We start from the raw sequence: 57010 nt of genomic DNA, 5'->3' as shown, positions 1-57010 counted from the left end.
GAGTTAACGATCAGACAAAACTACAGAGGCAACTTGTGTAGAGTTAACGATTGCTTGAGATTCGCTCACGGTATTTCGCATAATGACAGCCGCAATTCCACTTGAAATTAACAGTCCCAAAAATATTCCTAAAGCCATCGGATAAGCCTGTTGCATAGTTAATCTCGCAGATGCTAGTAAAACTTCTTGGTTACAAATTTAACTAGCGATCGCCAGGGCAACTAGCGAACGATCACGGAGACTTAGCCCGGTGGTTATCCGCAGTCAAGTACAAATACTTAAAGCTACTAAGCTTGATCCTGTACACAGCGAAACCCTGCCAGGATTTGGCGTACACCAGGGTGATACCAGTTCCGAAAGGTGGAGCGGAGTGCCCAGGGACGGGTTGCCCAACTGCCGCCCCGCAAAACTTTGTGCTGTCCGTCAAAGTAAATCTGCGAGTAGCCTGAATACAGGAAAGGCTTAAAACCGGAATAACCTGTAAACCAATCCGCTGTCCATTCCCACACGTTGCCCAGCATATCTTCACAGCCGTAAGCGCTTCGTCCCGCAGGATAGGCATCGACGGGTGTGGTGTGTCCGATCCAGTGATCGTGGTTGCAGTGTCGGGAGGTTGGTAAAGCTTCACCCCAGGCATAGGTACATCGCTGTTCTAGCTCTGGATTCCAACTGGCAGCCTTTTCCCATTCGGCTTCTGTGGGCAATCGCTTGCCGACAGAGTTGGCGTAGGCTTCTGCTTCATACCAACTTACGCCACACACGGGATGGTCTTCCCACTCCGGATTGTCTGACCAGTAAAGCGGCTTGCTGACTGGATGCTGCTGCAACCATTGCCAACCTGCTTCTGACCACCATTTTGATTCTTCATAGCCGCCTGCCTGGATGAACTGGCGATATTGTCCGCAGGTGACAGGATACCGATCGATCCAGTAGTCATCCAGGTAAACGGGATGCACCATGCGTTCGTTGTCCAGGGCATTGAGGGAGTTGCTGCCTTGCTCGAAGTGTCCGGCAGGGATGAGGATGGGGGGGTAAGAGTTGGGAGTTGGGGGTTGGGAGTCGAGGGCTGAGGGTTGGGGGCGATCGCCAATTCCTGATACTTTTGCTTGCTGAAGTTGAAGTACCAAGGTAATGGTCTCGTTGTGCTGGCTTTCGTGCTGGAGGAGCCAGCGCCAGAGGCGTTCTTGCTGATCGACGGGAGCAGTTTTAAGGTAAGTCAGGACTTGGACCCGAATGGCATCCAGGTAAGTGCAAAGCTCGGGCAGAGTGGGCAGGTTAGCTCGCTCTGCTTTGGGTAAGCCGTCTGCGGCAAATAGCCGATGGTACTGCGGAAACTGAGGCGGCTGTCCGGCGCACTTTTCTAGAATCCAGAAAGCTTCGGTATAGGCGATGTGTCCCAAATGCCACCCAATCGGGCTGAAGTCGGGGTGCGCCTGACGGGAAAGACTACTGTAGTCTACGCCTTCAAAAAGTCCCAATGTTGCTTCTCGACACGCCTGAAGCTGCTGCCGAAGCTGTGCTCGGCGATCGCCCAGATCTCCTCTTGTAGAGACGCGATTGCTTGAATCTTGACCCAGAAATCGGGTAGACACCTGCTTGCTCCTGCTTTCGTTTAGGAAATTGGAAACGCGATCAGACGCATTCCCATCAAACTTTGATTCAGAACTGTTGGATTTGAACATCAAGATCTTCTCCCACACTGAGAATGCTGCGTTCTGGGCAAGCAACCCAATTACCAGCAAATAACGGCTCGGAAGCAATCACAACTGCCTCAGGGAAGAAGGCATCGTCCCTGAGCCAGTAGAGGGAAGGGGCGGGCGATCGGTTAGAAAACCGAGAAGCGACCAGACGGTGCCCATCCGCCAGAATCAAATTAGCGCCTGCTGAAACCTGATAAAGCTGGGCCAGGTCAAAGACGGTTACCAGCGTGTTGTGTAGTGCTGCTTCCAGGCTAATTCCGGGGGAATTGTGCCATTCGTTGAGCAGCAGGGCAAACAAATGCTCGGAGTCCGTCATTCCTTGGATCGACTCATACAGCGCATCACTCAGGCGATCGCGCATGGGTCGATATAGCGTTTGTCGAAAGTTTTCAATGTAGCCATTATGAATCGCCAAGATGAGATCTTGCTGAAAAGGCTGACAATTACTCAGGTCAACTGCCAGTCCTGGCGTTGCACTGCGGACGCTCGCTAAAACACAGCCTGATTCTACATAGCGGCTCAATGGAGGCAAGTTTACGTCATTCCAGATTGGCAGCACACTGCGATAGCGGAAAGGTGGCACCTGCTGATTGGTGTGATACCAGCCCACGCCAAAGCCATCTGCATTGAGCAGTCCTGCCGTCATCTCACGCGGCTGATAGCTCTGTACGATTAAAGAATGTTCTGGTTTGTAGAGCAGTCGATCTAGAGGAATAGGCAGTCCCAAATATCCGAGTAGACGGCACATGTTTTGATTACGACAGTTCAGTTAGGATTGTAGCCCCCTGTCTGTAAAATCCTTTCGGAGAGAAGGGAGTAACCCTCACTCTGGTTGCCCTATGGAATCGGGCACTCAAAGGACAAAATACAGCACTTTAAGTTAAGTCCTTGCCCTGAAGGAACCCGAACACCAGGAGCAAGGGAATAGAGGACTGCTTTGCCCTCTCGCTGCGATTTGACGAGCTCGTGTTGCCGCAAAATCTTCAGGTGGTGAGAGAGCAAACTCTGTTCTAGAGCCAGTTCTGCATTTAACTCCCAAACGTGTTTCGGTCCATCGAGCAGAATCTTGAGAATAGCGAAGCGATTTGGATCAGCAAGAATTTTGAGCTGCTGGGCGCAGAACGAGGGTGAGTATTGCTTGTCCGGCGTAGGGCTGGCTTCAACAGCTTTATTATTAAAATCGCTATTCATATGAAAAATAATTCATGCCACGAGGAAACGGTTTATCATTGAGCCTGTTGCTCGAATTCACCGTCCGATGTTCACTAGACCTCTTGATTTGAAGGTTTTGAAGCAACAATTAGAGGCGCATCTAAACCGATCGCACGGTCACTTAGAGTTAGAGTTTCTGGCTCACGGAGAAGCCAATGTCATTTTTAGATTAAACCAGACTGATTTAGTTCGGGTGGCCGTTAATACACCAAATCAGCGGTTTGAAGGAGATGTGAGGCGCGTTACCCAGTTTGAGCGTGTCATCTTGGATTATCTCCAGCAAACTGACATTGGGCATCAGCTACAGACAGCCAAACTAGACTCAACTAACGACTTTCCCTACACATTTTTAATTACAAATTATCTAGAAGGCGGTTCACTCGATTACAGCCGCACTCATTTACAAAAATGTGCCGAAACTCTGGCGCGGCTTCACCGTTTACCGACGATCGCAGGCTATGAGGTCGATCGCCTTTTGCCAACGGTGCCAGTGGTCGAGCAGCCCTTAACGCTGTTTTACCACGAAGCAAAAAGCTATGCTCAGCCTTACTTGGACTCACCGAATGCAGAACCAGAGATTGTCGAAATGCTGCACGCAGTGTTAGATAAGGCGCGATCGCGATTGTCAGCAGAGCAACTGTTAGAAGCCTATCCCCATCGCTGCTTAGTCCACAGTGACCACACCTACGAGAACTGGCTCATTAACGATCGCCAAGCTTATTTAATCGATTGGGAATGGGCTGAAATTGGTTCACCTGCCGGAGATTTGGGGCATTTTCTTTCCCCTGTAACTGTTCGGCGACGACAAGACTATCGCTTACCGGCTGAGGATCGCGCCTTCTTTTTGCAGTGTTATTACAATGCGTTGGGAGAGCCGTTAGCGACTCGAATTGAGCGTCATTTTGCTGCATTTGGAGTTTACCCAGCGGTGCGATCGCTCTGTTGGACGGCTGGATATTGGATCACCGCTAACCGCTGGTACGCAGATGCAGAAGATAGCCCCAATACGACTGAGCGAATGGTGCGATGGCAGCGAAGCCGTCAGCAATTTTCAGAACTGTGGCAGGAGGTTATGTCCTGGTTAGATGAGGAAATTTAGAAGCTAATCTAACTCTCAGGGAGAATCCAGCCAACTTTTATATGAATTACTTTTCATATCATCCTGTGCTGTATTGGCGAGTGTTCCGTGTCCCCTAATTCATCCAGAACTCAGTCATGACTCTTAAGCTCCAATCTCCTCGACATCAGACCTCTCCGAATCTGGCACAGCCTTTTCCCTGGCAGGCTTATCTGCTGATGCTTCCGGCAGTGGGAATCGTTGGATTGCTGTTTGGTGGTGGGTTGGTGTTGGCATTGCTTCAAAGTATTGGGGCGATCGGGCTGTTGGGAAGTCAGATTTCGTTAACGGCATATCAAGCAGCGTTGACGAATCCAGAATTTTTGCGATCGCTGACACTTAGCCTTTACATCGCAGTAGTTGCCACAGGACTATCAACCGTTTTGAGTGTTGGCTTAGCCCTGCTCCTAAGAACCGCCGGACGCTGGGCTAGTTTTGCTTGTCAAATCACGCTACCCATTCCACATTTAGTCGGAATTGCGGGCGTTTTGCTGTTGCTATCACCGAGTGGATTTATCTCGCGATCGCTCTATGCATTGGGCTGGATTCAGTCTGACCAGGACTTTCCACTGTTAGTCAACGATGTCGCCAATATTGGTGTGTTATTACATTTCCTTTGGAAAGAGATTCCTTTTATCACATTAATCTTGCTGGCAGTCCTGCGAAGTATCAATCCTGCCTACGAAATGCAGGCACAGATACTTGGTGCAACTCCCTGGCAGCGTTTTTGGAACGTGACCCTGCCGATGATGAGAACCGGAATTTTGTCATCCAGTTTGATTGTGTTTGGCTATATTTTTGCTTCGTTTGAAGTTCCTTTTTTGCTAGGGTCAACTCGCCCACGTACATTGCCAGTATTGGTTTATCGCGCCTTTACGGATAGTGATATTACTCGCCGTGCGGAAGCGATCGCCTTGGGAATTATCCTATCGATTCTCTCACTGTTGATCATTGTGGCGTACTCGTGGCTGGTGTCGCGCGGTCGTCAGAACCGTCAGCCTATAAAAGGAGCGTAGGGAATCAGGATGTTGCGAAAGGGACTCATTGTTCTCGTTATTGTGGTGTTGTTTCTACCGTTTTTGCCGTTGGTGATCTGGTCCTTTGCACAAGGATGGTTTTTCCCGCAACTCATTCCTGACCAGTGGACACTTCAGCACTGGTCGCAGCTTGTATCACCCGCTTCTAGAGTGATCGAAGGGCTATTACAGAGTTTGGCGATCGCTTTGGTCACCACAATTCTCTCACTGTTGGTTGGGCTTCCCGCAGGACGGGCGATCGGAGTGATGGAGTTTCCAGGAAAGGAGGCTCTAAAGTTATTTCTGTTAACCCCTATCATTGTTTCACCATTAGCAACCCTCATGGGTATTCAGTTTGTGCTGATTCGGCTAGGGCTAAACGGTACGCTTCTGGGTGTGATTTTGGTACATCTGATGCCGACCATTCCATACATGACGCTGGTGTTAACCAGTGTGTTTGCCAACTTTGACACCAGATATGAAACGCAGGCGCGATCGCTCGGTGCTTCTCCAGTTCAGGTGCTTTCACAAGTCACTTTGCCGCTGATTGCTCCTGGTATTGTGGTGGGTGCATTATTTGCCTTTCTGATTTCCTGGAATGAGTTTCTCCTGACGTTCTTTGTGGGTGCAGGACGGGTATTTACTTTGCCAATGGTGCTGTTTACCTTACTGCAAGGAGGAAACAATGGGCTGGTTGCGGCGGTGGCAATTACATCCGTTGTACCGGGATTGTTGTTTTTACTGTTGGCAAGCAAGGCATTGGAAAATGATACGGCGTTAGGAGGGTTGGGAAATGTATAAGCCCGTCCCTCATTCCCAATCTCTTATGCCTCATCTTCACCTCCAAGATCTCACCAAACATTTTCCAGGAGTCACTGCCGTCCAAAGTCTGTGGCTTGAGGTGCAGGCAGGTGAGATTTTGGCGCTATTGGGTCCATCGGGTTGCGGTAAGTCCACAACGCTTCAGATGATCGCGGGGGTAGTACAACCTGACTGCGGCACGATTACCCTGGATGGTCAAATTCTCAACCGAGTCCCACCTGAGCGACGAGATATTGCACTGGTGCTACAGCGTGGGTTGCTGTTCCCACACTTAACAGTGGGTGAGAATGTCGCGTTTGGGCTGAAGATGCGCGGAGTTGGTCAGGCTGAGCGAGAAGAAAAGGCGATCGCCATGCTGCTTCAGGTTCAGCTAGAAGGGTTTGCTCAACGTAAGCCATCAGAGCTTTCAGGTGGGCAGGCACAGCGGGTAGCATTGGCGCGATCGCTGATTATTCACCCCAAACTGCTGCTGTTAGATGAGCCTCTGTCTGCTCTAGATGCCAATTTGCGAGAAGAAATGCAGGACTTAATCTTGCGATTGCAGGCTCAAACGGGAGTGACGATGTTAATTGTGACTCATGACCAGGCAGAGGCAGTGGTGATGTCTCAACGAATTGCCCTGATGTTTGATGGATGTTTGCGCCAGGTTGACACACCCGAACAAATCTATCAACAGCCCTGTGATGAAACTGTTGCTCGATTTATGGGAGGGGTCAACTTCTTTGCTGCTGAAGCTCACGGTCGGCAATGGACGTTATCCAATAATTTAACGTTGCTGAATGAGTATGACCACTACGGTTCAATTCAAGTCACCATTCGTCCTGAGCAAATCCAGGTGTTTACAGAGGGGCGATCGCAAGCAAACACCCTACCTGCCACCGTAATTGCCAACCGATTTACTGGAACGCAACGACGCTTGACCCTGGCGATCGCCCCGGAGCTAACCCTACAAGCTTGGGTTACGCCTACTCAAGATTTTCAAATTGGACAATCCGTTTGGGCCTATCTCCCACCTACAGCCCTTTGGTACTTCCCACACAGCACCGTGCCCCATCCCGTCCAAGTTTCCTAACTTCCGTTCAACTATCACTCAAAACTCATCTTCTGCAAACCACTTCAACTCTAAAAAACTAATCCATGAACCTAACCCCCAATCCCCACTTCCCCCTAAACCGTCGGCGTTTCCTCTGGCTATCTACCGGTGCTTGCTTAGCCACATTGACAAGCAACTGTACCCAACAAAATTCTTCCTCTGAAACAGCTAGCTTTGATCCCACAGCCGCCTCTTGGGATGAGATCGTAGCGGCGGCTGAAGGGACAACCGTAAATTGGGCCATGTGGGGCGGCAGCGATAAAACGAATGCTTACGCTGATCAGTGGGTTGCCGATCGCCTTCAAAGCCAGTACAACGTCACGCTTAATCGAGTTCCCCTTAACGACACGGTAGAAGCGGTCAATAAGGTGTTGGGAGAAGTGCAGGCAGGGCAGACCTCAGGCGGCAGCATTGATCTGATTTGGATCAATGGTGAGAACTTTCGCACGATGAAGCAGGGGGATCTGTTGTTTGGTCCCTTTCGTGACAAGCTGCCCAGCAACCAGTACTACGATGCGGATGATCCGGCGGTGAACTCTGACTTTGGCTTGCCCATCGAAGGATATTCTGCGCCCTACACGGGCAGTTATTACGTCATGGCGACGGACAGCGCGAGAGTTCAGCAGTTTCCCACAACCTTTGAAGAACTGCTGGAATGGGCGAAGGCAAACCCCGGACGTTTTGCCTACGTTGCACCTCCTCAATTTGACGGTAGCCGTTTTCTCCTGACCGCACTGTATGGCGTGACGGGAGGCTATGAGCAATATGCTGGAGCCGAATTTGATGAGGCCTTGTGGAACGAAAAGTCGCCTCAAGTGTTTGAATATTTGCAGGAACTGGAACCTTACCTCTGGCGGAGCGGTGAAACTTATCCACCTACGCAAAACCGTCTGCAAGAACTCTTTGCCAATGGCGAGATTTGGATGATGCCTGTATTTATCTCCGAGGTGGCAGAAGGAATCGCGAGTGGACGGCTTCCCGACACGACGCGAGCCTTTACAATGCCGGGAATTTCATTGAATGATCCCTCTTTCACCGCCATTCCTATTAATGCTGCTAACCCCGCAGGCGCAATGGTTTTGGCAGATATTCTCTCTAGCCCGGAGGGACAACTGGAAAAATTTAAGCCGGACGTTTGGGGTGACCCACCCTTGCTGAGTCCTCAAAAGGTTCCAGCCGAACTACAGTCCGAATTTACTAAGGTAGAGGGGGAATATGGCATTCCTTTGGATGAACTGACTTCCACTACTGTTCCTGTCGTTAATGCTGAATACACTACGCGACTGGAACAAACCTGGGAAGAGCAAATTGCTTTGTAGAAATGCTTTGTAGAGTAGGGAAGTATGGTTTTTAAAGAGCGACAACCCCGCGATAAAGGTGTGATCACCGACGATCGCCTGATGGAACTTCACCTCTATCCGGGTAACCAGTGCAATCGGGATTGTTCATTCTGTACGGTGTTTGGTAGCCCCAAAGGTTGGTACAGCGAATACACCGTCGAACATCTAGATGCGGTCTTGCAGACGGTGATGCTGAATGAGCAAGGCACAATCAAATTCTATGGGGGTGAGCCGACGCTTGATTCTGAGAATGTTATCTGGGCGATCGCCTATCTACGGCAGCAGGGCTACCGGGGGGCGATCGTAATTTATTCCAACGGCATTCAGGCGGAACGGTTGCTGCACATTCTAGAATCTGACCCACTAGGTCAGACGACTGCTTCCTTGAACTATTCCATCGCGACGGGGGATGGTGCGCCTCAAATGCCGAAGAAGTCGCTGGAGCAATTGGAAGGATATGAGACGGAACATGCAGGGGCGATCGCTATAGGTCATCCGGATGTGGTTGACTCAGGGCGAGGCGTAGACCCTTTTACTGGAGAAGCAACCCGTCCTAAAGCCAATTCTCGTTGCCCCCATTGCTATCCGGTTTTGACGACAGAAGGAAAGTTTCACGCTTGCCCCTTTGCTATCGAAAATCGATCGCCCCATTTTCAGCTTGGAGACATTCACAGCGATCCGTCTGAGATTGCCCAAAACTTTCGAGAATTCTTTCACTGGCTAGACACGGTACACGAACCCTATGCGATCGCCCATAACTTGCCCGCCTGTACGGTTTGCTGGAAACATTTAGATCAGCTTCCAGTTCCTCAAGGGTTTGCAGAAGCGCGATCGTAGCAGGATGGCTAAGGCTCCAGTTTCTAAAATGGATCGGATCTATGCCTGAATTCTGAAAAGTCTTTATGCTGGGATTTGGTAGTGTTTGTCACTGATTCCATGATTTCAATGAGTCGGTCAGTCTCTTTATCAGATTTTTGTCGAAGCAATCGTGCCGCTCGGAGCCGAGTCATCTTGTGGAATCGAGCTATCTTTGCGGTGCTAGCAGCGATTTTGCTGTTTTTAGGAACGCCTCAAGCCGCTTTAGCCCAAACCGCTGCTCAGGCTGAGCCAGAAACCGCTGATCTCAGCACCTACATTGATGACGTAATTGATCGCGTTACCGAGTTTACGCTCGACAATGGCATGAAATTTATCGTGCTAGAGCGGCATGTGGCTCCAGTAGTTTCTTTCATGACCTATGTAGATGTAGGTGCTGCCTATGAGGAAGATGGCAAAACGGGAGCAGCCCACTATCTAGAACATCTTGCATTCAAGGGCACCAAGCAGATTGGCACGACTAACTACGAAGCCGAAGCCCCTGTGTTAGAGCGGCTAGATGAACTGTTTGAGCAACTTCAGGCGGCGCGAGAGGCTGGAGATGAGGCGGCGATCGCCCGGATTCAGTCCGAGTTTGAAGCCGCTAAAGCCGAAGCCGCAAGCTATGTTCAACAAAACCTAATGGGGCAAATCGTCGAGCAGGCGGGTGGAGTTGGCTTAAACGCAACCACCTCTGCTGATGCTACTCGTTACTTTTACAGCTTTCCCGCAAACAAGCTAGAACTGTGGATGTCTCTGGAGTCAGAGCGGTTTTTAGACCCCGTCTTTCGTGAGTTTTACGAAGAGAAGGACGTGATTTTAGAAGAGCGGCGGATGCGAACCGACAACTCGCCCATCGGTCGAATGATTGAGGCATTCCTGGAAACTGCTTTTCCTGGACATCCCTACGGTCGTCCGATCATTGGTTACGAGGAAGATATTCGCAACCTCACCCGCGAAGATATTCAAAAATTCTTTGAAACTCATTACACGCCTAATCAAATCGTCGCTGCTGTAGTTGGGGATGTTGATCCTGACGAGGTGCGGCAAATGGCAGAAACTTACTTTGGGCGCTACCAGACCAGAGACAGTTCACCTGAAGTCACTGCCGTTGCACCAGCTCAAACTGAAGTGCGAGAAGTGACCCTGGAACTTCCCGCAGAACCCTGGTATCTGGAAGGCTATCAGCGTCCTGCAATTAGTGATCCCGATAACGTGACGTACCAAATCATTGATGCGATTCTCACGTCTGGACGCACTGCCCGACTTTATAAGTCCCTGGTCGAAGAACAGCAGCTTGCCCTGAGTGTTCAAAGTGCGAATGGCTTTCCGGGCGATCGCTATCCCACGCTGATGATGATCTATGCCCTGACTGCTCCTGGACATACCGTCGATGAAGTCGCCGCTGCGATGGATGCCGAGCTAGAACGCCTCAAGGCTGAACCTGTATCCGCAGAAGAACTGGATCGCGTTAAAACTCAGGCGCGAGCAGGACTTTTGCGAGTGCTGGCTTCCAACCAGGGTATGGCTAGCTTGCTGCCAGAGTATCAGGCAAAAACAGGCGACTGGCGCAATTTGTTTAACGAACTAGAGGCGATTGCTGCCGTCACTGCCGAAGACGTACAGCGTGTGGCTCAGGAAACCTTCCAGCCTCAAAACCTCACCATCGGCAAACTCCTCACCCAATCTGAACCCTAGAATTTTTCAGGTAATTTTGTGTACTGAACTCACAAAATTATCCTCTCTTAATCCCAATCCCCAAAAGGAGTCCCATCGATCATGCAGTGGTTCCAATTCCAGCGCAGCCAGCGCAAAAAGCTAATTCGCTACAGCTTCATTGCGCTGGTCACCATAGCAATGATTTTGCTCGGGCTGGGTCGAGTACCTGCGCTGGCGCAAACAGCCCGTCACTACACCGAGTTAGAATTTGAGCCGCTTCCTGAAATTCAACTGCCTGACTATTCTCGCTTTGAGCTAGACAACGGCATCATCGTGTATCTGATGGAAGATCACGAACTGCCTCTAGTCGGTGGCACTGCCATGTTTCACACGGGTGAACGGCTTGAACCAGGCGATAAAGTGGGGCTAGCCAGCATTACAGGTTCGGTGATGCGGAGTGGTGGCACCGTGCAGCACCCGCCCGATGAACTCAACCTGTTGCTAGAGCAGCGTGCCGCCTCTGTCGAAACTGGAATTGACGAAACCACGGGCAGTGCTAGCTTCAGCGCTCTGACGGAAGACTTATCAGAGGTGTTTGGGCTGTTTGCCGAGGTCATTCGACAGCCAGCCTTTCCTCAAGACCGGATCGATCTGCTGAAGAACCAGATCCGAGGTGGAATTGCCCGTCGTAATGATGATCCCGATGAAGTGGTTGGGCGCGAATTCCAAAAGCTGGTCTACGGCGCACAAAGCCCTTACGCCCGCACTGTAGAGTACTCCACGCTGAATAATATTTCCCGCGACGATATTATTGGCTTTTATGAACAGTATTTCCACCCCAACAACATGATCTTGGGGATCGTGGGCGATTTCGAGAGTGAGGAAATGCGATCGCTGATCGAAGCAGAGTTTGGCGACTGGCAGCCCAACCCCAACCTCGAAGCTCAGTTGGATTTACCCGAAGTCGCTCAGGCACAGACCGGTGTGTTTCTGGTCGATCAGCCCCAGCTAACTCAGAGCTATGTTCAGGTCGGGCATCTGGGTGGACAGTTAGATAACCCTGACCACGCTGCTCTCACGGTCGTGAATGAAGTGCTGAATGGATTTGGCGGCAGGCTGACGAATGAGGTGCGATCGCGCCAGGGGCTAGCTTATGTCGTCTATGCTTACTGGAATCCTCGGTTTGACTTCCCTGGCACCTTTATTGGCGGTGGGCAAACTCGTTCTGACGCAACTGTGCCCTTTATTCGCTCGGTGCTATCAGAAATTGAGCGCATCCGCACGGCTCCGATCACTGAGGAAGAACTGGCACGCGCCAAAGACTCGGTACTCAATGCCTTTATCTTTAACTTTCAAGATCCGGGGCAGACATTATCGCGACTGATGCGCTACGAGTATTACGGCTACCCTGCCGATTTTATCTTTCAATATCAGCGTGCTGTTCAGGAAACCACAATTGAGGACGTTCAGCGGGCTGCTCAAGAATACCTGAAGCCAGAAAATATTGTCACGCTGGTAGTTGGCAATGCGGCTGCCATTCAGCCCCCGCTCAGCAGTTTGGGTTCTAATATCGAAGTGACTCAGATTGACATCACCATTCCAGAACCGCAGGGTTAGGAGTCGTTTTAGAAGTAGAAACCTCGTAGGGATGGTTCGCGAACTGTCCCTACGCTCACCTCAATTGTTTCGCAGGTTTTGGTGACGATAAAAGGTGAAAGTATCAAACAAAATACCAACCAGGCTGCAAACCAGCCCAATGACCAGCAACCCATTGACGGAACTACCGCTGCCAAACACGGACAGAAATTGGGTGATTTGCTCTAGCCCAGCCTGACTGATGGAGCTAAATAGCGGAACGTAGCCCACCATAGAGAGGCATAGCAAAACTCCTATGATGAATAGGGTAGGAGTCATGAAGCTAAAGATTCCTGTAATCAGAATTGAACGCAGAAAGCTTGGCAAAGTACTCATAGAGAGGCTTATGCTCTAAGGGTTGAAGATCCTAACAGGCTGAAGGTATGGCTATACCTGCCAGTCCCTACGATAGGGGCGATCGCCTCAATCCAGTCCAGATGTCAGAAATCTTAAATCTCTATTAAAAAGCTTGTTGAAGATCTATGAATCCAACTCATAATCCAAACAGCACCTTCACCTTAAAGGACACGTCAAACTAGCCCGAAAATCCACGAAAAGTGGAGATACACCGCAGTGCATCCCCCCCTCAGAACCTCAGGGCAACAATCCGCTATTGTTTACATTGAGGTTCATTTTAGGTAGGCAAACTGCTTATCTGCGTTAACCACGTTTACTTAAACCTTCATCAAAGTTTAGGGGTACAGCACCATTGAGTGAAACCGCTCAGACTTCTGGATTAGGGCTATGGAGTCAGCGACTACTTGCTGCCATGCTATTAGGTGGACAGGTAATCGTCCATCTGATTGCGGGCAAAATTCATCGCCGCAACACCCTCGATCAAATGGCTGCCGTCGGGCCAGAGTCGCTGTTGATTGCTTTGGTTACGGCCGCTTTTGTGGGCATGGTGTTTACCATTCAGGTCGCCAGAGAATTTATTAACCTGGGCGCGGGTACAGCCGTTGGTGGTGTTTTGGCCCTTTCTCTAGCCCGAGAACTCGCCCCTGTCCTGACTGCGGTGATTTTGGCAGGACGGGTCGGCTCTGCTTTTGCCGCTGAAATTGGCACGATGCAGGTGACTGAGCAAATCGACGCGCTGCAAATGCTCAAAACCGACCCGATTGACTACTTGGTCATTCCCAGAGTGGTTGCTTGCTGCTTGATGCTGCCGATTCTTACTATCCTGGCATTTATCACAGGGATGACGGGTGGACTGTTGATTGCCGAAGGGCTTTACGGCATTTCATCGACCGTATTTCTCAACTCAGCCCGAAACTTCCTCAGCGTTTGGGATCTGGTTAGCGCCCTGGTTAAAGCTTTTGTGTTTGGTGGGCTGATTGCGGTAATCGGCTCAAGCTGGGGTTTAACCACCACCGGAGGAGCAAAAGGAGTGGGGCAATCTACGACTACCGCAGTTGTGACCGCACTTTTGGCAATCTTTATTGTCAATTTCTTTCTCTCCTGGATCATGTTCCAAGGGACAGGCAGTGCTGTTCTGGGTGGCTTCTAGCAGGTCTCGTTCTGCCTGGGTTGAAGCACCAGGAGCATCACCCCTTAGAATGGAGATGGCTGAACTAAGCTGTAACTGAAGGGATTCGCGCTTGTGACTGTCACGCCCTCTCCGACTTCCACTGAAACGACTGTGCTGGCTCCCAGCTATGCGTTGCCGATCGCCTTGATTGCGATCGCATTGCTTTTAACTGCGCTACCCATAGGGCTGGGGCAACCTTGGGTGAATGGAGCGATCGCCCTCTTAGGGCTATTTCTGCTGTTTCAAGCGGCTACCCTGCGGCTTCAGTTTACCTCCACTGCGCTAGACATCACCCGTGGAGACACGCTGATTCGCCACTTTCCCTACACCGACTGGCAAAACTGGCGTATCTTTTGGACTGGCATCCCGATTTTGTTCTACTTCAAAGAAGTCAAAAGCATTCACTTTTTGCCGATTCTCTTTGACCCTAAAATGCTGAGGCAATGCCTGGAGCAACACTGCCCCATCTCCGATGCCTAAGAGCAACGGCTACTTGACTGTGGAAACCCTTGCTAGTTCACTCTCGATTCAAAACTTAAAACTTACCGTCCCACTTGCCCATGAACTCCAACGACTCGCCAAGCCGTGAATTTATCGCCAAACCCCTAAATGATATCGTTGCCAAAGAACAAGCTATCGAAGACGCTGCTGGTGGTGATGAGATCCTTGCCGAAGAAATGTCCCATGAGGCGTTGGGTGATGAGATAACAGTCCTGACCCAGCGAGTTGCGGATCTGCGGCGACAAGAAAAAGCCTTACAAAAAGAAATTGCTACCCTACAAGCCTCCTACGACAGGATGTTGCGAGGGCAGATGGCAGATGTACAGACAACAATCGGGCGTATGGTCAAAGAGGGGTTGAGTGAGCTGGAGCAGCGCAAGAAAACTCTGCAAATCTCAGTTGAGCAGCTAGAGCGCCGACAAGAGCGCATTCGCACAGAAATGCGAACCACTTTTGCGGGAGCGTCTCAAGATTTGGCAATTCGAGTTCAGGGCTTTAAAGATTATCTAGTGGGCAGCTTGCAAGACTTGGCGACAGCAGCCGAGCAGTTAGAGCTAGTTGCCCCTGCCAGAGAGCCGGAAGTGCGAGAAGCCCCTCGTGATCTGCGAGGCTCCCGGGACTTTCGAGATGCTGATGAATTTGAGGATGATCAGGTTCTTACCCCTCGATTTGCCGAGCAAAATTTTGAAGACCAGGCAAGACAAATTCGCAAGATCTTAGACCAATATCGGACAATGCCCGACTACTACGGGCCACCCTGGCAGCTGCGCCGTACCTTTGAGCCAATTCACGCAGAACGGGTATCAAACTGGTTCTTTGCTCAGGGTGGACGGGGTGCGCTGCGGACGATGGGGTCACGCTTGCAAAATATTCTGATTGTCTCGGCAACAATCTCGGTTCTGCGGAATCTGTATGGCGATCGCGTCCGTACTCTCATTCTCGCCAACTCTCCCGAACGCTTAGGTGAATGGCGCAGAGGCTTACAGGATTGCCTTGGTATTTCACGGGGTGACTTTGGTGCAGAGCAAGGCATCGTCCTATTTGAAGCACCAGAACCGCTAGCTCAACGGGCCGATCGCTTGGTACGCCAAAAACAACTGCCGCTGATCATCATTGACGAATCCGAGGACATGGTGAACCTGTCGCTGCTGCAATTCCCGCTGTGGCTGGCGTTTGCCTCAGATCCGATGAATCCGACCGTCATCTAAAAACAGCAGTCCTAAATCAGTTGTAAGAAGAGCGAGTTGTGAGCGCATCCCCAGGGGATGCGCTCACAACTCTTTTAGGATTACTATATACTGCGGGTTCTTTTGGAGAGATTAGTTGCAGAGGCTCATCAAATTGCAGAGCTTATAAACGATTCTGGCTCCCACATTGCCGTCCCACTCGGCATTGCCAACCTCGACCACATCAAAGCCAATAATCTGCCGTCCGCTATGAACGACCTCTCGGAATAGGCAAAACGTTTGTTCCAGTTCTAGCCCACCGGGGACAGGAGTTCCTGTGGTGGGGCAGAGTTTTGGATCTAAGCCATCCACATCAAAGCTGATGTAAACCTGCTGGGGGAGCTCTGCCACAATCTGCTTGCAAAGCTCTAGCCAGGAAATACCGCCATACAGCTTTTGCTTCAGCATCGGATCGTAGTAAGCGGACACTCGCCCGTTTGACTGTTGAATTAACTTCACTTCATCGTGAGATAGATCGCGAATACCAACCTGCACCAGTTTGGAAAGTTGTGGCAACTTGAGCGCATTAAACATGATCGAGGCGTGGGAAAACTCAAACCCCTCGTATGCTTCGCGCAGGTCAGCATGAGCATCGATGTGCAAGATGCCAAAGTTGGGATGGTGTTGGGCGATCGCCCTCAAATTTCCCAATGGCACACTATGATCGCCACCAATCACTACAACCCGTTTGCCTTGAGCCATAGCCATTTGTGACTGTTCAAACAACCATTGGTTAACAGCTTCGCTCTCCTGGTTAATGGTTTGCAGCAGTTCAACCAGTTCTGGACTGTCCTCAACCTGCTCGCCCTGCTCCATGTGCTGAATAATCCGGGTTGCATCCTGCCGCAATGTATCACTTTTTTGCTGAATTGACTGAGGAATCTCAGCCATAAAGATGCCTTGCTTCCAGCCATCCGGATTGTCAAAGTCAAACAAATCCAGTTGCCGAGATGCATCCAAGACAGCCTGCGGCCCAGCGGCCGTGCCTGCGCCATAAGAAACAGTCACTTCCCAGGGAACGCCAAACACGATGATGCTGGCTGAGTCGTAATCGAAGGGTAATCCCAACAAATTACCGTTATCAACGCCGATGCTACTGGGATCGTAGTTTTGTAGGATTTCTTCTTCAGTAATCATGGACAGGTTGGAGTTTCTAATGAGCTAAATCTAAGAACTTATTCCATTCTCTCTAATACTTCTGATTTAGGACAGTAGATGTGATGTGCGATCGCCGTTCCCTTTATCAGCCCAAATTACTCACTTTTTGCGATCGCCCATTCCTCGGGAGTATTGCAGTTAAACAACATTTGCACATTATCCAAAGTGAGTTCCTGAACGGGTTGGTGAGTTAACCACTTTTGGAACGATCGCCCCCCACTTTCTACAAAGTTTGTCAATTCGGATAGACAGTTGCTGCGATAAAAGCCGCAGAGGGGTTCCCACCAACCTTGTGGATTTTTAGGGAGAAAGGCGATCGCTTCCACAGATGCATTCTCCAATTCCGCTACCCAATTCTGTAGAATTTCAAGTTTTAGATAGGGTAAATCGCAAGCTAGTAGCAGAACCCACTCGGTTTGTATATACGTCAAGGCTTGAGCAAAACCGACTAACGGCCCGTGTGGTTTGGCTTCTTCTGGTTTCCAGGTTTCTTGAATAAACCGACAGTTTGCTGGAAGAACGTCACGATATCGTTCTATCCAGGGAGTTACAACATAAACAGGGTCAGCACACTGTTGAGCAATTTGATACGTTCTTTGAATCAGCGGAATGCTGTCCAGTTCAAGCAGTGCTTTATCCTGACCCATGCGAGAACTTTGTCCACCTGCCAGGGCGATCGCCGCTAAACTAACCATCGTTTATATTTATCCTGGAGTTGGGTTTGACTTTGACTCGCAGCGTTTCCATATTGGAATACACTCAGGTTTGAGCGGAGCATATTCACATTATTTCAGTCTGCCTAACAGACCGATAACTTTTCCAAAAGGAATCGGTCTGCTTGATCCCAAAACTTAAGAGAAGATAGAGGGGTAGGTATTTTTTCGCATCGCGGGGAGGAAACCGCTCATGGTCGTACTAACCGATCGCACGCAGCGTAGGCTAACGATGCAAACGGCTGAAATTGCGCCAGAAACATTGACAATGCGATCGCTTGACTGGGATCGCGATCGCTTTGACATCGAGTTTGGCTTAAAAAACGGCACGACCTACAACTCGTTCTTGATTCGGGGTGAGCAAATTGCCCTGGTAGACACCTCCCACGCCAAGTTTCGGCAGCTTTACCTGGATTTGCTGAAAGAAACAATTAATCCAGCCGAAATTAATTACCTGATCATTAGCCACACGGAACCCGACCACAGCGGCTTGGTGCCCGACATTCTTGCGCTTGCACCCGACGTGACGGTGGTTGGCTCAAAGGTGGCGATTCAGTTCCTTGAAAATCTGGTGCATCAGCCCTTCAAGCAGCGGATTGTGAAGAATGGCGATCGCCTCGACCTGGGCAACGGGCATGAACTAGAGTTTGTGATTGCGCCCAACCTGCACTGGCCCGACACCATTTTCACCTACGACCACAAAACGCAAGTTCTCTTCACCTGCGATGCGTTTGGGATGCACTACTGCGACGATCGCACCTTTGATGAGGAACTATCGGAAATTGAAGACGACTTTCGCTATTACTATGACTGCCTCATGGGTCCTAATGCCCGCTCGGTGCTGTCGGCGCTAAAGCGGATGGATCAGCTTGAAGCCGTTAACATCATTGCCACAGGACACGGGCCACTACTGCAACACAACGTGGCGGAATGGACGGGGCGCTACCGCCAGTGGAGCAAAGAGCAGGCGAAGTCTGACAAAACGGTGGCGGTGTTTTACGTATCCGATTATGGATATAGCGATCGCCTCTCGCAGTCGATTGCTAAGGGCATTACCAAAGCCGGAGTTGCGGTCGAAATGATGGATCTGAAGTCAGCCGATCCGCAAGAGCTACAGGAAATGGTCAGCCACGCCGCTGGACTGGTAATCAGTATGCCGCCTGCTTCCGGTGACATTGCGACTTCAATCCAAGCTGCGCTCAGCACCGTTCTGGCTGCCGCTAAAGCAAAGCAGGCAGTTGGGCTATTTGAATCTTACGGAGGCGATGACGAACCTGTTGACCCACTGCTCAACCGCTTTCGGAACCTGGGCTTGGTTGAGGCATTTCCAGCAATTCGGGTAAAAGATGTTCCAGGTGAGTCACTTTATCAGCTTTGTGAAGAGGCGGGGGTTGACCTGGGGCAAGCGCTGACTCGCGATCGCACCGTCCAACAAATCAAATCGATTGACGCAGATCTAGAAAAAGCACTGGGACGAATCAGCAGCGGACTTTACATCATTACGGCTCAGAAAGGCGATCTGATGGGTGCAATGCTAGCGTCCTGGGTAATGCAAGCTAGCTTTAAGCCACTGGGCTTCACCATTGCTGTTGCTAAAGATCGAGCAATCGAATCTTTGATGCAGGTAGGCGATCGCTTCGTTCTCAACGTTTTAGAAGAAGGCAACCACGCTGGCTTGATGAAACACTTCCTCAAGCGATTTGCTCCTGGAGCCGATCGCTTTGCTGGAGTCAAAACCTATTCCGCCGAAAACGGCTCTCCTATCCTGGCAGATGCCCTCGCCTATCTGGAATGTGAAGTCACCAGCCGCATGGAGCAGAGTGACCACTGGGTTGTTTACAGCACAGCTAACGTCGGACGAGTTTCTAAAGCCGATGCCTTGACTGCGGTTCACCATCGCAAGCTTGGGAACTACTACTAAGGTGCTTTGGGCGGTTTTCAAGTAGTTTCGTCGTGGTACATCAAGCTGGAGGCGTTGGGTTCCGCTGCGCTTCACCCAACCTACTAAATTACGGATGGTAGAACATGTAGAACCGTAGGTTGGGTGGAGCAGCGTGGAACCCAACGCTTTAAATTTGCTGCGTGACTACAACTCAAGAAGCGATTTACGTGCAAGGTTTAGGCTTTTGCCGCTTTAAGATGTCGAGAAAGGCAAAGACGGCCGGGGTGTGTAGCTCATTGGATAAGACGGCTACACCAATGATTCGCATCAGGGGAACGGGTAAGCTGTAAACCTGAATTCCGGTTGGGATGGGTTCTGCTGCTAAGCGGGGCAAAACGGTTGCTCCTAATCCTTGAGCGACCAGGTTGACGATGGTGGCGTCGGTTTCTACTTCGTAGGTGACTTTTAAGAAACAGTCAAACTGTTTAGCGTGAGCATATACCATCTGCATCATCACGTTATCCACGGGGGGCATGATCAGCGGAAATGTGGACAATTCTGCCCAGCTTAGCTGCTCTGCCTGAGCTTGAAAGGTAGGAGGAAACAGGGCCACAAATTCGTCGCGTAAGACTTCGCAGGTTTCCATGTCTTCGCTAGCGGGTAAAAAGGTAAAGCCGATGTCGGCTCTTCCTTCGCGCAGGGCTTGCTCGACGCGGGGGTAATCGTCGTGCTCGGTGAGGCTGACGGCGATCGCTGGAAAGCGTTGGTGAAATTGGGTGATCACCAGCGGCAAAATATGAGTGGCAACGCTGCGAAAGGAGGCAATTCTTACTTGCCCGCCTTCTAGCCCTTTCGCCAGTTCTGCTTCTTTAGTAATTTCCTCGGACCGATGCACGATTTCGCGGGCGTGTTCGGCAATTCGCTGTCCGACGGAAGTGAGGCGAGCCCCGTGCCGCCCGCGCAAAAATAGCACTACGCCCAAGTGTTCTTCTAGGGTGGCGATCGCGTGACTCACTGCGGACTGAGACATTTCCAGTTGCAGGGCCGCTTCGCTAAAGTTTTCGCGATCGGCAACGGCAACTAAGATCCTGAGCTGAGACAGCTTCATCTGTCTGTGATGACTCTCTTTCATGATGCAACCTCAGCCCCTGCTTACTAAGCCTAAGCGAGATCTATCATTTGTTCTCAAAAGCTGAAGCTGCCAAATTGACATTACTCAAGGTAGATTTCCAGGTTGCTAATCCTACTCTAGAAATCTTCCTTCAGAATTATGGCGCTCCTTTAAGGACGCTGACACACTAATCAAGGTCAGCAGTTAAAGAAACTTAATCACTTTAATTGCTAGTAATTATATTTTGGCAAGCTTATATGGTTCAGACTTGGCTTTGGATAGGCGTAACTGGCATGGCAGTCGGAGCCGTTTTCTTTGGCTTTGGAGCGCATAACGCTAGAACAGAACGTTGGAAAATTCTATACACGCTCAATTTTTTCATTTGTATCATCGCCAGTGTGCTTTATCTATCAATGGCATTGGGGCAAGGGTTTAACGTGATACATGGTCGTCCTACTTTTTGGGTTCGTTATGTCACCTGGTTCCTATCAACGCCACTTTTGTTGCTTGATCTCATATTTTTGGGTCGAACCAGTTTACCGACTGCCGGAAGTTTGTTGGGAGCTAATGCACTCATGATTGCAACCGGATTGGTTGCTGCCCTCTCACCCGATCCGATCAATTACATCTGGTATTTAGTGAGTTGTGGTGCCTTTGTGGCTGTTTTTTATCTACTGGTGTCACCCTATCGCCTAGAAGCGGAGCAACAGCATCCTAGAAGCAAGAAAGCATTCCGCAAACTGCTCACGGTTCATCTGGTGTTGTGGACTGGATACCCGATTGTGTGGCTGCTTGCAGCGAGTGGTTTTGATGTCTTGACTCAAGGGTTAGAAACAATGTCTTACACCCTACTAGATTTGGTGGCAAAGGTTGGTTTTGGTATCCTTTCACTCAATACATTAGGGCAATTAGAACGGGCGGGTGAAGTTGAGAAGGTGTTACAGACAGAGGTGTCTGCTCGATAGAAGCGATCGCCCTTTCCACCTAATTCACAGCACTTTCGGATAGGGAAACTTTTAGTAGATAAAACACTCATAGAACCAGGTTTAGCCACAACGTAATCAGTTAAATGCATAGACGCTGACAAAACCTGTCCATTGCCTGCGGTAGGGGCACGGCAATGCCGTGCCCCCTCGAAAATTACTCGTCAAATGTGTAAAGCCTGCAACGGCGAAGGGATCTTATAGGGGCGATCGCTCCGCTCAATTATCCAAATCAAGACACTATCATGTCGGAAAAGTGCTTTGAGAGCTCGAAAAGGGATTTTGGGATCTCGGAAAGAGATTTTGTCGTGCCGGAAAGAGGTTCTGCTGCCCTGGAAAAGAGTTTTGTCGTGCCGGAAAGAGGTTCTGCCACGCCGAAATCCCTTTTCAACGTGCTGGAAAGAGGTTCGTCTTGTTTAGTGCAAAAAGTGCCTCAAAAATGGGAACTATTAGTTCTTAACGATCAATAGCTGATCGCTTGTGGAAACTTTTTGCCTAGGGCCGTCAAGACTGGACAGGGCGTTTTATCTTCCAGGTTGTCGGGTTTGCTCCAGGTGAAGGGAGCTTTTTGAGCGGCGGACATCCACAGCAGGCGTTTGGCTCTAGTCATCGCTACATAGAGCAGGCGAAATTCTTCAGCGACTTTAAGGTATTCGGCGCGTTCCCAAGCGGCGGCGAGTCCGGGCATTGGATATTCCTCATGTACACGGGCGCGAATTTGCGCTCTGGCGACCTCTGGCAAACTAAAGTCGCCAATAAACTGTGCTTGGGGCGGAACTCTCAGACTGCCAGGGATCAACTGCTCATGCAGGAAGGGGATAAACACAAAGTCCCAGTCCAGTCCTTTGGCTTTGTGCATGGTGATGATGGTGAGTTGACCTTTGCGCGTGTAGCGCTCTTCACTATCGCCAATTTCAACGGGCTCAAATCGCTCGGAGTTAACGATTTCACTCAGCACATCGATGGGGGAAGCTCCGGGATTGGCAGATGTGCGTTGGTAAATTTGATCGCTCAGTTTGTCGGCGGTCGCCAGTTCGGTTTGCTCGTACTTCAACGTGAGCGCCAGGAAGGGAATCAGTTGATATTGGGGCAACTCTAGCCGCGCCCGTAGCAGTCCAGTGCAGTAGCGCTGCGCCTGAAGCACGGGGTCGGGCTGAAGCGGGTCGAGCGGGCCGGGGTAAAGGAACTGTTCGGGCAGACTGGTCAGCAGGTTGAGATCTTGAGTAGGAATCAGCTTGCGATCGACCAAAACTTTGAGGGCAGCTTTGAGGTTGTCGGGCGAATGAGGGCGATCAAGAAACTGCATCAGTGCCAGGATCTCAGCGGGAATGTGAGACTGGCGATCGCGTTGTCCCACGTCGTAGATTTCGATTCCCAATTCCTTCAGATTCACCTTTAGCCCGTGCTGTTCTGGGTTTTGCAGCAGATCCGCGACAAATCGCCCCTGCCGGTTTTCCCGCACCAGAACCGCTATGCGTCCATCGGGATGCTGAGCAAAAAGTTCTGCGACTCGTTGCCCAATTTGATCGACCGTCTCAAATACATCTTCTGGTATGACGATTTCTAGCCCCCGTCCAACGGGAGCGGGGTTTGCATCTATTTGAGGATCGTCTGCCTCAACAGGATGAATTGCCTGAGAGCGGAATGGATTTTTGAAAGAAGCGATCGCCCCCTCTCCATCTGAGTCGCCGCTACTTCCTCTGCCATATCGACGATTGACCCAATCGAGCATGAAGTTTGCCGCATCCATAATGATGGCGGCGCTGCGTCCTGCCTGATCCATCTCTGCCAATCTGCCCTGAGCTTCACAGGTTTCGCAAAACTGCCGGAAGAACACAGGGTCAGCCGGAGTAAAGGTAGAGTTAATCGCCTGGTTCGGGTCACCCACGCGCACCAAATTGGCTGGTCGATTGCCATCGGGGTCAGACGCAAGGATTTCTAAGAGACGAGTTTGCAGCGGAGACGAGTCTTGCGCTTCGTCTTCGAATACAGCAAACACCTGCTGTTGCCAAAGCTGACGGGCATTGTCGTCTTCTAGCACTCGCAGCGCTGCCAAAATCATGTCGTCGTAGTCAATCAGTCCACGATTTTTGAGAAGTAACTGATAGCGTTCATAAAGTCCAGCGGCGATCGCCAGCACATCATAGTTAACCTCATCTATATCCTGGTGCATCACTTCCTGACTTAACTGCCGCAAATCGGCAGGCAACAGTCCCGAACTCTTTGCCTCATGAATGACGGTAAGTGCAAGCTCAGGCAACACTTCTGTTCGCAATACCGACTGTCGCCTGAGCCGTTCGGTTTCTTCGCCGTCAAACTGCCGCCCCTCTAGCAACCGCTGATAAAGCTGAGGGTTAGAGCTAATCCACTGCTCGACACAGGTACGAACCAAGCGATTGCTCTGGTTGGGCAACACTAATGTCACGCGGTCAAGGCTCAGCCCAGACAGATCGGGATAGCGGGTAGCAATGTTTAGCGCCAGTCCGTGCAGGGTATAGACGACGAATCCGCTTGGCGTGAGTGAAAGCTCTCGCAAATATTGACGAATTTTGGCTTTAAGATTGGCGACTGCAGAGCGAGTAAAGGTCACAACAACCAGTTGTCCGCTATTGGAATTGCCATCTGGTGCAGTCGGTTGCATTCCCCGATAGCGTTTGGCGAGAAGAATGGCGGAGGCGATCGCCATCCCAGTTGATTTGCCCGAACCTGGCACGGCTGACACCGCTAGCGCCCCGCTCTGCCAATCTGCCATTCGCTGTTGCCCTGGACGCAGGCGCGATCGAAGCTGTTGCAGCGTTTCTTCCCAGGTAGGAGTGGGGTTTTGCGGATTTGCTGAAGTCACCATGCTGCTGTTATGCCGTTAGTGCGTCTGATCTTCATCATATTCGGGGGATTGAGGGTTGAGGTTGAGGGCACATCTTTCTAAGCGATCCACAGCACTGCTACTGTGTGTCGGCGATCGCTTGCTCTAAGCAGAGGCATGAGGGCTTGAGTTCTAACGTCAAAATTTAAGCGCACATTGCGCAAATTTGTGAAGCGCAATACTGAGCTTCAGCAACGGATCGAAGACACTCTTTAGCAGATGGAAGCAGACGTATTTGATTCGAGCTTGGGTACTCATAAACTAAGTGGCAAACTTGATGGTCTTCAGTCTTGTTCTTGCGGCTATAACTGTCGTATCGTTTTCTCAATTGAGCAAAATATTGAATCCGAACCGGGCGTGGCATTCGGTCAGAAATCAACGGTGAATGGCGCAATGAATTTGCCGAATGCCGCGCCCCTACCCCATGCGTTGTCTGCTGCTGCCCGTCCTGCCAACGCAAATAGGCTGATACACGTATGATTAAACTGGCGTAATGTTTTGATGTCCTGGCATGAAGGGATTGCGGTTTCAGATTCAGCAGTTAAGCCAGCGCTGCAACTGGCATTACGTCGGGCTGGCAGCAGTGCTGCTGCTGGGAGCGGTTCTACGATTTTGGCAGCTTGACGCGAAACCACTGTGGCTGGACGAAATCATCACGGCAATCTTTAGCCTCGGTCACAAGCAAGCCGATTTGCCGCTGGGTATGGCATTTTCAGTGACTCAGCTCAAGCAAATTTTTACGCTCAATCCAGGGGTGAGCTGCGCTCAAATTGCCCAAACGGTGTCTACAGAATCGGTACATCCGCCGCTGTTCTTCTGTTTGCTCTACCGCTGGATTAGCTGGCTCAACCCCAATTCGGAGAACTGGATTTGGGCATTGCGATCGCTCTCCGCCTCGATGGGAGTGGGGGCGATCGCCTCCATTTACTGGCTGAGTCGACTTGCTTTCTCTAAGAGGGCAGGGCTGATGGCAGCAGCCGTAATGGCGGTTTCTCCCTTCGCTGTCTACCTGTCTCAAGAAGCCCGCCAATATACTCTGCCGATGTTGCTAATTTCGTTAGCGCTGGTAGGACTGGTGCAAATGCAGCAAGACCTGCATCCCGGTCGGCGGTTGCGTCCGGCGGTATGGCTGGGCTGGGTGGCGGTGAATTCGTTAGGGCTTTACATCCACTACTTTTTTGCCCTGGTACTGGTGGCTCAAATCATGGCGCTGGGCGGCTGGATGCTATGGCAGCGGCGCAGCATTGCGCCTCGCGGCTGGATGGCATTGGGGTTGGCGATCGCGGGCATTACTTTAAGCTACTTGCCCTGGCTCACCGTCCTGCTAGGGCACATCAGTCGTCCTGAAACTACCTGGCTCAGTTCTCGGGAAATCGATTGGGAAAGCCGAATTGCGCCGATTTATCAGGCGATCGCCGGATGGGTCGTGATGGTGATTACCCTCCCGGTCGAAGACCAGCAAGAGTACATTGTGATTCTCTCAGCCACACTGATGCTGATTTTTGGGGCGTGGCTGGTGTGGCAAGTGAGCCGAGGCTTGAGAAAAGCCTGGAGTCGGCTTGAGATTCGCCCATCGCTGTTGTTGCTGACGGGTTTTGTCCTCAGCGTTTTGGTTCAGTTCTTTGCGATCGTCTACATTCTCAACAAAGACATTACCGTTGTGCCGCGCTATAACTTTGTCTATTACCCAGGCGTTTGTGGGCTGCTGGGCGTGGCGCTGGTGCATCTGCCTTTTCGCAAAGTCGTTCTGCCTTTCTTACTGGTCGGCATCCTTAGCAGTGTGCTTGTTGTGAATAACCTGGCATTTCACAAAGCCTACTACCCCAGCCGCATTGCCAGAGATATGTATGTTGACCCAGAAACACCGCTGATGCTGGTGGGCAGCTATACCTCAATTCAGGAAATTGCCCTGGGGCTAAGCTTTGGGCTAGAACTGAGCGAATACTTCCCCGACCGCCCTGATGAATCTTTGGGCTTTGCTTTTATCGATCGCACGGATGGATTTGAGCAGGCATGGAAGCAACTTTCGCGGGTCACTCCTGGTTTTCCGTTGCCGCTCAACCTGTGGGTGATTGCTGCACCGGGAATGAAAACCAGGGATTATCCCCCGAGGCTCCAGATTACTCATGCTGGAGAGGGCGATCGCTCCTCTAGAGTCTTCTGCACCCTTGACCCTGAGGAGTTTGGGAGAATTGGATTCCCCTACCAGTTTTATCGATGTCGGTAAGGGCCGATGTTTAAGCAGGTGTAGGTTGGGTGAAACAGCGTGAAACCCAACGCTTGTTTAGATACTGTTGGGTTCCGCTTTGCTTCACCCAACCTACTGGCTACTGGCTTACACGGACACTTGCCCCTTCTCAAAATTCTTCAAGAAGGGACAGCACTTACTCATCCACCTGCCACGGATCTTTAGTGAAGTCCTCATCCAAAATCTTTTTCGGACGAACAATTACAATCACCCGCCCCAACAGTGGCACTTCTGGTGTTTCCTCAAACCACTGAATCTGCAACTGCCCATCCTGGTCGATGATGAAAAAGTTGTCTGGATTCCACTGTCGCTGGGCACGATCGATCACGACTAAGACCTGTTCGCGCTTTCCTTCCAGCGGTTCAGGAAACTGGTCAGTATCTGCTAGCAGCACTACCGGGTCTTCTGCCCCCAGCACCACCTGCCATCCCGGAACGGGTACCCATGCTCCTGTTCCTGAAAAACGCACCAGCCCAAACGGAGCCTCTTCCTCAATCAGCGGGACGGCTTGCAGATCAGCCGTCGTTAGGGGAAGCTTACCTGCAACCGGTAAAACCCTTGCCAGTTCTTCTTCTGAGTCGAGCCGATAAAGCGGCAGACGGGGTGCAGGACGCTTACGAGTAACAGTGAAATCGGTCAACAGTTTCTCGGCTTGTTGGCGGGCTGACTCACTCTGAGCAAACCGCAATGCTAGAGCAATTAGGCGCGATCGCAACTGCAAGTCTGACTGCTGCCGTGCTAGTCGCCAGTAGTGCAGCGCCACTGCATCACTGGGATATTCCGAAAATTCTTCAGGTGGAGTCGCGAGTCGTGAAAAGTCTTTGAGCGCTTTGGCTACCTCACGAGCGCCTTCAGAGTCGATGCCTTTTTCAACGACCAGTTCTGCTGCTGCTGCTCGTTCTGGCTGAGTCAAGATGCGAAATTCGTAGAGCGTATCGCTGCCTGTGCGCTCAAACCGCGATCGCACCTGCTCTGACACTCCGCTGCTCACAATTGAGCTGTAAACCTGTGAGGCAACGGTAATTTGATTCTGGTGAACTGGCTCAAATCCGGTTTCCTCAAAAATTTGCTGAGGGCTATAGCCAGCCTTTTGAAGCTGCTGACAAGCTTGCCCCCAGGCAACCCAATTTTCCTGCTTGCGGCGCAGAAGAAGGATTAAGTCTTCGATCTGGCGATCGCCTGACGCAGCATCAGGCTGCTCAGAATTGACTTGTTCAGGATTGGACTCAGATGATTCGGTCATAACAAACGACGGTGCTCTGGTCTATTGGAACCACACAGCAAATGTACCGCGATTCCAGGTCAAAGCGATCGCGCTACAAACCAAGCTTGCAAATCAGCCAACTCGCTGAAATCTAGCAGCGCTTCACTCAACTCTTCTAAAACGGGGAGTGGCAAATCAGAAATAGTGGAACGAACCTCTTGGGGAAGTGACCCAAATCGTTTAGTCAACAGTCGAACTATCAGGTTGATAGTTGCTTCTTCACGTCCCTCTTCACGTCCTTCTTCTTTAATTTCTCGATAAACTCTTGTCTCCTTCAGGCTGATATCCAGCATTGCCTCTACCTCCCCACGACTCAAGCGTTCAAAACGGTACACCATGATCGTTGTGATTATTTCTATTATGGGCTGTCTGGTAGACGAGGGTACTTCCTGCCAAGTTCTATCTAATAAATATCGAGCTGTCTCTGGAGCCTGCTCTTCATCTACCGTGGTCAACACCATCAGTGCTACCCAGAGAGGAAGTTGTTGAATGTCTCCCAACTCGTCTAGATACACCCGATGCACCTGATCGCCATTCAGCAATGATCGATAAGGGTAATTCTCACTTTGTTCAACTCGACGCGAAGGATAAATAATTACAGTTTGCCAGTCGCTAAATCGGGCGCGGTTGCGGTAAAAGTACAGCAGAGATTCGGCGAATACCCTTTCGTAAAGCTGCTCATCTTTCTGAAACTGCACCTCACAAAAATAGATAACTCCATTCCCTTCCTCTTCGGGAGGTATAAATATGCCATCGATTTCAAACTTTGGTTCTTTGATTGCGACCGAATCAAAGCGATACTGCGCTGCGTTGGCAGGAGGATTAGTCAAAAGTTCAAATAGGAGTGTTGGGGATTGCTGAAATAGTTTGTAGAAGATTGAGTCACGACGCGTGACTGTTTTCTGAAGGGTTAGCTGAATTCTTCGTTTCGTCAAAACGACTGGTAACTTGCGCCGGCAAAAGCAAGAGGCAGAGCTTAGCTCTGCCTCTTGCCAAATCTTATCTTGTATCGCTATAGCTACAGAGCTGTATAACGCTCTAGCCACTGTTGATATTCGTGCTGAAGCTTAGGATCGCTAAGAAGCAAGGTGATCTGTACCTTCTCGCACCCAGAGTGAGATTGGTCGGCGATCGCCTGCAAAAACTGGCTAGCTGCCCTCACCGAAGTAAACTCACCGCTGAGGACAGATGGCACACTCGCGTAGGCAGCTTCCCTAATCTCAACGCTATCGTGTGTTTCACCCAGATCAATTGAGGCAAGCTGTTTGGCTTCTGTACCAACTTGCTCAACAATTAGCTTTTCGCGTCGAACAGGAACTTCAACAATTCGAGTCTCGATTTCTTTACGAACAATGACTTCACCGAGCTTGCGTTTTTCACGATTGACGGTCAATTGCTCTTCTAAGAGGCGAACTGTTTCTGTTGCTCCGCCTTGCCCATTTGGTTCAGGTGTGACGAAGCTGTTAGTTTTGTTACCGTAAGCAGGATCGTAGGCTGGCAAACTGGCAACTTGAGCAGAGCTGAGTCCATTAAGATATAGCTTGCCCGCATTTGAGTCGACCCGAAATCGCTCTATTGGTAAAAGAACCTGCTTGGGGGCGATCGCAGAATCTAACTCAACGACTAGATAACGAAGATGTCCTGCTTCGTCCGCCAACCCATCAATGACTCTGCCAACTAACTCATCTCGGTCAGTGCAAACGACAAACTGGTGAATATCATGATTGCCAAAAGCTTCACGATAGCGAGGATCAAAGTTATCAAGTCTTGAAAGTACCATATTGTTCTCCAGGGTGTCAGGTGGAACCAGGAGTGGTTCCACCTGCATTAGTTCAGGTTCGAAGCTTGCTAGAGTTGTCTCTAGAGACGTTCATCAGATAGCGGGTCAAGTCTTTTATCCACATTTGGATGTCCCGTCGTAGTTACGTCCAGTTTTTCTCGACGAATTTGCTCTTCCGCATCAACAGTTTCCCGATTTACTTCTTTCCTGAGATTCACTTCTTCCCGTACTACAGCTTCTTTGTGTACATCAGGAGTTTCTTCGTAAACTTCTACCCTGGCAACCTCACCTTCTCGGAAAGCATCTTCTCCAGGTGTTACTACGGTTCCTGCGTCAGTTGGAACTGTTCCTTGGATGATGACACGCTCTTTCTCAATAGGAACTGTTGCCGTCGCAACTTCAGTTTCAACTCGCTTGCTAACGGCAACCTCTCCTACTTTTTGACGAGTTTTATCAGCAACCAGACGCTCTTCATAAAGCCTGAGTTCTTTATGGTTTTGCTCATCCAGGTTATAAAGTGCTGCATCTTGTTGATAGCTATAACTATTACGGTCATAGCCTGAAGCTGCTACATCGGCTGAACTAACGGCTGTACCCGTTGTAGAAGCCGTTGGACGGTAAACATTTCTGACGTTCTCCTCATAGTCATAATCGACTAAGTCAGACTCGTTGTATTCTGGGAGATTCTCGACCTGAGCCCGAGTGAGGTTGTCCGCATAAACTCGATTCTCATTGAAAGCAATCCGAGTACGACCAACAGGCAGCAGTACTTTCTTGCCAGCAACCCAAAAGCCAGTATTGATCACAAGATAACGAAATCGTCCCTCATCATCTACTAGCAAATTGTCTATGGAACCAACTTTTTCACTGCCGCTGTAGAGATCAAAATCTAGAATATCTTGCTTGTTAAATGAGTCTCGATAATTAGGATCAAAATCTTTAATCTTATGGAGTGCCATGTTTTCGTCTCCTTTTCAGTGCTAAGTCAAAGTTAAAAAAGCCTGTAGTTCACCTCATCCATCTGTTGGCTGAGTTGTTTGTGCCTAGCCAAGTTGTTGTGAGGAATGGAGATTGTGTTGAATACAGGTATGTTTGGCAGTTGGGGCGTTTCATAAAACGCCCCAATTCATCTCTCTTGTTGCTCAAGCTAATCGTTATTAAATGGCCAGGTTTTGCAGGATGCGATCAATGTTTTCTGCCTCTCTTGTGCGTCCTTCGGATTGACAGATTGTTCTCGATTGCTCAATGTGAGTAATACCTTGCTCTGTCAGACCGTACTTACACAAAACAACACCTAAGTTGTAGTGTGCTTCTGCATAGTTGGGGTCTTGTGCAACGACAGACTGGAAGGCGGCGATCGCCCCTGCCAAATCACCCTGTTTACCTAATGCAATTCCCAGGTCATATTGTTCCTCGGCCGATATTAAACTAGAATCTGTGTCGGTTGAGGAATAGGCTGTATCGGTTGCATACCCTGGCGAGGACATGGATTCAGTTGCATATCCTGTTGAGGACATGGATTCATAGTTTGGGGACTGGTCTTCGATGTAAGCTGAGCCAGAATTAATGGGCTCAGGTGAATAAACATCATCCGCAATATATCCTGATGAGCTCTCAGTGTAATAGCCCGTAGAGCTATCTGCGTAGCCTGAAGAGACGTTCATGGTGTCAGCAGCACTACTCATCAAAGCTGAGTCATCAACATAAGATGTATCTTCAACATAGGCTGAAGTTGCATCAAGATTGCCTGCTGAGTAGATGTCGTCTGCAGTTGAGGTGGGTGCAATATCAGCATCTTGGATCACCGTTTGGTCATCCATGTAGGTATTACCAAGGTTGCTGGATGTGTAGGCAGTCTCAACAGTGTACCCAGATGTGTATGCTGGAGAATCTATTTCGGGTGCAGAGAGACTTTGCTGCGGAGTAAAATTCTGTGCGTTAAAGTCTGCATTGCTAGAGCTAGGGTCACTGTCAGCACTAGAAGTTGCGTCATCAACTTTAGTTTTGAGGGTGTTAATAGCTTTGGCTGCACTCGGGTTGATGGTGCTGGCTTTGCTTTCTGCTTGGTCTAAGGTACCCATCACGGAAGGCTTAATTTCCTGAGCCTTCTCTTTTGCTGTCTCTACTGCGTTGTCTACAGCGTGGCTAATCTCTTCCCCTTTCTCATTGCTGATTGCGGCTCCAGCAACTCCACCCACTACGGCACCAATGGCTGCGCCTAATCTTCCAGCTACCATGTTGCCAAGGACTGCTCCAGCTAAACCGCCGCTCACAGCCCCGATTCCAACAGATGTTGGGTGGTCAATTGGTAAGTCAATACTGGGTTCAGCAGCTTCATTGTGCTGAGCCATAGTGCGATCGCTATCTGTCATCTGATTATCCCCCGTTTACTTAAAGCGGCATAAAGCCTGGTTTGTTAAAGCCTTATGGCCAAATTTAACAACCCAAGCAAAGCCTTACACTTGGCTAGAGGGGGACATTGCCAACCTGGAGATCAGTCTATAGTTGTAATAATTGCCCAGTAGGGAAGATAAACGCTTTCGGTACTGGATATCGAAGCCTCTACCTCAGCTTATTCAGATACTTCTCCGGCTGATGGTTGTGAGTTTTGTTGAGCCTCGTTATTTCCAGTGTTTGTCATTTCACTATAGACATTAAGCAACACTGCTAGAGTTAAAACCCCGCCGATCGCGGCCGCGACACCTCCTAAGTTAAAGGCAACTGATTCCACAGGATTTCCAGCGTTTCTTTGATCCTTAGACATGGCAATGGGGCAAATGAAAGACTGCTAACCCCGTTTTCATGCAGCAAAACTTTTTCCCGCCAAATTCTTATCAAGTTGCTGTAATCGTTTGTAAAGAAGAATTTAAGTTTGCTAGAACCCTATGGAGCGATCGCTTAATAGCCACAGATATATCAGATTAAAAACTTTTGGGTTAAGAACTTCGGATAAATATCCTGTACTTAGACAGATGCCAATTTCAGCCCGTTCTACTGAAATTGAAGGGATAGACAAAAAATCTTAGATGTTGGATGAGGATGGTGCCCATGGCTGAGGAAGTTAAAGAAACAAAAGTGACTCCTGAGGAATATGAAGATCAAGATGTAGGTGAAGATCCGGAAGTGGATCAGTCCCCTGCTGAAGCTGTGACTGACCCTAGCAAGATTACAGGTGAAACAGAGGAAGACAATCCTACAGATGCAAGCGATATGCCGACAGAAAGCTCTCCTGCAGACGCACCTGGAGTCAAGTTGGATAAACCCATCAACAGTAAATAATTAGAAAGGCTTTAAACACAGCCCAAGTCTCTTGTGTGAATCAGCTTTACAAAGGCTTAGTATCAGTTATGCATTTTTCAGAGGAGTTAACCCTGAGTAGAGGCGAACTGGTGTTTGCCTTTGAGGGACTTACAGCAATTTCTACTTGTATAAATCACAAGCCCTTGTAGGGGCGGTTCGCGAACCGCCCCTACGCTATAGCTCACCCATTTAGAAATGGCTGTGTGTTTCATACAAGTAAAAATTGCTGCGAGTTAAAACCAGAGAAGGGAAGCAAAACTTTTTGCTTCCCTTCTCTGGTTTTAGTTTGTATAGCTACGGTCACAAAGAAATCAGGAGTCCGTCAAAGTCTATGACACTCTAGGAACTGGTGAGGATGTTGAGCACCTAAATTCTTGGTGTGCGATAAATAAGGACGAGCTGTGAGAAATTATGTAGCAGGTACTACATAGTTGCATTGGCTTTGTAAGGTGAAGGGTCGGAGACATATGAAGTCTCTTTTTACCTAGGTTTAAGCCTTACATTAATCTTGCTTCATCCTACCTCGCTTTGTCAGGAGTTCTTTCAGTGAAACGGTTGGTTTTGCCGCTAGCGATTGGTTTAGTCGGATTACTTTCTTCGGTCGAAACTGCGTCTGCGACTCAGCAGGCTTTAGGAGAGACATCGCAAGATGCATCGATCGCTCAGGCGATGAGTGATTCTGCAAACGATTCAGGTAGTGCGGTTGATCGGTCCTAGCAACTAATCGAGACGGGACAGCGGTATGCAGCAACGGGGCTGCGTGAACAGGCGATCGGCGTGTTGCTCGAGGCTGAGCAAGCTGCCAGAAGCGTTACAGACCCAGTGACGCAAGATCAGCTTTTAGTCAGGATCGTGGCAGAGCAGGCAAAGCTGGGCAATGCTGATTTGGCGATCGCCATCACTTCCACGATGGGCTACGAAACCTATGCCCCTGAATATTGCTGCATTCCCCTCAGAACAGAAGCGGAGAGGGCGATCGCCCAAGCCTATCTAGGCGCTGGGCAACTTGAGCAGGCAGTCCAGTTTGCCCAAAGCATCGAGTCGGCGGATTCAAAGTATCAGGTTTTAACTTGGGCGATTAATGAGTTAGCCAGTCAGGAACGCTTTGACCAGGCGATCGCCCTTACGAATAGCATCGTGGATGATACCTATCAAAAAGTGTCAGCTCAACATACTGTTGTCAGAGCCTACGCTCGGGCTAATCGCTACGACGAAGGACTTGCATTTACCAACACGATTCCCCAAGAGAACAATGAGCGATCAACCGCTCAATATACGCTGGCGCAAATGGCTATCCGCAATGGGCAGTACGACCAGGCGCGTCAGATTGCCCATCAACTTACAGACGTTAGCTCCAAAATTCAGGCTTTTACCAAGATTGCGTTTGCCTATGCAGGCATTGGTGAGTCACAGCAAGCCGTTGAGCTTATTTCTCAAGCTTATGAGTTGGCTCAAGCCAATGCCCAGATACAGCTTTATTCACAATGGGTATATAACTTTGCTCAGGTTGGGGCGTTTGATCGGGCTTTGCAAGTTGCCAATAGTGCGGAGAATGAGTACGACCAAGCTGATTCTAAAATCAGCCTTGCCCGGGTTTACCTGAACAATGGGGAGTATGAGCGTGCATTTGAGATTGCTCAAACAGTTCAAGATGGTGAGTTGCAGCCGTTTGCAGATATTCCAGATCCAAAAGTTGAGATCTTTAATCAAATAGTCGAGCGATCGCTTGCTATCGAGCAAGATGGTCTCGCGTTGCGGGTTGCTCGAACCTATGGCAGCCCTGTCAATCAGACGAGAGCGCTGCGATTAATTGCTCAACACTATACGAAAACAAATCAGCCTGAGTCTACCGTCGCAGTTTTGGCGGAAGCGCTGGAAGTTGCTAAAACGATTGATTCAATTCCTGTTGCGATCGACCGCAACACGGTTTACAACACGCCGAATTCTAGTTCGCTACTCAATATTGCCACCGATTATGCTCGTCTAGGCGAAACGGAGCAAGCGATCGCAACGGTTGATTTAGCCTTGCAATCCGTCCAAACCTATAATTACGCAACCAGCGGCTACTACAGCAGTATTGCAGGATTAAGAGCTTCGGCGTTAACTGCGATCGCTGCCGCTTATGCAGACCTAGAACAGGACCGTCAGGCAGTTGAGACATTAAGCGCGGCTGTTTCTACGGCTGCAACCATTGAAAATACGGCTGTACGAGTTCGGGAATTAAGTCAAATTGCCAAGACGTATGGTGCAGCAGGTCAGGAAGATCGGGTTCGCGAGACTTTGACAGAAGCCTTGCAACTGAGTGAAAGCATTGCAGACCCTCAGCAAAAACTTGGGCTATGGAATGCGATCGCCGAAGCCTACGCCGCAACGGAGCAACAGGCAACTAGAGAACTGATCAACACCGCCCTACAAACCATTCAGACGTTAGATGAAAGTCAACAAGACGGACTGATTGGGCAATTGGCGATCGCAGTTGCTTCATCCACTTCACCGACGCTCTCCTTGGAACTGGTTAACCGGATTTCTGATCCCATTGTGAAAACCACAATTCTGGTTGAGATTGGAGCAAAATATGCAGCCGCTAACCCCAAACCTCACGCTGAAGTCATTGCTGCAATTGTTCAAGCCGCTGACAGCATCCCCGACAGAAATCAGCGCAATAATCTTTTGAACGACCTGATCCGCAACCAGTATGCCCCTTCTTGGTCAGGGAGCAGCCTTTGGCAGTACGATTTTGCATCTCAACTCAATACCATGCTGCAAGCGCCTAACTTAAAAGCCTACAACTGGTCCTTGATTGCTTGGGGCTATGCCAATTATGGGCAATCAGAACGGGCGAGTGAAGTGCTAGAAATGGGACTTGAACTGGCTGATGCGATCGCCGACCCTATTGAACAGGAGGAAATGCATTGGCAAATGCTGAATGATGCGATCGGACTGCGGCACTACGACCTGGCAACACAAGTTGCCAATAGACTAAAGCAACCTGCTCAGCAAGCTGCGGCTCTTCGTCAAATTTTTTACCTCCAGTAATGCCCCTTTGACTAAGGCTACAGATGGAAGGGCACCCCGCGTCGCGGGGTGCCCTTCCATCTGTAGCTTGTTTTTGTAGAAACGGTATTAGTTAACTTTCAATTCATCCCGGCGCTTCTTTGAGCGAGAAATGAGTCCAAGTGTGCCAACGGTTAGCATTCCCAAAACCATAGCGGGTTCTGGAACAGATTCAGCTGCTTCAAAAGATTCGATTTGACCGCGAATTTCGCCGCCAGGGAAGGCTGCGGAATGAACGTTGAAATAGTAGCCACCCGCTAAGAAACTGTTGAAAACTACGTCGGGAGTCACTACACCTGCGGCAAGTACATCGTTGGAAGTATAGTCTCCGACGATGGTACCTGATGTGGTGCCTCTAAAACTGTCGATGCTGTCCAGAAAGTGAACCACAGGACCATTGGTGCCGCGCTCGCCAAGGTGAATATGTCCGTCTGCAAGCGGCCCTTCCAATCCAGCGTATTCGACCGTGTAGTTAAATACCCAACTTGTTACGTCTCCAACTAGTGTTCCTGTTGCAGTACCCTGAGCTGAACTGGTGCTAATGTTAGGCGCGACTTCTTGCTCAGCTTCTAGCGGAACGGAATAGGAGAAGGTTGCTGCTTGTGCAACTTGGGGGGCGATCGCTAAACCTGCACCCAAAAGACCAATCATCCACAATTGCTTCATAAGAAATTTCCTCACAGTTAGAAAGTTAACGGGTCGGCTACTCAGAGAAACCACTGTCTTTATCTACGAGCTCAACTTCCAATTGGATTGATCTTTCTTTTTTTGACTGGAACTTAAAAATTGCTTGACTTTCCAGTCAACTGGAGGCTCTAAAACAAGAATTAGACCTGAACTAGATCTGATGGATAGTCTTAGATCCAAAAGATGTGTTCTTGTCTATAAAGAGTTAGGAGTATGAAGCAGAAAACTATGAAACTCAGAAGCACTCTACTAGCACTAACCCTTAGCGGTTCATTAACCGTTCTGTCATTTGGACTTGCTGCCTGTTCTCCTTCCGAATCTTCGACCCAACCTGAGGTCAGCCAAGAATCCAGTACCGCAATGGAAGGGATGGACCACGGCGGACATGCCATGAATATGGATTTAGGCCCTGCCGATGAAAGCTTTGATCTGCGCTTTATTGACGCGATGATTTTGCATCATCAGGGGGCTGTCGAAATGGCACAAACGGCGTTGGAGCAATCCAGTCGAGATGAAATTAAGCAATTATCCCAGACGATTATCGCCGCCCAAGAGCAAGAAATTCAGCAAATGCAGGAATGGCGACAAACCTGGTATCCTGATGCAGCAAATGAACCAATGATGTATCACGCTGAAGCAGATCACATGATGCCAATGACTGAAGAGATGAAGGCAAGCATGGCGATGAATATCGATTTAGGATCTGCTGATGAAGAGTTTGACTTGCGCTTTATTGACGCAATGGTTCCTCATCACGAAGGGGCAGTGACAATGGCTGAAGAGGCGCTAGAAAAGAGCGATCGCCCCGAAATTCAGCAGCTAGCTCAGGAGATTATTGACAGTCAGCAGCCTGAAATTGATCAGATGAATCAATGGAAGCAAAGCTGGTATGGGCAATAGTTTGGCATAGCTAATAGTCATTGCGGTATCGCTTCATTTCTGCCTCCAAAGGGAGCGATGCCGCTTCTTTGAGTTTAACCTCAGTTTGGAGTTTGGCGAGGAGGAAGGATTGAATGTACCCGATTTAGTAATTCTTCATACTCGATTGGTTTACGTAAAAAGCCATCGGCACCCACCTCAAACCCTTCTGCTGCCTTGGGTTGGTCATACGCTGTAATCAGTAAGATGGGAATAAACGGAAGCTGGCGGTTTTGACGGATTTGTCGAGTTACCTCAAAACCGCTCATGTCTGGCATCATGACATCGAGTAACACTAAATCTGGCGGTTCTTCTGCAATTTTAGCTAGAGCTGCATAGCCGCTATCTGCGACTTCGACTCGATACCCTTCCTCCTCTAAAAGAACCTTGAGTAGAAATGAATTATCTGGAAGATCATCCACAACCAGAATTCTGTCAGCGGTGACAGCTACCTCATTCAACAGAGCAACCATAGGACAACAACCAGGTATCAAGTCTTAAAAGACTATTTAAACTAGATTGTCGTCGTTTGAAGACTCATTGTCCTCACTCATTAGAAGCATTGTTGCCATTTGTTAGCCGCTTGCCCACTGCTGGCAGCCTACCGGAGTTTCACATCGTTGTTCCGAGGGGGGGAATGGCTTGAATCTTCTGTTTGCTTAGAGTCAAAGTCAGAGCAGGCGATCGCCCGTTCCGTAGCTGCGTCTAGCGGATTCACTGCACACTTAAGGTATGCGCTGCTAGTGTAAAAGCGACAGTTTTTACAGGGAATTTGGCTAGCAGGTTGAAGCTTCTTAAGCCTGCTCTGGGTAAATCGAAAGCCTTCCGAGAAGGCAAAAAACAGTACAACCCAAACGATGGCAAACCAAAGCGGCAGCAACAACCAGGCAGCATCCGTAGCTTTAAATTCTGATCGAGTAGATTCAGAGGTAGACTGAGCGATCGCGGTTTCAGTCCAGACTGCGTTTGTCAAAGGTTGAGAAGCTGGCTCGTCAGTCGTTGCGTGCATCAACTGTGTGGTTTCAATGCTCTCGCTTGGGCGACTTCCTGACGTTAGGTCACTCACGTTTCTGGTCAATCCCTGTTCAGACGATGTATCAACACTCATGTTGCTTATAACCCTACCAGAAGCACACGCCTGTACAAACTTGTCAAACAACCTACCCCAAAGTCAGAGTAGCTCTAGTCCTTTGGATATCTTTATAACTAATTTGTGCTGGGCAGCGTCTCTGCCAAAGGTTCGGGTTTTATTGGTTCGAGGCATTCAAGATCTGCTTTAGTTACACTCTCGTGAATTAATTTGTGAATTAATGAGTTAAGTTGGCGATCGCTGCGACTACTTCTGCGGGTTGAACGGGCTTTGTAAGGCAAAGCTGAACGTTTTGCAAAAAGTCATCTTCAAGTTTGGAGGCAGTTAGAGCGATCGTCAAGATTTCTCTACTCTGAGCGTTCTCGACTGCTTTAATCTGATTCATCAAAGCAGGTCCGTCTATTTCAACAAAACTAGTATCGATGATCACAACATCTGGCTGAAGCTGGTCAAGTTTGACGATCGCCACTTTGGAGGTAACTGCAATTGCCCAAAATCCGTGGGCCTCCAAAGATTCTAGAAGGCGATCGCCTTCTGCCAGTGGTGAAACCACCAGGACGCACAAACTGCCAAGCGGCATGAAGCTAGATCGATATTCGGGCCGGTGTGCTTTGCCCCAGTTACACATCAGTTCCATGATGGGGCGAATTGTCTCACCATAAGGTGTGAGCGAATATTCAATGCGAGACGCAGTTTCACGATGGGCTTTGCGACGAATCAAGCCATCTGCCTCCAGTTCTCGCAACTGTTGCGTCAGCACCTTGTGAGTGATGCCGGGCATTAGCTGTTTCAACTCGCTAAAATGCTTTGTTTCCTGCCTCAACCACCATAGGATGACACACTTCCATTTACCCCCAATAACTTTAAGCGTGATTTCTACCGGCGAGTTGTACTTTGGCTCAGACCTTCTCATTGCCCTTTTGGTATCGTCCTTGTCTCTATTGGGTGGCTCGTGCCATCTTGTAATGCCTCCGCCGGTGGTTGAATCATCAGGTGGAAACCCTGAAAATCCTTTGATGATAAGTCCCGACAGCAATCACAGCTTTCAGCTAGCTAATTAAGTGAGCTAGTTAGACTTAGTTGAATAGAGTCAACCCTAATGGCAATGGTGAAAGTGAGATGTATTCCTAGCTTATGGTGTAGAACTCCTGTTTTGTGAAGAGGCTCCAACCTCCGGATAGACACACGGACAAACGCAAACAGTAGATGCTAGATGAATGAATTTGGGATCATGCTGCCAGTGTAAACCCTATTGCCCAGAAGATCCGTAGCGATCGCTCTGGAAAACTTCACACTTGATCACAATGTTCCTTAATGAACTGTATCGCTGGCGTGAGATTGTCTAACTCTTAAGGTAGAAGTTAACCATAAGGGGAGGCAGTATTCTAAGTCCAACAGTGAGTTAAAAGCGATACGAAATACTCAAAGTTAAAGATCCTTCCTTTAATCCAGCTATGACGTTCACACCTAAACTGTGAACAAGAGAATGCAGGGCTTAGACTCTAACTAGAGGTTTCATTCCTGCACCGTTTCCATCTCAATTGAGGTTGAGATGGACTGTATCCGTTTTATCGCTTCCGATCTCGTTGCTTACCTCACTGGTTGATTGCTGGTGAAGGATAGATCTGGGCATAAAAGACAGTGTTGATGTTCAAACTTGTCTTGAACCAAGCACCCTCAAATCTTAGCTTAAGGGAAGTCATCTGGAATGTAGGGGTCCAAACCTTAAATTCCAGGTTCATCAGTTGAGATCTTCAACTTGAGTGAGTTTGATCAACGTCTCTTGTAGGCAAATTACCTTCTGACTCTTCAACAGTTGCGTTGAGGGGCAGCTTTTAGTGTGGTGGAAATAAATGTATAACCTTCTACGGCTCTCTCAATCCTTCCTACTCGTTAGTTCTCTCGTAGCAGCAGGCAGTTTGATCGGGTCTTCTCCTGTGAAGGCCGATTCGGTAGTGGTAGATGAGAATGGGGCAACGGATGTAGCGATCGCACCTAAAACCGAGTTTGAAATAGCTGATTTTGAAAGTGTTAGTGAGAATCATAATTCAGCTATTGAACAAGCTACTGAGCCAATAGCATCTGTTAACAGTACCGCCGTTAATCCAAACAGCAATTCAATTTCTCAAAGTCTATTTAGTTTAGAGACTGATTCTCAACCCGATTTACAAACTAATCCTCAAACGAGTTTGCAAGATAGCTCTCAAGCTAGTTCTGAGGCTTTTGCTGAAGACTCTACAGCTGCATCGCTCCCAGCATCAACTGAGCCAGTATCAACTGAGTCGGTTGTAGCTCCGTCGGTTGAGCAGTCAGTTGCCCAGTCAACGGTGGCTCCAAGTGATACTCAAGTTGAAGTACTTGCTAATCCACCTGAAAACTCTCAGGGGATGGGGCAGCTAACTTCCGTCTCTCAACTTTCTGATGTGCAACCTACCGATTGGGCTTTTCAAGCGTTACAGTCTTTAGTTGAACGATACGGTGTCATTGCAGGCTATCCCGATGGCACATTTCGGGGCAATCGTGCGCTGACTCGATATGAATTTGCGGCTGGACTCAATGCTGCCCTCGACCGAGTCAATGAACTAATTGCGGCTGGCTTGGCAGAAACGGTCACGCGAGAAGATCTGGCAACGTTGCAACGCTTGCAAGAAGAGTTTGCGGCTGAACTGGCAACCCTTCGCGGTCGAGTCGATGTGCTGGAAGCACGAACAGCTGAACTGGAAGCTAACCAATTTTCTACCACTACAGTATTGAATGGTGAGGTGATTTTTGGACTGGTTAGCGTCATAGATGGCAACAACGCTAATGATGAACCAATCGATCGCAATCCTACCTTTGGTTATCGGGTGCGGCTAAACCTGGAAACTAGCTTTACGGGTGAAGACCTGTTGACTACTCGTTTCCAGGCAAATAACATCACTCCTCTAGGTGGCACTAATGAGGGTGTGCTGCAAACCAATGAAGGACGAGTCGAATTTGACGGCGACAGCGACAATGAGTTCCAACTAGGGCTATTGCGTTATCGCTTCCCGCTGGGCGATCGCACCAACATTTACCTTGCCGCCACGGGCAACGGCTTTGTTGACTTAGACGCATCTGCCCAACTCACCCCCTACCTCGACGGCAGTGCTGTTTCCCTGTTTGCCCTGCGTAACCCGATTTACAACTATTCCTCAGGGGCAGGTTTCGGCATCAGGCACTTCTTGACTGACGATATTGAAATTAACTTGGGCTATCTCGTGCCCGATGCAGGCAACCCTGACCCCGGCAGTGGTTTGTTTAACGGTAAGTACGGCGCACTCGCTCAAGCGATCTTCTATGGGTTTGACCAGCGCTTGCGGATTGGCTTGAGCTACATCAACAGCTACACCCCTTCCGATGAGTTTTTTGGCCCTGCCACAGGCAGTAACCTGGCAAACGAAACGTTCGATCGCCCTGTTTCTGTCAATTCCTACGGCGTTTCTGGTACGTTCACCCTGACTCCTGGTCTTGCTGTCGGTGGATGGGTTGGCTATTCTAACCACCGCTACATTGGTAGAGGGGATGGAAATGTGTGGACTTGGGCAGCTAGCGTCGCCTTCCCTGACCTGGGTGGTGAAGGCAATCTGGGAGGCATCCTTGTGGGGATGGAACCTCGACTCACGGAGATCGACGACTCAGTCAACGGTGGAGAAACTGACCCCGACACTTCACTACACTTAGAGGCGTATTACAAGTATCGGCTGTCAGACAACATTGAAATTACCCCTGGCGTGATTTGGTTAACTGCGCCTAACCACGACGCTGATAATGATGATGCGATCATTGGTGTTCTGAGAACCGTGTTCCGCTTCTAACGGAGTCGGATTGTGTTGAGGGTGAGTGTTGAACCATTTGCCAGTCCTCCCGATCGTCACCTATCGTTCACCGTAGCAAACCTTGAATTGTCCATTAGTTAATGGTGAAACGCCGAGACCTGCGACTTCTTAAAGAAGTCGCAGGTCTTAGCCTTTAGGTGACCGTCTGGTTAGCGATCGCCACTATGCTGCCATATCGAACAACAGCACTTCTGCATCTTCAGCGGCTCCTTGAAGCGTGATCTCAGATTCCTCCGAGATAGCCGCTCCATCCCCTGCGGTGAGGGTTTGACCGTTGAGCTGAACGGCACCCCGTGCCACTTGCACCCAGGCAACCCGTCCGTCTGCCAGCGTGTGGTTTGCAGTATCTCCTTCGCTCAAAACACTGGCATATAGATCGACGTTTTGGTGAATCGTAATTGAGCCATCTCGACCATCACGAGAACCAACTAGCCGCAGTGTGCCGCGCTTTTCTGCATCAGAGAAGGTTTTTTGCTCATAGCCTGGTTCAATTCCTTTTTTCTCGGGCAGAAGCCAGATTTGCAGGAAATGCACCGGGTCAGTGTTGGAAGCATTAAACTCACTGTGCTGAATTCCACTGCCAGCAGACATCCGTTGCACGTCTCCAGGACGAATCACTGAGCCAGTGCCAATGCTGTCTTTATGTTCTAATGCACCTTCAAGCACATAGGAAATGATTTCCATATCACGGTGTCCGTGAGTGCCAAAACCCTTTCCAGGAGTTACTTTGTCTTCATTAATCACGCGCAAATCAGCAAAACCCATGTAGCTGGGGTCGTAGTAGTTGCCAAAGGAGAAAGTGTGACGACTATCGAGCCAACCAAAGTTTGCAGCGCCACGTTCTTGAGCCGGTCGAATGGTAATCATCTGGATTCCTCCTGATTCAGCGGTTGAATTGCTTTTGGAATACTTTTATTATGGATTGAATCTTCTGAAAAGACAATATACTAAATTAAAGACATATTGTATCCAAAAAATCTACAATCTCTACGCTATGGACAAGTTTGATGGAATTCGCGCTTTTACTCAGGTCGTGGTTTCAGGCGGGTTTGCGGCGGCTGCACGAGACATGGGACTGTCGCGATCGGCGGTCAACAAACTGGTAATTGCTCTAGAAAACGATCTGGGGGTGCAGTTGCTGCACCGCAGTACGCGAGTCGTGACTCCAACCGAAACGGGTCTAGCCTTTTATGAACGGTGTGTAGAAATTTTGGCGAGTCTAGAAGAGGCAGAGCGATCGCTCACTCAGCTTCAAAAGGAACCCAAAGGAAGACTGCGCGTCAATGCGCCGATGTCGTTTGGCATAATGCATCTGTCTCCTGCCCTGGCTAACTTTTTGGTGCAGTATCCCGATCTTCAGGTGGAGTTGACGTTGAGCGATCGCTTTGTTGACCCAATCGAAGAAGGCTTTGATATCACCGTGCGAATTGCCAAACCTCAAGCGAGTGCCAGCCTAATCGTTCACACCCTTGCTCCAGCTCAACGGGTACTCTGTGCCTCGCCCACTTACCTTAAAGCTCACGACATTCCAACCCATCCCAATGAACTGCAGCATCACTCCTGTTTGCATTACGGACAGCTTGCTTTCGAGAATCAATGGACACTCATCGGACCCGATGGAGAACATACTTTCTCCGTCAAGGGCACTTTATGTTCTAACAATGGCGAAGTGCTGAGAGATGCCGCAGTTCGAGGGCTAGGCGTTACACTTCTGCCCCGATTTATCGTAGAGCCAGAACTCCAGCAGGGCAAACTTCAGGTTGTGCTGCCAGACTACCACCCGACTGAACTCTCAATTTACGTGATTTATCCCGTCAATCGTCACCTTTCTACCAAGGTTCGGCTACTCGTTGACTTCCTCCAACAGCAATTTGGTTCTCACTAGGCGATTTCAGAATCACTTACTGCTTCTCAAATTGACGATCTACGTTTGGCTCTCTCCAAGATGAGTGGGATGGTTCGTCGGGGCTTTCAAGCCCAAATGACGGTGAAGTATGGTGACGGTAACGCTCGTTAAGCGGAGCGGGTATTCGGGTGGGGCAGATCTTTAAAGAAACGTTATTACTACAGTAGGAGAGATGTATCAAAAAAAATATTAATCTAAGGTGCCAACTTGTCATAGCTGTAGTTATCTTAGTTCTAGTCAACCTTAGAGCGAGCAGGTGCAAAATGCTATCCCAGCCTTCAAGTAAGTCAAAATGCTTAAGTGACGCCCCTGGTGGAAGTATCAATAGAAACGCAGCCAACATTGATTCCATTAACTCTCCTATTTAGAGAGGGAAATAATGGTTTTTATACCAATTTTCCTCAAGGCTGCTATAGAAACGGTATTAGCTGATAGTTATTTGTTTCATGGGTCAAAAATAGCTACATCAATCTTCTAACCAGGAACTTCAGGACTGATAAATGACAAGCCAAAAATCTCCGCAGAGGCGAAGCTTCTACCGCTTTGACCCAGTTGCAACTTTGCTAATCAAGCAATTTAATCTTATTCCCGTTGTCTTTGGACTGTTGTCAATTCCAATCGTTTCCATCTTTTATCTATTGGTTGCCTGGATCAGCGATACGCTGTGGACTCAAGGAGAACAAGTCGGACTATTACAAGACTGGTTTCCCTGGTTCTGGACACTACTCATTAATCCAGTCGTTTTAGGGTATTACTTATGGAGCTTTGAGGCAATCAGTGATGTCATCGAAGATCTCGAAGAGTCTGATGTTGTGACGACTCAACAAGCGGAGATTGATGCAATTGTTTTGAATCCCTATTATCAAAAGCTGCATAAGTACATAGCTCTGGGTTGTGCAGTTGCTTACAGTGTTTTCGTTTTTATTAGCCAACCCAGCTTGAAGAATAACTGGTATGGTGCTGGGGTACTACCAAACTTAGCCGTCACGAGCGCCACTTTTGTGGGTGTGTACGTCGGTAGTATGTTGGTACTTACTCTCATTACCAATATCAGAATTCTTCATCGCATTTTTGAAGAAAAAGACCTTAACATTAATCCTTTGCATCCTGACCGCTGTGGTGGGCTTCACTCGCTCAGCAACTATTCCTTGAAAACTGCTTATCTTGCTGCTGTTTTAGGCATCATGGTTGGTCTAATCGAATATCAGTTTGTGACTCAGGGTGTTGGAAAAGTTTATTGGTTTGTTCATTTGATTATTCCAATACACATCGTTTTATCAACAGCCTGTTTTTATAGTCCGCTGTTGGCTGCCCATAGGGGTATGAAGAAGGCTAAGGAAGAACTTCTCCACAAAATTGCTCGACAGTTTCACGCTGATTATTCCCGAATTCACGAAAGCTTAGCTGGAGACGCAGAAATCTTGAAGCAGGGAACCGAGAAAATTCAAGGATTACGCGATTTCTATAAGTTTACTGATGAGTTTCCTGTATGGCCCTTCGACGTTCAAACCTTTCGGCAGTTCTTGCTCACTGTTCCGGCTCCTCTGCTGCCTATTTTTCTTGGATTGCTGCAAGAGTTTGCTGGGATGTTGCTCAATAACTTAGGTATTAATCTTGGCTAAAGGCTAAAAGAGGGATAGTTCTTGGAACTACTTGCTAACTCTTTATCCGATATTGTAGGTGTGCCAAGCTTGTAACTCATGGTCGCTAACCAAAAGCTGTTTTAGGATTTGCTGAACTTGCTGTAGGCGTTTGCGGCACAGAATTGACCGCAAGATTTTACAAGTAGAACAGAAACCAGATAGCTGAATGTTTGTGGGTTTCTCTAAGCTAAAGAAGTATCGTTCAAGGCTCGTATCTAAGTTGCTTAGTTAATCAAGGGATGAGGTGCTAGATATGGCAACTGTTTATCACTGGTCTTTTGCAGTCAAGCTATTTTCAGCGTTGGGTTGTGGGCTTATAGCGGGTGTCTTTTTTGCCTTCTCCACTTTTGTGATGAAAGCGCTGGCTCAACTTCAGCCCGCTCAAGGTATTGCTGCCATGCAGTCGATTAATATTACGGTAATTAATCCCTGGTTTTTTCTTGCCTTCTTTGGCACGGCGATATCTTGCCTGTTTCTAGCTATCTCCTCCTTGTTGAGATGGCATCAGCCGGGAACTGTGTTTTTGCTGGTTGGCAGCTTACTTTACTTAATCGGCACTGTTTTGGTAACCATTGCATTTAATGTGCCGTTGAATGATGCATTGGCGATCGCCAGACCTGATAGCCCAGAGGGGGCTGACCTGTGGGCAAGTTACCTCACTAACTGGACAATTTGGAATCACGTTCGCACAATTGCAGCAATGGCGGCAGCAGTATTACTCACAATCGCCTTTTGTTATCAGGTAGTGAAGTGAGAGGTGATTGGCAGCATTTAATCAGTATTGTTTCAGCTTATAGAAGGCGTATTATTGAGTGCTGAGAAAAGGCAAGTACTCAATCCTTAGTACACAGCACTTCTGAAACACGCTTTAAGACTGATCCTGAAGAACTAGCTGCTGTAAGCGACGGCTTTCCATCTCTAAAACTCGTCTGGCAAAGTCACTGTCATAGTCAAACATCCTCAAATTTCTCAGAATCACTACAAATGATTGTCCCCTCTAGAAATGCTCTAGAGGGGAACTCAACGAGCGCATTTTTTGAATTGAGTGGTTAATTACTCAGTATCATCATGGGCAAAGCGGTTGTAGAGGAAGTCTAACGCGTGGTTGCGAAGGTCATAATATTCTGGGTCTTCCATAATTTGGGTGCGATCGCGCGGACGCGGAAAGGGAATCTCCATCACTTCGCCAATCGTAGCTGCGGGACCGTTGGTCATCATGACCAGGCGATCGGCTAGAAACAGCGCTTCATCAATGTCGTGAGTAATCATCAACACGGTGCAGCGGTGATCATTCCAAATTTTCAACAGTTCTTCTTGAAGTTCTTCTTTGGTGATTGCATCGAGTGCGCCAAAGGGTTCATCCAGAATCAACACTTCAGGACGAATGGCTAGGGCACGGGCGATCGCCACCCGCTGTTTCATTCCACCTGAGAGTTGGGGCGGCTTTTTGTCTGCGGCATCTGCCAAGCCAACCATTGCCAAATGTTCCCGCACAATTGCTCGCTTCTCGGCTTCTAGCTTCTTGGGATGGACTGAATCCACTGCCAGGTAAACATTCTCAAATGCAGTCAACCAGGGCAGAAGTGCGTATCCTTGAAACACCACCATTCGGTCTGGACCTGGCTTCGTGATTGACTTGCCGCGTAGCTGCACACTTCCTTGACTCGGTTGGTTGAATCCAGAAACCATGTTGAGCAATGTGGTTTTACCGCAGCCAGAGTGTCCGATTAAACAAATAAACTCACCTTGCTTAATAGAGAGGTTGACATCTTGTAGAACTGGATAAGGACCCTTTGGGGTGGGATAAACTTTTGAGACGTTAGCGATTTCCAAGAAAGACTTAGCCTGAGGCTGCTGGAAGATTGCTACGGACTTGGTTTCAACTTGTTTTAGCATTTGCATTGTTGGTAGTTGTGGTTCGTGTGGAGCAAACCCCTGTAGAGATCTTGTTTGCTTGTCTACAGGGGTGTAATTGGGATTTGCCGTTGGTCAGTTAGTACCGGATTCGTTGAAATCATCATGCTGTGAAGCTAGGTGCTCTTTAAGCAGCAGTCCTACGAGAATCAAGCATGACTTCTGCCACGCTAAAGTCACGTTTGACCGACAGAGCATTCAGGTAACTGATTGGATCTTCAGCATCGAACTTAGCACCATCAAATAGTTGGATAGGGCCTCGATGATATTTGATATCCACCATTCCTAACTCTCGTGCCGCTGTGCTAAACGCACCGACCCGGCAAACTCGCTCCAAGATCTCTAACCAGTTGCGCGGAAAAGGAATATCTCCCCAACGAGCCATTTGCGTCATCATCCATAGATGCTCAGTGCGGCTGGGACGGTTAACTCCTTCTCCATAAAACAGGTGGTGAGCGTACTCACGCATGGGCTGATCCAAACTGCAAGTTTGAGTATTAGGATCACCCAGTTTGATATAGTCAACCGATGTTCCAACATAAGCCTTGGCAGAAAGGATTTGCTGGATCTCCTGGTGATTCGCTTCATCCGCGCAGTATTGGCAGGCTTCTAGCAAGGCTTTGATCAGAGCAATGTGAGTGTTGGGATAGGCGATCGCCCAATCTTCCCTTACGCCTAACACCTTTCCAGGATGACCCAGCCAAATCTCCAAATCTGTTGCAACAGTAAACCCAGTACCTTCGACCGCAGCACGAAGATTCCAAGGCTCGCCCACACAGTAACCATCAATGGTTCCAGCTTTTAAGTCGGCAACCATTTGAGCCGGGGGAATCGTAGTGAGTGAAACATCGTGATCGGGGTCAATTCCACTGGTAGCAAGCCAGTAACGCAGCAGCAGATTGTGCATCGAAGAAGGATGTACCATTCCCAATGTATGGCGCTGACCAGGTGTTTCGAGAATCAAGCGCTTGAAGTCGGTAGCGCTATACACACCCTGTTCATAGAATTTTCTTGCGAGTGTCACGGCATTACCATTGCGAGTCATCGTGAGTGCACTCACCATAGGCAATGGCTGGTCTTGATGCCCGCCTGCTGTTAGCCAAACTGGCATTCCTGCTGGCATTTGAGCTGCATCTAGATATCCACCTGCAATCCCATCGACAACGCCGCGCCAACTTGTCTCACGTACCAGGCTGACCTCATCTAGACCATGTTTAGCAAAGAAGCCTTTTTCCTTGGCAACTGCGATCGGGGCACAGGCTGTGAGTGGTACAAAACCCAGTTCGAGATTGACTTTTTCTAACCCATGACGGGCGATCGCCGTTGTCTTTTTGGCCCGCAGTTTCTTAATTCGCTTCTGTTGGTTGAGAAAATAGATTAGCTCAGACCGCAGGCTGTAGTAGCTGGGATGACTCACTACGTCCATTCGTTTGCGGGGACGAGGAATATCTACCTCTAAAATTCCACCAATCTTAGAGGCAGGGCCATTCGTGAGCATGACAATTCGGTCAGAGAGGAGAACAGCCTCATCCACATCGTGAGTCACCATTACGGCAGTCACTTCGTTCTCCTCACAGATTTTCATCAACTGCTCTTGCAGATTGCCTCGCGTTAGAGCATCTAATGCACCAAAGGGCTCATCTAATAGCAGGAGTTTAGGACGGGTTGCCAAGGCACGGGCGATCGCCACCCGTTGCTTCATACCCCCGGATAGCTGTCCCGGCGGCTTATCTGCTGCGTGTTGCAGCCCAACCATTTGAATGTGCTGTTCTACGATCTGCCGACGTTCTTGTTTGGGTAAGGCTGCCAAGACTTCATCGACCGCTAGCGCGATGTTTTCGCGTACTGACATCCAGGGCAGCAGTGAGTAATTTTGAAACACCACCATCCGGTCCGGCCCTGGGCGCTTTACCAGCTTTCCCTCCAGAGTCACAATGCCCTCGGTTGGTAAGTCTAATCCAGCAATCATATTGAGCAATGTAGATTTACCGCAACCCGAGTGACCAATCAGGGAAATAAACTCCCCTTTTTTGATGTGGAGGTCGATTCCTTTGAGGGCAACATAACTGCCCCCGCCGCTCAGGGGAAATACTTTATCGATTTGATCGACAGCAACAAAGGTAGACATAGGTTTAGGGATAAAGGATGAGGAATGAAGGATGAGGGTTAATACAATTCAGAAGAACGTAGGGGCGCAGCATTCAGACAAAAAATCTTGGTTGATTTCGGAGGCTATCTGCCGGATGCTACGCCCTAGCAGGAGTTCATCGCTGTTCTTCAGGAAGGATCATCCGTTGGAGATATGCCATTGCTCTATCTAAAAGCAAACCTACCGCACCGATATAAAACACCGCTAGAATCACTTCGCTGACGTAGTTGTTCTGGTAAGCGTTCCAGATGAAGAAACCAATTCCGATTACACCAGACATCACAATTTCAGCCGCGATAATTGCCAACCAAGCTAGACCAATCGCAATCCGTAGACCTGTGAAGATGTAAGGTAAAGCAGAAGGAATCAGGACTTTGAAGAAGTATTTGCGTGGAGAGATTTGGAGTACTCTAGCCACATTCTTGTAGTCCTGAGGGATTTGCTGCACACCTACTGTCGTGTTGATTAGGATGGGCCAAACCGCAGTAATGAAAATTACGAAGATCGCTGCTTGCTGCACATTCTGTAAAGCGATCAAACTGATGGGAACCCATGCTAGAGGCGCAATCATTCGCAAAAATTGGAAGATCGGATCAACTGCTTTGTTAATGGTTTGATTGGTTCCAACCAAAATTCCTAGACCAATCCCCACAACTGCTGCCGCTGTATATCCTTTGGCGACTCTGCCCAGGCTGTACATGGTTTGCCAAAACAGTCCCTTATCCAGTCCACCCAAATCGTAAAAGGGATAGAGCAATAACTCTCGTGTTCGCTGTTCAGTCACCAGGCTAAGCGGTCCAGGTAGTCTAGTTAGCCCGGTTGAGGAAAGCAATTGCCAGACGAGCAGAAAAACGAGTACTCCAATGAGGGGGAGCATGATGTTCTGGCCCTGTTTCTTCCAAAAAGTCCGAGCAGAATTTGCAAAATTAGAGCCTGTAGAGCGAGTTCCTGGATTAGCAACCATTCTTTCTCCTTGAGTGTTTATGCGAAATAGTCCAAGCTTGAGCGCGAGTAGAAAGTGACTGAGTAGTGAGCTTTATCTTTTGTCCCTTAGGGGTTAAATCCGCTTAATCTGTAAGCTGTTGAGGTAGGCTTCTGGGTTTTCTGGATCAAACTTTGTGCCGTCAAAGAAGGTTTCAACCCCTCTCGAAGTACTGGTCGGAATGCCAGAGAAACCTGCTTCTTGCGCTGCTTCTTTCCAGAGGTCTTCACGGTTGACTCGATCGATGATTTGACGGGCTGTGTCGAAGTCGGCGATCGCCCCATTATGGAAATTCCAGCGCATCGTTTCAGTCAAGAACCACAAATCATGACTCTTGTAAGGATAGGAAACGCTACCGATGTCATCCGACCAATACAACGGACTCTTCTTAAAGTCATCAATAGCCGCTTTGCCATCAGCCATCTCGTACTTTCCTTCATATGGAGGAGTTAACACATTGGCTGGCACGTCAAAGAAGTTACGTCCTGAAACAATCTGAATGAGTTCTGCCCGGTTTGCAGGATCATCACACCATTGCTGAGCCTCCATAATGCCTTTCAGAATGGCTTTTGTTGCTTTAGGGTTGGCATCTACCCAATCAGCTCGAATTGCCAAATATTCTTCTGGATGGAATGGCCACATCTCAGCGGTCAGAGTTGCCATGAAGCCGATATCATCTGACACAATTCGGTAGGGCCAGGGGTCGCCTGTGCTGAAAGCGTCCATTGATCCAGTCCGCATTCCCTGTACCGTTTCAGCCGAAGGTACCGCTAGCAAATCAATATCGGTATCCGGGTCAACTCCACCCGCAGCAAACCAATAGCGAATCCAGAAATCCTGATTCACATTAGGAAAAGTGTGTGCTGCCTTAAACTTTCTGCCTTGAGTGGCTTGAAAGCCTTTAACGTATTCTGCTGCATTTGAAATATCTAGCCCTATTCCTTTACCTGTATGAATTCCAGAAATGGCAATTCCATTTCCTTGGGTGTTGAGTTGCGCCAGAACATACATTGGCAACTTCTGACCATTGGTAATCAGTCCTTCAGAAATTAAGTGAGGCATGGGCATTTGCCACTGCCCACCGTCAATTCCACCATTCCCAGAACCAATAACCACGTTGTCACGCGCAGACGCCCAGTTTGATTGCTTAGATACGGTCACTTCGGTCATCCCGTACTTGGCAAAGAAGCCCTTTTGTTGGGCAATCACAATCGGTGCAGATTCCACAATAGGAATGTAACCCAAGGTAATGCGTGTGGTTTCAGGAGCCTGAGCTGGGTCGATCGCCGCTACAGGAGTTTGCTGTGCTGTTGCACTATTAATGGTTGCAGAAGGGGGATTTCCCAAGCATCCTTTGAGCAATATAGAGCTAGCTGCGCTTACTCCAGCGGTGAATAAAAATTTGCGTCGAGAATAGTTAGAAAAATTGGTCATAAAGCTCCTCCACAGCGCCTAAAGCTGCTAAAACGGCTGAATTCTTGATCTGGAAAAACTTAGCTAAAGTATTCCACTATGACGATTCACACCTGGCTCCTGCGTCCGTTCCCCTCAGACAGAGCGCCAGATATGTAATCTAAACTTCAAATCAATGAACAAAATTCCCTTAGCAGATAGCTTATCGCCTTTTTAATAGAAACAGTCGACTGAAACTGATAATTTGGAAATAATTATTAAATGTTTCTTATAAAATCTCTTGATTAAACACTGTTGAATCCCAATACCTTTAAGTAGTTTTATGAAGTCTATCGAAATTTACTTATGTTTTTTCCCTATTTTTATAAACAGTTCTATGAAAACCATTGGTGTTTACTTATATTTTTCTCTGTTTCCATAGACTGCTTTATGAAAACCATCAGTATTCGTCGATATCCCTCTTTACCTCTTATGAGAGGGGATGAATTTCCGTTCCTTCAAAGTGCCGTTTAATTGCACTTGTTTAGTCTAAACAAAACGAAATTGAGGTATTTCAGTCACTCCTAGTTTCTAATAACGTGGGTTAATGTCCTATTTCGTAGAAATGTAAAGTATCTTGTAGAAATGTAAGTTTTAGCAGTCGTCGGATTAATGGAACTGCTAAAGCGATTGATAACAGGAATTAATCAGTCAATTAAAATTTCCATAGTTAGTGTCTCTGGAACAAATATTGGCCGACTGGTCTACCCATCCTGTACTACAGGCATGAGTCGAGAACCAAGCAAGCAATTTGATCTTGAAGGTGCCTTATCTCAAGCAACAAAAGTATTTTGGGCGCGAGGATATGGAGCCGCTAGCCTGTCTGAACTACTGAGTCAGATGGGCATCAAAAAAAGCCTCTACGATACGTTGAGCAATATGCGATCGCTCTTTCTCAAAGCGCTAGACCATGATGCTCAGACGGAGAGCAAGTCCATTTGAAGTCAGCTATTGGCTCCAGGTTCACCGCTCGCAAACTTGGAAAAGTTCTGTAAAACCTACAGCAAATTCCTCAATGCCTGAAAGCAAAGGATGCATGATTGGTACAAACATTGCAGATTTTGGCACCAGTGATGTAGAGGTTGCGGCCGCGTTGCGTGGACATTTGCGTGGACTGGAAGACGCTTATTCAACAAAACTGCTGTAATCACAGCTGGAACAACAGGAATTGGCTATGAAACGGCTAGACGGTTTGTTGCAGAATTGCGGAGCAAAGGTGATGTGCTACATGGGGTAAAACCAAAATTCAATTTCAGAAGTCGTCTGATCAAACCGAGCGGCGTGGACGGTTTGTGCCAATACGTGATACCAGTCTCCTGCTTGGTAACGTGTTTCCTGACCATCCATGATTAAAATCAATTCTCCCTGGGTAATCACGCCGACGTTGTCAGTGTCGTGAGTGTGAGGTGGGATGTTTGTTCCTGCTGGATAGGAGGCAAACAACACATCGCAATTTTTAGCTTCTAGCTTAAAGGCGTCGAATGGTCCCTCAAACTTAGGTAGCGATCGCAATTGCCGGGGAAAGTGTGTCATATCTTGTCTTCTCCTTAAAAAATCAATGGTTTTTCAATTGAGGATATGAGAATTAAGATAAATGGATTGAAGCAGCAAATCTTTCAAATTCTATATTTCAAAATCTTGCAGCACAGGTGCCTGATTGATGGCAATTTCTCCCTCTAACTATCCGGCTTCTTTACCTGTTTTGCCTCCAATTTGGGGACGGCGATTTGAAAGCGATCGCCTATTTGTTGAGCTATGTCCCAGGCAGCCTTACCAGGTTCGCTATCAACCTAACTGGCATGTTTTAGGAATTTCGCTAGAAACCCAGTCTGGCTATCATGCGTTTGCAAGCGATCGGATTAGTCCCTATCATGCGCCTGCTAATACCTTTGCTTTTACCCCAGCCCATTGTAAAACGTTCTCAGAATCGAGCCGAGGAGGAGCCTATCTAATCTTCGCTTTGTCAGAAGAACTATTTGAAACCTATGTGAGTGACATTGCGCCACACCAATCCCCAACGCTACGGCGGCTCTCACATCTCCACAATCAGCACATCACGGCGATTGGACGAGCAACCCAAACGTTTATCCAAACCAATCCATCAGGTGGTCGTCTTTATTTCGAGGCGCTAGCCGCGCAATTTGTGACTCACGTCATTCTTGCTTTGCTGTCCAAGCCTGAAATTACTCCCCAAGTGAGTAAACTCCCAGCACGGGCATTTGATCACCTGCTTGAGTTTGTTGAAGCTCATCTGTGCGAAGATTTATCGCTCAGTGCCCTCGCTGAAGTTGTAGAAATGCCTCCATCTCAGTTTATGCGATGGTTTAAGGCAAAGGTTGGGCAATCTCCTCACGCCTGGATCATCACCTGCCGTCTCAACCACGCCAAAACGCTCTTAGCTACCACAGAGCAGCCGATCGCCCAGATTGCTTTTGACTGTGGCTTCAGTAGTCAGAGTCACATGACTACATTGTTTTCTAGATACCTTGGTATCACACCTAAGCAATATCGAGAGATGGTTAGTCAGTAGCAGTTCTAGCTAGCTCTCAGACTTTAGATGATTAAGCGGCGATCGCCATACCATTGACTCAAATCTCGCTCAAGTTGATCAAGGATGGCGATCGCTTCCACTATTGAGTCTGCATTAATGGTTAAAAGAGTAAACACTGACTCAACCTGTTGTTGATAGTTCTGCGGACACAGTGCAAAGCTGTTGGCAACTGCTACTGCGCCTTTCTCGTTCAATAAGTACTCCTCATTAAGGGCAAATAAGACCTGATTCATACAGGCGACGCTACGGAAACAACAACCTGCTGCATAAGCAACATCATTGCGCGCGATCGCCTTTTGAGCAACGAATAGTGAAAAACTAATTTCCCAGGCAAACTTGTTAATGGTTGCTTGTTTAAGTCCAGTTGGATAAGGAATTGTTTTAGTCTTTAGAGCAGCTAAAATGCCATCTGGATCATGAAGTGGCAAACCGAATGCAACTTCACCCATATAAATTGAAGATACAAAGCCGTGAGGATGTCCCGGTTGATAATCAATCGTGATTTGCCCAGCATGGCATTCCTCAATTACACGATCAACTTGAGCCACATCCCGATAGAGAAAATCTACAGAGATACCTTCTATCTTTAGCCATCCACCCCCATTAATCCACTTTCCCCACTCACCAATGGGAGTGATTAGGTTTGCGCGATGATTTTCATCAAGTTGCGAGGCGAGATGATTAAGAGCAATCAGATCAGGCGGATGCTCTGGCTGATAGTAAATTCCCAGATCCACATCTGACTTCTCGGTGTAGTTGCCCCTTGCTCTTGAACCACCTAAGGCGATCGCCACGATTCCCTCTATTGATTGCAGGCGATCGACAACACGGTGAATGAAGTGAGGCAATGGCTGAGTCATACTGGCTCTACTAGGCAGGATGTTTGTGCTGGTATGCAACACGCAGAGACTTTCAGTGATTCCTCAATGATAAGCGATGAACAAATAATTAACGGATATCTGAAAGATCATATAGATAAACATGGTTGTCGCCACGTGAGCGCGTGGTAGCGTGATTACCCGTTAAGCTTAATGTTGGATATGCTCCTGACAAGACTGATAGTCGATTTTGAGTAATGTCATACACATAGGAGAAGTTTGCTCCGCCCGATAAATTGATGGCGATGCAATTACCTGTTTCATCCATCAAGGCTGCATTACCGGAAAACACGTCTACCTGTTCGCCTGAGAGGGTGTACAGATAGATACGATCCCTTTCACGGGAGATGGTTAGGATGCGATCGCTTGTCGCGTTATAGTCAGATAGTTCCTCTCCCTGTAAAACGGCCAATTCACGACCTGAAAAGTCATACAGACGTAAGCCGTTTTGTGTAGCTGTAATAATTCGATTGCCGTTTCCATTAACGAAATGTAACTCTCCCTGTAAGACTGCTAATCGATTGCCTGACGAATCATACAGGTTACTACGCCCATCACCCAGATGAGTCACAATCCGTTCAAATGCAAAGGCATCAGGACTAGTAAGAGTGCTTCTAAAGCTTAATCTTATAAGAGGACTATAGGCGGCGTTGCAAAATAGAAGTATGATGCAATGTTCACACTGTCAATCCAACCAAACCGTCAAGAACGGACGACGCAAGGGTATCCAGAACTATCTGTGCCGCAGTTGCAATCGTCAATTTCGTGAAACTCACACCCCTCAGGGTTATTCCTTGGAAGTCAAGGCACACTGCTTGAACCTCTATCTCAATGGCATGGGCTTTCGTGCGATTGAACGAGTCACAGGCGTGTGTCACAACACGGTAATCAACTGGGTCAAGCAAGCAGCCCAAGCTCTGCCC

General features: G+C 48.6%; 55 protein-coding genes. 28 read left to right on the top strand and 27 right to left on the bottom strand.

What is annotated here, in order from left to right:
* Positions 1 to 3 precede the first annotated feature (3 nt).
* From H6F93_RS15930 to H6F93_RS15915, 4 genes are all read right to left on the bottom strand, one after another.
* On the bottom strand, positions 4 to 156 hold the full coding sequence (locus H6F93_RS15930) for a hypothetical protein (protein WP_190641207.1): 153 nt from the start codon (positions 154 to 156) through the stop codon (positions 4 to 6).
* A gap of 131 nt (positions 157 to 287) precedes the next feature.
* A complete protein-coding gene (locus H6F93_RS15925) occupies positions 288 to 1592 on the bottom strand; it encodes an SUMF1/EgtB/PvdO family nonheme iron enzyme (protein WP_524537955.1) in 1305 nt (434 codons plus the stop codon).
* A gap of 67 nt (positions 1593 to 1659) precedes the next feature.
* Entirely contained in the window at positions 1660 to 2448 is a 789-nt protein-coding gene (gene egtC / locus H6F93_RS15920) for an ergothioneine biosynthesis protein EgtC (RefSeq protein ID WP_190682524.1), read from the bottom strand.
* 89 nt (positions 2449 to 2537) lie between these two features.
* A complete protein-coding gene (locus H6F93_RS15915) occupies positions 2538 to 2891 on the bottom strand; it encodes an ArsR/SmtB family transcription factor (RefSeq protein WP_190682521.1) in 354 nt (117 codons plus the stop codon).
* Positions 2892 to 2958: 67 nt separating this feature from the next.
* Here H6F93_RS15915 and H6F93_RS15910 point away from each other — a divergent pair, with 67 nt between their 5' ends.
* The 8 genes from H6F93_RS15910 (at position 2959) to H6F93_RS15875 (ending at position 12431) form a co-directional block, all read left to right on the top strand.
* On the top strand, positions 2959 to 4011 hold the full coding sequence (locus tag H6F93_RS15910; RefSeq protein WP_206755733.1) for a phosphotransferase family protein: 1053 nt from the start codon (positions 2959 to 2961) through the stop codon (positions 4009 to 4011).
* A 116-nt stretch (positions 4012 to 4127) separates the two neighbouring features.
* Positions 4128 to 5045, top strand: a complete 918-nt coding sequence (locus tag H6F93_RS15905) for an ABC transporter permease (RefSeq protein ID WP_190682516.1) — start codon at positions 4128 to 4130, stop codon at positions 5043 to 5045.
* Between the two features lie 9 nt (positions 5046 to 5054).
* Positions 5055 to 5846: an ABC transporter permease gene (locus tag H6F93_RS15900; protein WP_190682514.1), complete on the top strand. Its 792-nt coding sequence runs from the start codon at positions 5055 to 5057 to the stop codon at positions 5844 to 5846.
* Positions 5839 to 6939, top strand: coding sequence for an ABC transporter ATP-binding protein (locus H6F93_RS15895; protein ID WP_190682510.1), 1101 nt, complete (start codon positions 5839 to 5841; stop codon positions 6937 to 6939). The genes H6F93_RS15900 and H6F93_RS15895 overlap by 8 nt, the downstream gene beginning before the upstream one ends.
* Before the next feature lie 65 nt (positions 6940 to 7004).
* Positions 7005 to 8279 (top strand): ABC transporter substrate-binding protein, encoded by a 1275-nt coding sequence (locus H6F93_RS15890; RefSeq protein WP_190682506.1) that lies wholly within the window; start codon positions 7005 to 7007, stop codon positions 8277 to 8279.
* Between the two features lie 24 nt (positions 8280 to 8303).
* Complete coding sequence (locus H6F93_RS15885; RefSeq protein WP_190682502.1) at positions 8304 to 9137, top strand: radical SAM family protein; 834 nt, start codon at positions 8304 to 8306, stop codon at positions 9135 to 9137.
* A 108-nt stretch (positions 9138 to 9245) separates the two neighbouring features.
* Positions 9246 to 10853, top strand: a complete 1608-nt coding sequence (locus H6F93_RS15880) for a M16 family metallopeptidase (protein WP_190682498.1) — start codon at positions 9246 to 9248, stop codon at positions 10851 to 10853.
* An 81-nt stretch (positions 10854 to 10934) separates the two neighbouring features.
* Positions 10935 to 12431, top strand: coding sequence for a M16 family metallopeptidase (locus tag H6F93_RS15875; RefSeq protein ID WP_190641218.1), 1497 nt, complete (start codon positions 10935 to 10937; stop codon positions 12429 to 12431).
* A 60-nt stretch (positions 12432 to 12491) separates the two neighbouring features.
* Here the strand turns inward: H6F93_RS15875 and H6F93_RS15870 are convergent, their stop codons facing one another.
* Positions 12492 to 12728 carry a hypothetical protein gene (locus tag H6F93_RS15870; protein ID WP_242043488.1) on the bottom strand — a complete coding sequence of 79 codons (237 nt, stop codon included), beginning with the start codon at positions 12726 to 12728 and terminating at the stop codon, positions 12492 to 12494.
* A gap of 430 nt (positions 12729 to 13158) precedes the next feature.
* On the opposite strand from H6F93_RS15870, the gene H6F93_RS15865 reads away from it, so the two are divergent.
* From H6F93_RS15865 to H6F93_RS15855, 3 genes are all read left to right on the top strand, one after another.
* Positions 13159 to 13956 carry an MlaE family lipid ABC transporter permease subunit gene (locus H6F93_RS15865; RefSeq protein ID WP_190682492.1) on the top strand — a complete coding sequence of 266 codons (798 nt, stop codon included), beginning with the start codon at positions 13159 to 13161 and terminating at the stop codon, positions 13954 to 13956.
* A gap of 93 nt (positions 13957 to 14049) precedes the next feature.
* Positions 14050 to 14457 carry a DUF3119 family protein gene (locus H6F93_RS15860; RefSeq protein WP_347277304.1) on the top strand — a complete coding sequence of 136 codons (408 nt, stop codon included), beginning with the start codon at positions 14050 to 14052 and terminating at the stop codon, positions 14455 to 14457.
* Positions 14458 to 14537: 80 nt separating this feature from the next.
* Positions 14538 to 15686 carry a DUF3086 domain-containing protein gene (locus tag H6F93_RS15855; protein ID WP_190682489.1) on the top strand — a complete coding sequence of 383 codons (1149 nt, stop codon included), beginning with the start codon at positions 14538 to 14540 and terminating at the stop codon, positions 15684 to 15686.
* A 111-nt stretch (positions 15687 to 15797) separates the two neighbouring features.
* Here the strand turns inward: H6F93_RS15855 and H6F93_RS15850 are convergent, their stop codons facing one another.
* On the bottom strand, positions 15798 to 16841 hold the full coding sequence (locus tag H6F93_RS15850) for an agmatinase family protein (RefSeq protein WP_190682486.1): 1044 nt from the start codon (positions 16839 to 16841) through the stop codon (positions 15798 to 15800).
* A gap of 116 nt (positions 16842 to 16957) precedes the next feature.
* Positions 16958 to 17557, bottom strand: coding sequence for a molybdenum cofactor guanylyltransferase (locus tag H6F93_RS15845; protein ID WP_190682483.1), 600 nt, complete (start codon positions 17555 to 17557; stop codon positions 16958 to 16960).
* Positions 17558 to 17768: 211 nt separating this feature from the next.
* On the opposite strand from H6F93_RS15845, the gene H6F93_RS15840 reads away from it, so the two are divergent.
* Positions 17769 to 19496, top strand: coding sequence for a diflavin flavoprotein (locus tag H6F93_RS15840; protein WP_190682481.1), 1728 nt, complete (start codon positions 17769 to 17771; stop codon positions 19494 to 19496).
* A gap of 184 nt (positions 19497 to 19680) precedes the next feature.
* On the opposite strand, the gene H6F93_RS15835 is transcribed toward H6F93_RS15840, so the two are convergent.
* Positions 19681 to 20589 (bottom strand): LysR family transcriptional regulator, encoded by a 909-nt coding sequence (locus H6F93_RS15835; protein ID WP_190641225.1) that lies wholly within the window; start codon positions 20587 to 20589, stop codon positions 19681 to 19683.
* 236 nt (positions 20590 to 20825) lie between these two features.
* Between H6F93_RS15835 and H6F93_RS15830 the strand changes: the two genes are divergently transcribed.
* Together H6F93_RS15830 and H6F93_RS15825 are read left to right on the top strand one after the other, a co-directional pair.
* Positions 20826 to 21533 (top strand): bacteriorhodopsin, encoded by a 708-nt coding sequence (locus tag H6F93_RS15830; RefSeq protein WP_190682478.1) that lies wholly within the window; start codon positions 20826 to 20828, stop codon positions 21531 to 21533.
* A 263-nt stretch (positions 21534 to 21796) separates the two neighbouring features.
* Positions 21797 to 22021, top strand: coding sequence for a hypothetical protein (locus tag H6F93_RS15825; RefSeq protein WP_190682475.1), 225 nt, complete (start codon positions 21797 to 21799; stop codon positions 22019 to 22021).
* On the opposite strand, the gene H6F93_RS15820 is transcribed toward H6F93_RS15825, so the two are convergent.
* Positions 22015 to 24396, bottom strand: a complete 2382-nt coding sequence (locus H6F93_RS15820) for an ATP-dependent helicase (RefSeq protein ID WP_190682472.1) — start codon at positions 24394 to 24396, stop codon at positions 22015 to 22017. The genes H6F93_RS15825 and H6F93_RS15820 overlap by 7 nt on opposite strands.
* 237 nt (positions 24397 to 24633) lie before the next feature.
* Between H6F93_RS15820 and H6F93_RS35820 the strand changes: the two genes are divergently transcribed.
* Together H6F93_RS35820 and H6F93_RS15810 are read left to right on the top strand one after the other, a co-directional pair.
* On the top strand, positions 24634 to 24894 hold the full coding sequence (locus H6F93_RS35820; RefSeq protein WP_199313744.1) for a hypothetical protein: 261 nt from the start codon (positions 24634 to 24636) through the stop codon (positions 24892 to 24894).
* A gap of 31 nt (positions 24895 to 24925) precedes the next feature.
* Entirely contained in the window at positions 24926 to 26641 is a 1716-nt protein-coding gene (locus H6F93_RS15810; RefSeq protein WP_190682469.1) for a glycosyltransferase family 39 protein, read from the top strand.
* Between the two features lie 157 nt (positions 26642 to 26798).
* On the opposite strand, the gene H6F93_RS15805 is transcribed toward H6F93_RS15810, so the two are convergent.
* From H6F93_RS15805 to H6F93_RS15780, 6 genes are all read right to left on the bottom strand, one after another.
* On the bottom strand, positions 26799 to 27905 hold the full coding sequence (locus H6F93_RS15805) for a RuBisCO accumulation factor 1 (protein WP_190682466.1): 1107 nt from the start codon (positions 27903 to 27905) through the stop codon (positions 26799 to 26801).
* A 59-nt stretch (positions 27906 to 27964) separates the two neighbouring features.
* On the bottom strand, positions 27965 to 28861 hold the full coding sequence (locus H6F93_RS15800; RefSeq protein WP_199313743.1) for an Rpn family recombination-promoting nuclease/putative transposase: 897 nt from the start codon (positions 28859 to 28861) through the stop codon (positions 27965 to 27967).
* Between the two features lie 83 nt (positions 28862 to 28944).
* Entirely contained in the window at positions 28945 to 29706 is a 762-nt protein-coding gene (locus tag H6F93_RS15795) for a DUF2382 domain-containing protein (RefSeq protein WP_190682463.1), read from the bottom strand.
* Between the two features lie 80 nt (positions 29707 to 29786).
* Entirely contained in the window at positions 29787 to 30665 is an 879-nt protein-coding gene (locus H6F93_RS15790; protein WP_190641232.1) for a DUF2382 domain-containing protein, read from the bottom strand.
* Between the two features lie 198 nt (positions 30666 to 30863).
* Positions 30864 to 32078 carry a tetratricopeptide repeat protein gene (locus tag H6F93_RS15785; protein WP_190682460.1) on the bottom strand — a complete coding sequence of 405 codons (1215 nt, stop codon included), beginning with the start codon at positions 32076 to 32078 and terminating at the stop codon, positions 30864 to 30866.
* A 200-nt stretch (positions 32079 to 32278) separates the two neighbouring features.
* A complete protein-coding gene (locus H6F93_RS15780; RefSeq protein ID WP_190641234.1) occupies positions 32279 to 32470 on the bottom strand; it encodes a hypothetical protein in 192 nt (63 codons plus the stop codon).
* Between the two features lie 284 nt (positions 32471 to 32754).
* Here H6F93_RS15780 and H6F93_RS15775 point away from each other — a divergent pair, with 284 nt between their 5' ends.
* The 3 genes from H6F93_RS15775 (at position 32755) to H6F93_RS15765 (ending at position 36042) form a co-directional block, all read left to right on the top strand.
* On the top strand, positions 32755 to 32985 hold the full coding sequence (locus H6F93_RS15775) for a hypothetical protein (protein ID WP_190682458.1): 231 nt from the start codon (positions 32755 to 32757) through the stop codon (positions 32983 to 32985).
* A gap of 567 nt (positions 32986 to 33552) precedes the next feature.
* A complete protein-coding gene (locus H6F93_RS15770) occupies positions 33553 to 33723 on the top strand; it encodes a hypothetical protein (RefSeq protein WP_190682455.1) in 171 nt (56 codons plus the stop codon).
* 60 nt (positions 33724 to 33783) lie between these two features.
* On the top strand, positions 33784 to 36042 hold the full coding sequence (locus H6F93_RS15765) for a tetratricopeptide repeat protein (RefSeq protein WP_190682452.1): 2259 nt from the start codon (positions 33784 to 33786) through the stop codon (positions 36040 to 36042).
* 87 nt (positions 36043 to 36129) lie between these two features.
* On the opposite strand, the gene H6F93_RS15760 is transcribed toward H6F93_RS15765, so the two are convergent.
* Complete coding sequence (locus H6F93_RS15760) at positions 36130 to 36726, bottom strand: CHRD domain-containing protein (protein WP_190682532.1); 597 nt, start codon at positions 36724 to 36726, stop codon at positions 36130 to 36132.
* A 249-nt stretch (positions 36727 to 36975) separates the two neighbouring features.
* On the opposite strand from H6F93_RS15760, the gene H6F93_RS15755 reads away from it, so the two are divergent.
* Positions 36976 to 37647, top strand: coding sequence for a DUF305 domain-containing protein (locus tag H6F93_RS15755; RefSeq protein ID WP_242043487.1), 672 nt, complete (start codon positions 36976 to 36978; stop codon positions 37645 to 37647).
* Positions 37648 to 37727: 80 nt separating this feature from the next.
* Here H6F93_RS15755 and H6F93_RS15750 read toward each other — a convergent pair whose 3' ends face one another.
* The 3 genes from H6F93_RS15750 to H6F93_RS35815 form a co-directional block, all read right to left on the bottom strand.
* Positions 37728 to 38138: a response regulator gene (locus H6F93_RS15750; RefSeq protein WP_190682445.1), complete on the bottom strand. Its 411-nt coding sequence runs from the start codon at positions 38136 to 38138 to the stop codon at positions 37728 to 37730.
* A gap of 128 nt (positions 38139 to 38266) precedes the next feature.
* Complete coding sequence (locus H6F93_RS15745) at positions 38267 to 38773, bottom strand: hypothetical protein (RefSeq protein ID WP_190682442.1); 507 nt, start codon at positions 38771 to 38773, stop codon at positions 38267 to 38269.
* A gap of 199 nt (positions 38774 to 38972) precedes the next feature.
* Positions 38973 to 39668, bottom strand: a complete 696-nt coding sequence (locus tag H6F93_RS35815) for an HxlR-like winged helix-turn-helix transcriptional regulator (RefSeq protein ID WP_190682439.1) — start codon at positions 39666 to 39668, stop codon at positions 38973 to 38975.
* A gap of 940 nt (positions 39669 to 40608) precedes the next feature.
* Between H6F93_RS35815 and H6F93_RS15735 the strand changes: the two genes are divergently transcribed.
* Complete coding sequence (locus tag H6F93_RS15735; RefSeq protein ID WP_190682436.1) at positions 40609 to 42591, top strand: iron uptake porin; 1983 nt, start codon at positions 40609 to 40611, stop codon at positions 42589 to 42591.
* 183 nt (positions 42592 to 42774) lie between these two features.
* Here H6F93_RS15735 and H6F93_RS15730 read toward each other — a convergent pair whose 3' ends face one another.
* The gene (locus H6F93_RS15730; protein WP_190641242.1) at positions 42775 to 43479 is read right to left on the bottom strand and encodes a pirin family protein; all 705 of its coding nucleotides are present in this window, start codon (positions 43477 to 43479) and stop codon (positions 42775 to 42777) included.
* A gap of 127 nt (positions 43480 to 43606) precedes the next feature.
* Between H6F93_RS15730 and H6F93_RS15725 the strand changes: the two genes are divergently transcribed.
* From H6F93_RS15725 to H6F93_RS15715, 3 genes are all read left to right on the top strand, one after another.
* Positions 43607 to 44497, top strand: coding sequence for a LysR family transcriptional regulator (locus H6F93_RS15725; protein ID WP_190682432.1), 891 nt, complete (start codon positions 43607 to 43609; stop codon positions 44495 to 44497).
* Positions 44498 to 45018: 521 nt separating this feature from the next.
* Complete coding sequence (locus H6F93_RS15720; protein ID WP_190682430.1) at positions 45019 to 46140, top strand: hypothetical protein; 1122 nt, start codon at positions 45019 to 45021, stop codon at positions 46138 to 46140.
* A 274-nt stretch (positions 46141 to 46414) separates the two neighbouring features.
* Positions 46415 to 46915, top strand: a complete 501-nt coding sequence (locus H6F93_RS15715; protein WP_190682427.1) for an anthrone oxygenase family protein — start codon at positions 46415 to 46417, stop codon at positions 46913 to 46915.
* Positions 46916 to 47214: 299 nt separating this feature from the next.
* Here the strand turns inward: H6F93_RS15715 and H6F93_RS15710 are convergent, their stop codons facing one another.
* The 4 genes from H6F93_RS15710 to H6F93_RS15695 form a co-directional block, all read right to left on the bottom strand.
* The gene (locus H6F93_RS15710) at positions 47215 to 48057 is read right to left on the bottom strand and encodes a nitrate ABC transporter ATP-binding protein (RefSeq protein ID WP_199313745.1); all 843 of its coding nucleotides are present in this window, start codon (positions 48055 to 48057) and stop codon (positions 47215 to 47217) included.
* A 145-nt stretch (positions 48058 to 48202) separates the two neighbouring features.
* Positions 48203 to 50203 carry an ABC transporter ATP-binding/substrate-binding protein gene (locus tag H6F93_RS15705; RefSeq protein ID WP_190682421.1) on the bottom strand — a complete coding sequence of 667 codons (2001 nt, stop codon included), beginning with the start codon at positions 50201 to 50203 and terminating at the stop codon, positions 48203 to 48205.
* A gap of 136 nt (positions 50204 to 50339) precedes the next feature.
* On the bottom strand, positions 50340 to 51188 hold the full coding sequence (gene ntrB, locus H6F93_RS15700; RefSeq protein WP_190682418.1) for a nitrate ABC transporter permease: 849 nt from the start codon (positions 51186 to 51188) through the stop codon (positions 50340 to 50342).
* A gap of 93 nt (positions 51189 to 51281) precedes the next feature.
* The gene (locus H6F93_RS15695) at positions 51282 to 52640 is read right to left on the bottom strand and encodes a CmpA/NrtA family ABC transporter substrate-binding protein (protein WP_190641249.1); all 1359 of its coding nucleotides are present in this window, start codon (positions 52638 to 52640) and stop codon (positions 51282 to 51284) included.
* A gap of 744 nt (positions 52641 to 53384) precedes the next feature.
* Here H6F93_RS15695 and H6F93_RS15690 point away from each other — a divergent pair.
* Together H6F93_RS15690 and H6F93_RS34685 are read left to right on the top strand one after the other, a co-directional pair.
* Positions 53385 to 53600: a TetR/AcrR family transcriptional regulator gene (locus tag H6F93_RS15690; RefSeq protein WP_190682415.1), complete on the top strand. Its 216-nt coding sequence runs from the start codon at positions 53385 to 53387 to the stop codon at positions 53598 to 53600.
* A gap of 73 nt (positions 53601 to 53673) precedes the next feature.
* Positions 53674 to 53805 (top strand): hypothetical protein, encoded by a 132-nt coding sequence (locus H6F93_RS34685; protein WP_277882136.1) that lies wholly within the window; start codon positions 53674 to 53676, stop codon positions 53803 to 53805.
* Positions 53806 to 53882: 77 nt separating this feature from the next.
* On the opposite strand, the gene H6F93_RS15685 is transcribed toward H6F93_RS34685, so the two are convergent.
* Positions 53883 to 54191 (bottom strand): cupin domain-containing protein, encoded by a 309-nt coding sequence (locus H6F93_RS15685; RefSeq protein WP_190682412.1) that lies wholly within the window; start codon positions 54189 to 54191, stop codon positions 53883 to 53885.
* Between the two features lie 127 nt (positions 54192 to 54318).
* Between H6F93_RS15685 and H6F93_RS15680 the strand changes: the two genes are divergently transcribed.
* Positions 54319 to 55188 carry an AraC family transcriptional regulator gene (locus H6F93_RS15680; RefSeq protein WP_190682409.1) on the top strand — a complete coding sequence of 290 codons (870 nt, stop codon included), beginning with the start codon at positions 54319 to 54321 and terminating at the stop codon, positions 55186 to 55188.
* 23 nt (positions 55189 to 55211) lie between these two features.
* On the opposite strand, the gene H6F93_RS15675 is transcribed toward H6F93_RS15680, so the two are convergent.
* Both H6F93_RS15675 and H6F93_RS15670 read right to left on the bottom strand, forming a co-directional pair.
* Positions 55212 to 56069 carry a nucleotidyltransferase domain-containing protein gene (locus H6F93_RS15675; RefSeq protein ID WP_190682406.1) on the bottom strand — a complete coding sequence of 286 codons (858 nt, stop codon included), beginning with the start codon at positions 56067 to 56069 and terminating at the stop codon, positions 55212 to 55214.
* Between the two features lie 88 nt (positions 56070 to 56157).
* Positions 56158 to 56658: a hypothetical protein gene (locus H6F93_RS15670; protein ID WP_190682403.1), complete on the bottom strand. Its 501-nt coding sequence runs from the start codon at positions 56656 to 56658 to the stop codon at positions 56158 to 56160.
* Between the two features lie 97 nt (positions 56659 to 56755).
* Here H6F93_RS15670 and H6F93_RS15665 point away from each other — a divergent pair.
* The coding region (locus tag H6F93_RS15665) for an IS1/IS1595 family N-terminal zinc-binding domain-containing protein (RefSeq protein ID WP_524537875.1) at positions 56756 to 57010 on the top strand (255 nt) is incomplete at its 3' end.

The organism is Leptolyngbya sp. FACHB-671, assembly GCF_014695745.1.
Lineage (GTDB): Bacteria > Cyanobacteriota > Cyanobacteriia > Elainellales > Elainellaceae > JAAUTN01.
The sequence above is the reverse complement of the archived record's forward strand: the minus strand, read 5'-3'. Positions and strand labels throughout refer to the sequence as shown.

Bases quoted from the DNA above. Each gene is read 5' to 3' on its own strand.
- H6F93_RS15930 (WP_190641207.1), bottom strand. From the start codon at position 156: ATGCAACAGGCTTATCCGATGGCTTTAGGAATATTTTTGGGACTGTTA.
- egtC (WP_190682524.1), bottom strand. From the start codon at position 2,448: ATGTGCCGTCTACTCGGATATTTGGGACTGCCTATTCCTCTAGATCGA.
- H6F93_RS15915 (WP_190682521.1), bottom strand. From the start codon at position 2,891: ATGAATAGCGATTTTAATAATAAAGCTGTTGAAGCCAGCCCTACGCCG.
- H6F93_RS15910 (WP_206755733.1), top strand. From the start codon at position 2,959: ATGTTCACTAGACCTCTTGATTTGAAGGTTTTGAAGCAACAATTAGAG.
- H6F93_RS15905 (WP_190682516.1), top strand. From the start codon at position 4,128: ATGACTCTTAAGCTCCAATCTCCTCGACATCAGACCTCTCCGAATCTG.
- H6F93_RS15900 (WP_190682514.1), top strand. From the start codon at position 5,055: ATGTTGCGAAAGGGACTCATTGTTCTCGTTATTGTGGTGTTGTTTCTA.
- H6F93_RS15895 (WP_190682510.1), top strand. From the start codon at position 5,839: ATGTATAAGCCCGTCCCTCATTCCCAATCTCTTATGCCTCATCTTCAC.
- H6F93_RS15890 (WP_190682506.1), top strand. From the start codon at position 7,005: ATGAACCTAACCCCCAATCCCCACTTCCCCCTAAACCGTCGGCGTTTC.
- H6F93_RS15885 (WP_190682502.1), top strand. From the start codon at position 8,304: ATGGTTTTTAAAGAGCGACAACCCCGCGATAAAGGTGTGATCACCGAC.
- H6F93_RS15880 (WP_190682498.1), top strand. From the start codon at position 9,246: ATGAGTCGGTCAGTCTCTTTATCAGATTTTTGTCGAAGCAATCGTGCC.
- H6F93_RS15875 (WP_190641218.1), top strand. From the start codon at position 10,935: ATGCAGTGGTTCCAATTCCAGCGCAGCCAGCGCAAAAAGCTAATTCGC.
- H6F93_RS15870 (WP_242043488.1), bottom strand. From the start codon at position 12,728: ATGACTCCTACCCTATTCATCATAGGAGTTTTGCTATGCCTCTCTATG.
- H6F93_RS15855 (WP_190682489.1), top strand. From the start codon at position 14,538: ATGAACTCCAACGACTCGCCAAGCCGTGAATTTATCGCCAAACCCCTA.
- H6F93_RS15850 (WP_190682486.1), bottom strand. From the start codon at position 16,841: ATGATTACTGAAGAAGAAATCCTACAAAACTACGATCCCAGTAGCATC.
- H6F93_RS15845 (WP_190682483.1), bottom strand. From the start codon at position 17,557: ATGGTTAGTTTAGCGGCGATCGCCCTGGCAGGTGGACAAAGTTCTCGC.
- H6F93_RS15840 (WP_190682481.1), top strand. From the start codon at position 17,769: ATGGTCGTACTAACCGATCGCACGCAGCGTAGGCTAACGATGCAAACG.
- H6F93_RS15835 (WP_190641225.1), bottom strand. From the start codon at position 20,589: ATGAAAGAGAGTCATCACAGACAGATGAAGCTGTCTCAGCTCAGGATC.
- H6F93_RS15830 (WP_190682478.1), top strand. From the start codon at position 20,826: ATGGTTCAGACTTGGCTTTGGATAGGCGTAACTGGCATGGCAGTCGGA.
- H6F93_RS15825 (WP_190682475.1), top strand. From the start codon at position 21,797: ATGTCGGAAAAGTGCTTTGAGAGCTCGAAAAGGGATTTTGGGATCTCG.
- H6F93_RS15820 (WP_190682472.1), bottom strand. From the start codon at position 24,396: ATGGTGACTTCAGCAAATCCGCAAAACCCCACTCCTACCTGGGAAGAA.
- H6F93_RS35820 (WP_199313744.1), top strand. From the start codon at position 24,634: ATGGAAGCAGACGTATTTGATTCGAGCTTGGGTACTCATAAACTAAGT.
- H6F93_RS15810 (WP_190682469.1), top strand. From the start codon at position 24,926: ATGAAGGGATTGCGGTTTCAGATTCAGCAGTTAAGCCAGCGCTGCAAC.
- H6F93_RS15805 (WP_190682466.1), bottom strand. From the start codon at position 27,905: ATGACCGAATCATCTGAGTCCAATCCTGAACAAGTCAATTCTGAGCAG.
- H6F93_RS15795 (WP_190682463.1), bottom strand. From the start codon at position 29,706: ATGGTACTTTCAAGACTTGATAACTTTGATCCTCGCTATCGTGAAGCT.
- H6F93_RS15790 (WP_190641232.1), bottom strand. From the start codon at position 30,665: ATGGCACTCCATAAGATTAAAGATTTTGATCCTAATTATCGAGACTCA.
- H6F93_RS15785 (WP_190682460.1), bottom strand. From the start codon at position 32,078: ATGACAGATAGCGATCGCACTATGGCTCAGCACAATGAAGCTGCTGAA.
- H6F93_RS15780 (WP_190641234.1), bottom strand. From the start codon at position 32,470: ATGTCTAAGGATCAAAGAAACGCTGGAAATCCTGTGGAATCAGTTGCC.
- H6F93_RS15775 (WP_190682458.1), top strand. From the start codon at position 32,755: ATGGCTGAGGAAGTTAAAGAAACAAAAGTGACTCCTGAGGAATATGAA.
- H6F93_RS15760 (WP_190682532.1), bottom strand. From the start codon at position 36,726: ATGAAGCAATTGTGGATGATTGGTCTTTTGGGTGCAGGTTTAGCGATC.
- H6F93_RS15755 (WP_242043487.1), top strand. From the start codon at position 36,976: ATGAAACTCAGAAGCACTCTACTAGCACTAACCCTTAGCGGTTCATTA.
- H6F93_RS15750 (WP_190682445.1), bottom strand. From the start codon at position 38,138: ATGGTTGCTCTGTTGAATGAGGTAGCTGTCACCGCTGACAGAATTCTG.
- H6F93_RS15745 (WP_190682442.1), bottom strand. From the start codon at position 38,773: ATGAGTGTTGATACATCGTCTGAACAGGGATTGACCAGAAACGTGAGT.
- H6F93_RS35815 (WP_190682439.1), bottom strand. From the start codon at position 39,668: ATGAGAAGGTCTGAGCCAAAGTACAACTCGCCGGTAGAAATCACGCTT.
- H6F93_RS15735 (WP_190682436.1), top strand. From the start codon at position 40,609: ATGTATAACCTTCTACGGCTCTCTCAATCCTTCCTACTCGTTAGTTCT.
- H6F93_RS15730 (WP_190641242.1), bottom strand. From the start codon at position 43,479: ATGATTACCATTCGACCGGCTCAAGAACGTGGCGCTGCAAACTTTGGT.
- H6F93_RS15725 (WP_190682432.1), top strand. From the start codon at position 43,607: ATGGACAAGTTTGATGGAATTCGCGCTTTTACTCAGGTCGTGGTTTCA.
- H6F93_RS15720 (WP_190682430.1), top strand. From the start codon at position 45,019: ATGACAAGCCAAAAATCTCCGCAGAGGCGAAGCTTCTACCGCTTTGAC.
- H6F93_RS15715 (WP_190682427.1), top strand. From the start codon at position 46,415: ATGGCAACTGTTTATCACTGGTCTTTTGCAGTCAAGCTATTTTCAGCG.
- H6F93_RS15710 (WP_199313745.1), bottom strand. From the start codon at position 48,057: ATGCTAAAACAAGTTGAAACCAAGTCCGTAGCAATCTTCCAGCAGCCT.
- H6F93_RS15705 (WP_190682421.1), bottom strand. From the start codon at position 50,203: ATGTCTACCTTTGTTGCTGTCGATCAAATCGATAAAGTATTTCCCCTG.
- ntrB (WP_190682418.1), bottom strand. From the start codon at position 51,188: ATGGTTGCTAATCCAGGAACTCGCTCTACAGGCTCTAATTTTGCAAAT.
- H6F93_RS15695 (WP_190641249.1), bottom strand. From the start codon at position 52,640: ATGACCAATTTTTCTAACTATTCTCGACGCAAATTTTTATTCACCGCT.
- H6F93_RS15690 (WP_190682415.1), top strand. From the start codon at position 53,385: ATGAGTCGAGAACCAAGCAAGCAATTTGATCTTGAAGGTGCCTTATCT.
- H6F93_RS34685 (WP_277882136.1), top strand. From the start codon at position 53,674: ATGCCTGAAAGCAAAGGATGCATGATTGGTACAAACATTGCAGATTTT.
- H6F93_RS15685 (WP_190682412.1), bottom strand. From the start codon at position 54,191: ATGACACACTTTCCCCGGCAATTGCGATCGCTACCTAAGTTTGAGGGA.
- H6F93_RS15680 (WP_190682409.1), top strand. From the start codon at position 54,319: ATGGCAATTTCTCCCTCTAACTATCCGGCTTCTTTACCTGTTTTGCCT.
- H6F93_RS15675 (WP_190682406.1), bottom strand. From the start codon at position 56,069: ATGACTCAGCCATTGCCTCACTTCATTCACCGTGTTGTCGATCGCCTG.